General features: G+C 55.0%; 56 protein-coding genes and 2 pseudogenes (1 of these 58 cut by a window edge). 40 read left to right on the top strand and 18 right to left on the bottom strand.

Going from position 1 to position 56,475, the window contains the following annotated elements; genetic code table 11:
• Nucleotides 1–784, bottom strand: the 5' portion of a protein-coding gene (gene ydcK / locus UTM25_RS07070) for a YdcK family protein (protein ID WP_194399206.1). It extends 197 nt beyond the left edge of the window; 784 of the gene's 981 nt are visible here — the first part of the coding sequence; its start codon is at nucleotides 782–784; its stop codon lies beyond the left edge, outside the window.
• A gap of 114 nt (nucleotides 785–898) precedes the next feature.
• Between ydcK and tehB the strand changes: the two genes are divergently transcribed.
• The gene (tehB, locus tag UTM25_RS07065) at nucleotides 899–1,513 is read left to right on the top strand and encodes a tellurite resistance methyltransferase TehB (RefSeq protein WP_194399614.1); all 615 of its coding nucleotides are present in this window, start codon (nucleotides 899–901) and stop codon (nucleotides 1,511–1,513) included.
• On the opposite strand, the gene pepT is transcribed toward tehB, so the two are convergent.
• Nucleotides 1,510–2,739 carry a peptidase T gene (pepT, locus tag UTM25_RS07060; RefSeq protein WP_194399207.1) on the bottom strand — a complete coding sequence of 410 codons (1,230 nt, stop codon included), beginning with the start codon at nucleotides 2,737–2,739 and terminating at the stop codon, nucleotides 1,510–1,512. The genes tehB and pepT overlap by 4 nt on opposite strands.
• Before the next feature lie 111 nt (nucleotides 2,740–2,850).
• Here pepT and UTM25_RS07055 point away from each other — a divergent pair, with 111 nt between their 5' ends.
• The gene (locus UTM25_RS07055) at nucleotides 2,851–4,446 is read left to right on the top strand and encodes an ABC transporter substrate-binding protein (protein ID WP_320714526.1); all 1,596 of its coding nucleotides are present in this window, start codon (nucleotides 2,851–2,853) and stop codon (nucleotides 4,444–4,446) included.
• 135 nt (nucleotides 4,447–4,581) lie between these two features.
• Nucleotides 4,582–5,256 (top strand): DUF3313 domain-containing protein, encoded by a 675-nt coding sequence (locus UTM25_RS07050; protein WP_194399209.1) that lies wholly within the window; start codon nucleotides 4,582–4,584, stop codon nucleotides 5,254–5,256.
• Between the two features lie 34 nt (nucleotides 5,257–5,290).
• Here UTM25_RS07050 and UTM25_RS07045 read toward each other — a convergent pair whose 3' ends face one another.
• A complete protein-coding gene (locus UTM25_RS07045) occupies nucleotides 5,291–6,187 on the bottom strand; it encodes a DMT family transporter (RefSeq protein WP_194399210.1) in 897 nt (298 codons plus the stop codon).
• A 174-nt stretch (nucleotides 6,188–6,361) separates the two neighbouring features.
• Between UTM25_RS07045 and UTM25_RS07040 the strand changes: the two genes are divergently transcribed.
• Complete coding sequence (locus UTM25_RS07040) at nucleotides 6,362–7,234, top strand: helix-turn-helix transcriptional regulator (RefSeq protein ID WP_032657103.1); 873 nt, start codon at nucleotides 6,362–6,364, stop codon at nucleotides 7,232–7,234.
• Here the strand turns inward: UTM25_RS07040 and UTM25_RS07035 are convergent.
• Entirely contained in the window at nucleotides 7,214–8,380 is a 1,167-nt protein-coding gene (locus tag UTM25_RS07035; RefSeq protein WP_194399211.1) for a benzoate/H(+) symporter BenE family transporter, read from the bottom strand. The genes UTM25_RS07040 and UTM25_RS07035 overlap by 21 nt on opposite strands.
• Nucleotides 8,381–8,472: 92 nt before the next feature.
• Here UTM25_RS07035 and UTM25_RS07030 point away from each other — a divergent pair, with 92 nt between their 5' ends.
• Both UTM25_RS07030 and UTM25_RS07025 read left to right on the top strand, forming a co-directional pair.
• Nucleotides 8,473–9,000 (top strand): helix-turn-helix domain-containing protein, encoded by a 528-nt coding sequence (locus tag UTM25_RS07030; protein WP_023311758.1) that lies wholly within the window; start codon nucleotides 8,473–8,475, stop codon nucleotides 8,998–9,000.
• 80 nt (nucleotides 9,001–9,080) lie between these two features.
• Complete coding sequence (locus UTM25_RS07025) at nucleotides 9,081–11,045, top strand: peptidase U32 family protein (RefSeq protein ID WP_194399212.1); 1,965 nt, start codon at nucleotides 9,081–9,083, stop codon at nucleotides 11,043–11,045.
• Here UTM25_RS07025 and UTM25_RS07020 read toward each other — a convergent pair whose 3' ends face one another.
• Complete coding sequence (locus UTM25_RS07020; RefSeq protein ID WP_181593156.1) at nucleotides 11,046–11,276, bottom strand: DUF2554 family protein; 231 nt, start codon at nucleotides 11,274–11,276, stop codon at nucleotides 11,046–11,048. It lies immediately after the preceding gene.
• A gap of 243 nt (nucleotides 11,277–11,519) precedes the next feature.
• Here UTM25_RS07020 and UTM25_RS07015 point away from each other — a divergent pair, with 243 nt between their 5' ends.
• Nucleotides 11,520–11,882, top strand: coding sequence for a hypothetical protein (locus UTM25_RS07015; protein WP_023311761.1), 363 nt, complete (start codon nucleotides 11,520–11,522; stop codon nucleotides 11,880–11,882).
• 164 nt (nucleotides 11,883–12,046) lie between these two features.
• Here UTM25_RS07015 and UTM25_RS07010 read toward each other — a convergent pair whose 3' ends face one another.
• Together UTM25_RS07010 and ftrA are read right to left on the bottom strand one after the other, a co-directional pair.
• Nucleotides 12,047–12,583 (bottom strand): dihydrofolate reductase family protein, encoded by a 537-nt coding sequence (locus tag UTM25_RS07010; protein ID WP_194399213.1) that lies wholly within the window; start codon nucleotides 12,581–12,583, stop codon nucleotides 12,047–12,049.
• 40 nt (nucleotides 12,584–12,623) lie between these two features.
• Nucleotides 12,624–13,631 carry a transcriptional regulator FtrA gene (gene ftrA, locus UTM25_RS07005; protein ID WP_194399214.1) on the bottom strand — a complete coding sequence of 336 codons (1,008 nt, stop codon included), beginning with the start codon at nucleotides 13,629–13,631 and terminating at the stop codon, nucleotides 12,624–12,626.
• Between the two features lie 73 nt (nucleotides 13,632–13,704).
• Between ftrA and UTM25_RS07000 the strand changes: the two genes are divergently transcribed.
• The 8 genes from UTM25_RS07000 (at nucleotide 13,705) to zinT (ending at nucleotide 21,721) form a co-directional block, all read left to right on the top strand.
• A complete protein-coding gene (locus UTM25_RS07000; protein ID WP_194399215.1) occupies nucleotides 13,705–14,118 on the top strand; it encodes a rhodanese-like domain-containing protein in 414 nt (137 codons plus the stop codon).
• 156 nt (nucleotides 14,119–14,274) lie between these two features.
• Nucleotides 14,275–15,378: a cobalamin-independent methionine synthase II family protein gene (locus tag UTM25_RS06995; protein ID WP_194399216.1), complete on the top strand. Its 1,104-nt coding sequence runs from the start codon at nucleotides 14,275–14,277 to the stop codon at nucleotides 15,376–15,378.
• Between the two features lie 202 nt (nucleotides 15,379–15,580).
• A complete protein-coding gene (urtA, locus tag UTM25_RS06990; protein WP_194399217.1) occupies nucleotides 15,581–16,852 on the top strand; it encodes an urea ABC transporter substrate-binding protein in 1,272 nt (423 codons plus the stop codon).
• Between the two features lie 22 nt (nucleotides 16,853–16,874).
• Nucleotides 16,875–18,449: an urea ABC transporter permease subunit UrtB gene (gene urtB, locus UTM25_RS06985; protein ID WP_194399218.1), complete on the top strand. Its 1,575-nt coding sequence runs from the start codon at nucleotides 16,875–16,877 to the stop codon at nucleotides 18,447–18,449.
• Nucleotides 18,449–19,522, top strand: coding sequence for an urea ABC transporter permease subunit UrtC (gene urtC, locus UTM25_RS06980; protein ID WP_032657085.1), 1,074 nt, complete (start codon nucleotides 18,449–18,451; stop codon nucleotides 19,520–19,522). The genes urtB and urtC overlap by 1 nt, the downstream gene beginning before the upstream one ends.
• Complete coding sequence (gene urtD, locus UTM25_RS06975) at nucleotides 19,522–20,319, top strand: urea ABC transporter ATP-binding protein UrtD (RefSeq protein WP_194399219.1); 798 nt, start codon at nucleotides 19,522–19,524, stop codon at nucleotides 20,317–20,319. The genes urtC and urtD overlap by 1 nt, the downstream gene beginning before the upstream one ends.
• Before the next feature lie 9 nt (nucleotides 20,320–20,328).
• Nucleotides 20,329–21,027: an urea ABC transporter ATP-binding subunit UrtE gene (urtE, locus tag UTM25_RS06970; RefSeq protein ID WP_194399615.1), complete on the top strand. Its 699-nt coding sequence runs from the start codon at nucleotides 20,329–20,331 to the stop codon at nucleotides 21,025–21,027.
• Nucleotides 21,028–21,079: 52 nt separating this feature from the next.
• Nucleotides 21,080–21,721, top strand: a complete 642-nt coding sequence (gene zinT / locus UTM25_RS06965) for a metal-binding protein ZinT (protein ID WP_063441532.1) — start codon at nucleotides 21,080–21,082, stop codon at nucleotides 21,719–21,721.
• 46 nt (nucleotides 21,722–21,767) lie between these two features.
• Here the strand turns inward: zinT and ydeE are convergent, their stop codons facing one another.
• Nucleotides 21,768–22,961 carry an efflux MFS transporter YdeE gene (gene ydeE, locus UTM25_RS06960; protein WP_194399220.1) on the bottom strand — a complete coding sequence of 398 codons (1,194 nt, stop codon included), beginning with the start codon at nucleotides 22,959–22,961 and terminating at the stop codon, nucleotides 21,768–21,770.
• A gap of 194 nt (nucleotides 22,962–23,155) precedes the next feature.
• Between ydeE and eamA the strand changes: the two genes are divergently transcribed.
• Nucleotides 23,156–24,058, top strand: coding sequence for an O-acetylserine/cysteine exporter (eamA, locus tag UTM25_RS06955; protein WP_194399221.1), 903 nt, complete (start codon nucleotides 23,156–23,158; stop codon nucleotides 24,056–24,058).
• A gap of 32 nt (nucleotides 24,059–24,090) precedes the next feature.
• On the opposite strand, the gene marB is transcribed toward eamA, so the two are convergent.
• The 3 genes from marB to marR are packed head-to-tail and all read right to left on the bottom strand — an operon-like array spanning nucleotide 24,091 to nucleotide 25,177.
• Nucleotides 24,091–24,309, bottom strand: coding sequence for a multiple antibiotic resistance protein MarB (marB, locus tag UTM25_RS06950; RefSeq protein WP_029741246.1), 219 nt, complete (start codon nucleotides 24,307–24,309; stop codon nucleotides 24,091–24,093).
• A 32-nt stretch (nucleotides 24,310–24,341) separates the two neighbouring features.
• Nucleotides 24,342–24,722 (bottom strand): MDR efflux pump AcrAB transcriptional activator MarA, encoded by a 381-nt coding sequence (gene marA, locus UTM25_RS06945; protein WP_008502237.1) that lies wholly within the window; start codon nucleotides 24,720–24,722, stop codon nucleotides 24,342–24,344.
• 20 nt (nucleotides 24,723–24,742) lie between these two features.
• Nucleotides 24,743–25,177: a multiple antibiotic resistance transcriptional regulator MarR gene (gene marR, locus UTM25_RS06940; RefSeq protein WP_111964608.1), complete on the bottom strand. Its 435-nt coding sequence runs from the start codon at nucleotides 25,175–25,177 to the stop codon at nucleotides 24,743–24,745.
• 255 nt (nucleotides 25,178–25,432) lie between these two features.
• Between marR and UTM25_RS06935 the strand changes: the two genes are divergently transcribed.
• Complete coding sequence (locus UTM25_RS06935; RefSeq protein WP_194399222.1) at nucleotides 25,433–26,098, top strand: MarC family NAAT transporter; 666 nt, start codon at nucleotides 25,433–25,435, stop codon at nucleotides 26,096–26,098.
• A gap of 43 nt (nucleotides 26,099–26,141) precedes the next feature.
• Here the strand turns inward: UTM25_RS06935 and UTM25_RS06930 are convergent, their stop codons facing one another.
• Nucleotides 26,142–27,338: a sugar transporter gene (locus UTM25_RS06930; protein ID WP_194399223.1), complete on the bottom strand. Its 1,197-nt coding sequence runs from the start codon at nucleotides 27,336–27,338 to the stop codon at nucleotides 26,142–26,144.
• A 177-nt stretch (nucleotides 27,339–27,515) separates the two neighbouring features.
• Here UTM25_RS06930 and UTM25_RS06925 point away from each other — a divergent pair, with 177 nt between their 5' ends.
• From UTM25_RS06925 to UTM25_RS06915, 3 genes are all read left to right on the top strand, one after another.
• Nucleotides 27,516–28,304, top strand: coding sequence for a PhzF family phenazine biosynthesis protein (locus UTM25_RS06925; RefSeq protein ID WP_194399224.1), 789 nt, complete (start codon nucleotides 27,516–27,518; stop codon nucleotides 28,302–28,304).
• A gap of 27 nt (nucleotides 28,305–28,331) precedes the next feature.
• Nucleotides 28,332–29,123 (top strand): PhzF family phenazine biosynthesis protein, encoded by a 792-nt coding sequence (locus tag UTM25_RS06920; RefSeq protein WP_194399225.1) that lies wholly within the window; start codon nucleotides 28,332–28,334, stop codon nucleotides 29,121–29,123.
• A gap of 84 nt (nucleotides 29,124–29,207) precedes the next feature.
• The gene (locus UTM25_RS06915; protein WP_194399226.1) at nucleotides 29,208–29,690 is read left to right on the top strand and encodes a GNAT family N-acetyltransferase; all 483 of its coding nucleotides are present in this window, start codon (nucleotides 29,208–29,210) and stop codon (nucleotides 29,688–29,690) included.
• On the opposite strand, the gene ptrR is transcribed toward UTM25_RS06915, so the two are convergent.
• Nucleotides 29,644–30,522 carry a putrescine utilization regulator PtrR gene (gene ptrR / locus UTM25_RS06910; RefSeq protein ID WP_194399227.1) on the bottom strand — a complete coding sequence of 293 codons (879 nt, stop codon included), beginning with the start codon at nucleotides 30,520–30,522 and terminating at the stop codon, nucleotides 29,644–29,646. The two genes, UTM25_RS06915 and ptrR, sit on opposite strands and share 47 nt — an antisense overlap.
• Before the next feature lie 98 nt (nucleotides 30,523–30,620).
• On the opposite strand from ptrR, the gene sad reads away from it, so the two are divergent.
• The 9 genes and pseudogenes from sad to UTM25_RS06865 all read left to right on the top strand — a co-directional run bounded on the left by sad (nucleotide 30,621) and on the right by UTM25_RS06865 (nucleotide 41,073).
• Complete coding sequence (gene sad / locus UTM25_RS06905; RefSeq protein WP_194399228.1) at nucleotides 30,621–32,009, top strand: succinate-semialdehyde dehydrogenase; 1,389 nt, start codon at nucleotides 30,621–30,623, stop codon at nucleotides 32,007–32,009.
• Between the two features lie 122 nt (nucleotides 32,010–32,131).
• Nucleotides 32,132–33,795 (top strand): annotated as a pseudogene (locus tag UTM25_RS06900) (methyl-accepting chemotaxis protein).
• Between the two features lie 62 nt (nucleotides 33,796–33,857).
• Entirely contained in the window at nucleotides 33,858–34,784 is a 927-nt protein-coding gene (glsB, locus tag UTM25_RS06895) for a glutaminase B (RefSeq protein WP_194399230.1), read from the top strand.
• Complete coding sequence (locus UTM25_RS06890; RefSeq protein ID WP_194399231.1) at nucleotides 34,784–35,140, top strand: DUF4186 domain-containing protein; 357 nt, start codon at nucleotides 34,784–34,786, stop codon at nucleotides 35,138–35,140. The genes glsB and UTM25_RS06890 overlap by 1 nt, the downstream gene beginning before the upstream one ends.
• Nucleotides 35,141–35,253: 113 nt before the next feature.
• A complete protein-coding gene (locus UTM25_RS06885) occupies nucleotides 35,254–36,693 on the top strand; it encodes a GGDEF domain-containing protein (RefSeq protein ID WP_194399232.1) in 1,440 nt (479 codons plus the stop codon).
• Between the two features lie 119 nt (nucleotides 36,694–36,812).
• The gene (locus tag UTM25_RS06880) at nucleotides 36,813–37,778 is read left to right on the top strand and encodes a sensor domain-containing diguanylate cyclase (protein ID WP_194399233.1); all 966 of its coding nucleotides are present in this window, start codon (nucleotides 36,813–36,815) and stop codon (nucleotides 37,776–37,778) included.
• An 82-nt stretch (nucleotides 37,779–37,860) separates the two neighbouring features.
• Nucleotides 37,861–38,388, top strand: coding sequence for a GNAT family N-acetyltransferase (locus UTM25_RS06875; RefSeq protein ID WP_194399234.1), 528 nt, complete (start codon nucleotides 37,861–37,863; stop codon nucleotides 38,386–38,388).
• A gap of 118 nt (nucleotides 38,389–38,506) precedes the next feature.
• Entirely contained in the window at nucleotides 38,507–39,958 is a 1,452-nt protein-coding gene (locus UTM25_RS06870; RefSeq protein ID WP_194399235.1) for a tagaturonate reductase, read from the top strand.
• Between the two features lie 200 nt (nucleotides 39,959–40,158).
• Complete coding sequence (locus UTM25_RS06865; protein ID WP_194399236.1) at nucleotides 40,159–41,073, top strand: bestrophin family protein; 915 nt, start codon at nucleotides 40,159–40,161, stop codon at nucleotides 41,071–41,073.
• On the opposite strand, the gene UTM25_RS06860 is transcribed toward UTM25_RS06865, so the two are convergent.
• The gene (locus UTM25_RS06860; RefSeq protein WP_194399237.1) at nucleotides 41,061–41,609 is read right to left on the bottom strand and encodes a GNAT family N-acetyltransferase; all 549 of its coding nucleotides are present in this window, start codon (nucleotides 41,607–41,609) and stop codon (nucleotides 41,061–41,063) included. The two genes, UTM25_RS06865 and UTM25_RS06860, sit on opposite strands and share 13 nt — an antisense overlap.
• Nucleotides 41,610–41,743: 134 nt before the next feature.
• Here UTM25_RS06860 and UTM25_RS06855 point away from each other — a divergent pair, with 134 nt between their 5' ends.
• From UTM25_RS06855 to UTM25_RS06825, 7 genes are all read left to right on the top strand, one after another.
• On the top strand, nucleotides 41,744–42,331 hold the full coding sequence (locus tag UTM25_RS06855; RefSeq protein ID WP_194399238.1) for a hypothetical protein: 588 nt from the start codon (nucleotides 41,744–41,746) through the stop codon (nucleotides 42,329–42,331).
• A 9-nt stretch (nucleotides 42,332–42,340) separates the two neighbouring features.
• Nucleotides 42,341–42,811 carry a GNAT family N-acetyltransferase gene (locus UTM25_RS06850; protein ID WP_194399239.1) on the top strand — a complete coding sequence of 157 codons (471 nt, stop codon included), beginning with the start codon at nucleotides 42,341–42,343 and terminating at the stop codon, nucleotides 42,809–42,811.
• 12 nt (nucleotides 42,812–42,823) lie between these two features.
• A complete protein-coding gene (locus UTM25_RS06845) occupies nucleotides 42,824–43,264 on the top strand; it encodes a GNAT family N-acetyltransferase (RefSeq protein ID WP_194399240.1) in 441 nt (146 codons plus the stop codon).
• A 145-nt stretch (nucleotides 43,265–43,409) separates the two neighbouring features.
• Complete coding sequence (locus UTM25_RS06840) at nucleotides 43,410–44,405, top strand: alpha/beta fold hydrolase (protein ID WP_194399241.1); 996 nt, start codon at nucleotides 43,410–43,412, stop codon at nucleotides 44,403–44,405.
• A 44-nt stretch (nucleotides 44,406–44,449) separates the two neighbouring features.
• Nucleotides 44,450–45,190, top strand: a complete 741-nt coding sequence (locus UTM25_RS06835; protein ID WP_194399242.1) for a response regulator — start codon at nucleotides 44,450–44,452, stop codon at nucleotides 45,188–45,190.
• Nucleotides 45,187–46,485 (top strand): ATP-binding protein, encoded by a 1,299-nt coding sequence (locus tag UTM25_RS06830; RefSeq protein ID WP_194399243.1) that lies wholly within the window; start codon nucleotides 45,187–45,189, stop codon nucleotides 46,483–46,485. The genes UTM25_RS06835 and UTM25_RS06830 overlap by 4 nt, the downstream gene beginning before the upstream one ends.
• Before the next feature lie 135 nt (nucleotides 46,486–46,620).
• The gene (locus UTM25_RS06825) at nucleotides 46,621–47,811 is read left to right on the top strand and encodes a cytochrome c biogenesis protein/redoxin (protein WP_194399244.1); all 1,191 of its coding nucleotides are present in this window, start codon (nucleotides 46,621–46,623) and stop codon (nucleotides 47,809–47,811) included.
• Between the two features lie 4 nt (nucleotides 47,812–47,815).
• On the opposite strand, the gene tam is transcribed toward UTM25_RS06825, so the two are convergent.
• Nucleotides 47,816–48,574, bottom strand: coding sequence for a trans-aconitate 2-methyltransferase (gene tam / locus UTM25_RS06820; RefSeq protein ID WP_194399245.1), 759 nt, complete (start codon nucleotides 48,572–48,574; stop codon nucleotides 47,816–47,818).
• 384 nt (nucleotides 48,575–48,958) lie between these two features.
• Here tam and UTM25_RS06815 point away from each other — a divergent pair, with 384 nt between their 5' ends.
• On the top strand, nucleotides 48,959–49,597 hold the full coding sequence (locus UTM25_RS06815) for an acyl-homoserine-lactone synthase (protein WP_194399246.1): 639 nt from the start codon (nucleotides 48,959–48,961) through the stop codon (nucleotides 49,595–49,597).
• Nucleotides 49,598–49,611: 14 nt separating this feature from the next.
• Here UTM25_RS06815 and UTM25_RS06810 read toward each other — a convergent pair whose 3' ends face one another.
• Together UTM25_RS06810 and UTM25_RS06805 are read right to left on the bottom strand one after the other, a co-directional pair.
• Nucleotides 49,612–50,304 (bottom strand): helix-turn-helix transcriptional regulator, encoded by a 693-nt coding sequence (locus UTM25_RS06810; RefSeq protein WP_023311808.1) that lies wholly within the window; start codon nucleotides 50,302–50,304, stop codon nucleotides 49,612–49,614.
• Nucleotides 50,305–50,606: 302 nt separating this feature from the next.
• Entirely contained in the window at nucleotides 50,607–51,191 is a 585-nt protein-coding gene (locus UTM25_RS06805) for an NUDIX domain-containing protein (RefSeq protein ID WP_194399247.1), read from the bottom strand.
• 86 nt (nucleotides 51,192–51,277) lie between these two features.
• On the opposite strand from UTM25_RS06805, the gene UTM25_RS06800 reads away from it, so the two are divergent.
• Nucleotides 51,278–52,051, top strand: coding sequence for a DeoR/GlpR family DNA-binding transcription regulator (locus tag UTM25_RS06800; RefSeq protein WP_194399616.1), 774 nt, complete (start codon nucleotides 51,278–51,280; stop codon nucleotides 52,049–52,051).
• A 38-nt stretch (nucleotides 52,052–52,089) separates the two neighbouring features.
• Here UTM25_RS06800 and UTM25_RS06795 read toward each other — a convergent pair whose 3' ends face one another.
• Complete coding sequence (locus UTM25_RS06795; protein ID WP_126795371.1) at nucleotides 52,090–52,452, bottom strand: DUF4406 domain-containing protein; 363 nt, start codon at nucleotides 52,450–52,452, stop codon at nucleotides 52,090–52,092.
• A gap of 519 nt (nucleotides 52,453–52,971) precedes the next feature.
• Here UTM25_RS06795 and UTM25_RS06790 point away from each other — a divergent pair.
• Nucleotides 52,972–53,118: pseudogene (locus UTM25_RS06790) on the top strand (ISNCY family transposase); the annotation flags it as partial.
• Nucleotides 53,119–53,986: 868 nt separating this feature from the next.
• Nucleotides 53,987–56,475: filamentous hemagglutinin N-terminal domain-containing protein (locus tag UTM25_RS06785; RefSeq protein WP_320714513.1), on the top strand; the 2,489-nt coding region annotated here is incomplete at its 3' end.

The following is a 56,475-nucleotide window of genomic DNA, read 5'->3' as shown; positions in this document are numbered from 1 at the left end:
GCCCGCCGCGCAGCCATGCCTGACCGCCAATCAGAACGTGGTGCTTGATGACGCAGTTTCCCTCCACCACTGCATTCTCCGCAATCTGAGAGCTGTAGCGCACCGTCGGAATGGCATCCTCGTCAAAACCGGCAATCACGCGGGCGTTGCCATAGACCTTTGCGCAGTCGCAGACCCAGACGTTATTTAAGTCGTTACCTTCGAGGATTGCGTTGTCGAATATTTCGGCGCGGTGCTCAACAAAGGCAAAATTCACCATCGCCTCGCCGTAGATTTGCGCCTGGTGAACAATGCGTGACCGGCTGACGGTCGCCTTATCGTAGATTTGCAGGATCTGGTCATGGTCCGGCGTCAGACCTTTGGCGGCAATGATAACGCTGTTGTGCAGAACGCGGGCATCGCCGTAGAGATGGCATTCGCCCCGCACGCAGGAGTGCTGAATAGTGACGTTGTCACTTATTCGCGCCCCGTGGCTTACCTCCGCGCCGTCCAGCCAGCAGCTGCCGCTGATATGCGCATCGTGGCTAACGATGCACGGCAGGGTAAGTCGCGCGTTGCCGGACACGACGGCACCGGCGAACACCACGCTGTTTTCGTCGTAGATCCAACAGTCCCCGTCCTGCGCGAGGGCGCGCTCATCGTCAACCCAGCCGCCTTTGGTTCCGGCCGTCACGTCGTTAAAATCCACTGTCGCGATAATCTGCCGCAGCGTGACGGAGCGGGTAGTGTCGCCGTTTTTCCATTGCCAGAGGCGTGTTTCGTCGCTAAGGCGATATTTGTTCATCTTTAGGTCTCTGATAAGCGTCTTAACTAAACGTAGCAAATTTTTCGGTTTTCGAACGACTGGCAACCAGACGGTAAACGCCTTAAAATGGCATTCAGAATGCACTTTCAGATTATGCAGGTTCAGGAAAAAATAATGACCGTCGACGAGAATTACTTCACAGAGAAATATGGCTTAACCCGCACCCATTCAGAGGTGCTGTTCAGTGCGGCAAAGATTAAACCGGGTAAAACCCTGGATCTGGGCTGCGGCAATGGCCGCAACAGCCTTTATCTGGCGGCCAACGGCTACGATGTGACCGCGTGGGACAAGAACCCGATGAGCATCGACAATATCGAGCGCATCAAGGCTGAAGAAGGGATCGATAACCTCCGCACGGCGATTAAAGATCTCAACAACCTGAGCTTTGACGGCGAGTACGATTTCATTCTCTCCACCGTGGTGCTGATGTTCCTGGAGTCAAAAACCATCCCGGGACTTATCGCCAACATGCAGCGCTGCACCAAACCCGGCGGCTACAACCTGATTGTTGCCGCGATGGACACGGCGGATTACCCGTGCACCGTCGGCTTCCCGTTTGCGTTTAAAAGCGGCGAGCTGAGCAACTACTATGAAGCCTGGGAGTTGCTCAAATACAACGAAGACGTTGGCGAACTGCACCGCACCGATGAAAACGGTAACCGCATTAAGCTGCGCTTTGCCACCCTGCTCGCACGTAAGCCCGCTTAACGCGCGGCCAGCAGGCAGATCTGCAGCGCAGTGTTGTAAGACGCCTCGAACGATGACAGCGGCAGGAATTCAAACTTCGAGTGGAAGTTATGCGCGCCGGTGAAGAAGTTCGGCGTGAGCAGCCCTTTTGCCGAGAGCGCCGCGCCGTCGGTGCCGCCGCGCATCGGCGTCGGTTTCGGCGTGATGCCGAGCGAGTCCATCGCCTCAAACATCAGGTCGATGGCGCGTCGGTCTTCGCCAATCGCATTGCTGATATTGCTGTAGGTATCTTCAATGCGATAGTCCACCCTGGCCGTTGGATGTTGGGCGGCAACCAGCGCGGCAACGTCGGCAATCTGCTGCTTGCGGGCGGCAAAGTTATCCTTGTCAAAGTCGCGGATATTGGCCTTCAGAATAGCCTCGTTCTGCCCGGCCTGAATGCCGTTAAACCAGATATAGCCTTCACGCCCCTCGGTGCACTCCGGCGTTTGCTGGCGGTCAAAATGGTTGATGTAGTCAGTCGCCATCAGCAGGGGATTCACCAGCACGCCTTTGGCGGACATCGGGTGCGCCGTTACGCCGGTAAAGCGGATCTCCGCGGCTGCCGCATTAAAGTTCTCATAGACAATTTCCCCCAGTTCGCAGCAGTCGATGGTCCAGGCGAAGTCGACGTCAAAGCGCTTAAGGTCCAGCGCCTTGGCACCGTTCAGGCCGATCTCTTCGTCAGGCACAAACGCCACGACGATATCCCCGTGCTGATGTTCCGCCGTCAGGTTTTCCAGCACCGTCATGACCACCGTGACCGCCGATTTATTATCCGCGCCCAATACGCTGGTTCCGTCGCTGAAAATAATCTCCTCATTCGCATACGCCAGAATTTCAGGGTGCTCGTTAACCCGCAGCCAAATGTCTTTCTCTTTATTCAGACAGAGATCTTCACCGGTAAAGGTTAATATTTGTGGATGAATATCCGGTGATAATCCCACGTCCACGGTATCAATATGGGTAATAAAGCCGATGCGCGGCGCGCCGGGCACATTGCCTTTTTTTACCGCCGTTACCGTGGCGAATTCATCAATAACAATATCGTCTAACCCCAGCTGTGCCAGCTCCTGCGCCAGCTCCCGCGCCATGTCGTGCTGGCCCGGCGTTGAGGGCAGGGTTTTAACTTTGGGATCGCTCTGGCTGGCGATCGCGAGATAGCGGAAAAAACGGTGCGTTAATTGTCTGGAAAGCGGCGAGCCCATAGTGATTTGTTCCTTATTTATTTTTCGGGTGTTTGCCACATCACTTTAATGTTATTTATGAAATGGCAAAAGAATTAATTAGCCGTCGAATTAAAAAGACAGGAATAAATGATGAAAAGCAAACTCACAACTTTAGCGCTGGCGCTTGCTGCACTCACGGTCAGTTCCACCGTTGCCGCGAAAACGCTGGTGTATTGCTCCGAAGGATCGCCTGAAAACTTTAATCCTCAGCTATACACTTCGGGAACCAGCGTGGACGCCAGCGCCGTGCCGGTCTATAACCGGCTGGTCGATTTCAAACCCGGCACCACGGAGCTGGTGCCAAGCCTGGCGGAGCGCTGGGAGGTGAGCGACGACGGCAAGGTTTATACCTTCCATCTGCGTAAGGGCGTCAAATTCCAGAGCAATAAATCCTTCACTCCGACCCGCGACTTTAACGCAGACGATGTGATTTTCTCATTTATGCGCCAGAAAGACGTGAATCATCCGTATCACAACGTCTCTAACGGCAGCTACTCCAACTTCGAAAGTCTGGAGTTTGGCAGCCTGATTACCGGCATTGATAAGGTTGATGACCACACCGTGCGCTTTACCCTGGCGCACCCGGAAGCGCCGTTTGTCGCCGATCTGGCATGGTATTTTGCCTCGATCCTGTCCGCGGAGTATGCCGACGCGATGCTCAAAGCGGGCACGCCGGAGAAGGTGGATATGGAGCCTATAGGCACCGGGCCGTTTAAGCTGGCGCAGTATCAGAAGGATTCGCGGATCCTGTTTACGGCTTTCGACGACTACTGGCAGGGGAAATCGAAGCTGGATCGGCTGGTGTTTAGCATCACACCGGATGCCTCCGTGCGTTTTGCCAAAATTGAGAAAAACGAATGTCAGGTGATGCCGTTCCCGAACCCGGCGGACCTGCCGCGCATGAAGGCGAACAAAGACATCAGCCTGATGAGCAAAGCCGGACTGAATACCGGTTTTCTGGCGTTCAATACCCAAAAGCCGCCGCTGGATAACGTAAAAGTCCGTCAGGCGCTGGCGATGGCCATCAATAAACCGGCCATTATTGACGCGGTGTTCCATGGCACCGGCACCGCGGCGAAGAACCTGCTGCCGCCGGGCGTCTGGAGCGCAGACAGCGAGCTTAAAGATTACGATTACGATCCCGAAAAGGCGAAAGCGCTGCTGAAAGAGGCCGGTTTTGCCAGCGGCGTGAGCGTCGACCTGTGGGCGATGCCGGTGCAGCGTCCGTACAATCCGAATGCGAAGCGCATGGCGGAGATGATTCAGGCCGACTGGGCGAAAGTCGGTGTACAGACCAAAATCGTCACCTACGAGTGGGGCGAATACCTTAAGCGCGTGAAGGGCGGCGAACATCAGGCCGCGCTGATGGGCTGGACGACGGCCACCGGCGATCCGGATAACTTCTTTGGTCCGCTGTTTACCTGCACCTCGGCAAACGGTGGGTCAAATTCGGCGAAATGGTGCTATAAGCCCTTTGATAAAATTATTGCGGAAGCAAAATCAACGACCGATCGCGATAAACGCGTGGCGCTGTATAAACAGGCTCAGCAGATGATGCATGACCAGATGCCCGCGGTGATGATTGCGCATTCAACCATTTTCGAACCGGTGCGCAGGGAGGTGACGGGCTACGAAATCGACCCGTTTGGCAAACATCTGTTCTGGCAACTGGATATAAATCAGTAATTTTTTACTGCCCGGCACGCCTCCGGGCAGTCTTTTTGCAATTTGTGCTCCCCGCATCATTTTTTGTCACAACAAACCCGCCAGTATTTTGCTATAACTTCAAATGCATACTTGCAGATAACATGGAAAACTATCATGCGTACTCAAACTTTTTTTAAAGTTGCAGTGCTTACTGGTCTGTTGGCGCTGGCGGGCTGTTCTTCAAAAGTCGCCGCTCCCGAACAATACTCCGGCTTTTTAAAAGATTACTCAGGCTTACAACAGACAACGTCTGCGACGGGAAAACCAACGCTGCGTTGGGTTGATCCTTCCTATAACGAAGCGAATTACGACAGTATTCTCTGGACGCCGATTACTTATTATCCAACGCCAAAACCAACCACTCAAATTGGGAAAAAAACCCTTGATGAGCTGTTGAATTACACCAATACCAAAATGAAAACGGCTATTGGTACGCGTAAGCCAATTGTGACCACGCCGGGTAAACGCAGCCTGATTTTCCGCGGTGCAATTACCGGGGTGAGTTCGCAGAAAGAGGGTCTGCAGTTCTATGAAGTGGTGCCGGTCGCGCTGGTGGTAGCGGGTACGCAGATGGCAACCGGGCATCGCACCATGGACACGCATCTCTTCTTTGAAGGTGAGCTGATCGATGCGGCCACCAACAAACCGGTCATGAAGGTGGTGCGTAAAGGCGAAGGTAAAGATCTGAACAACGAAAGTACGCCGATGACCTTTGCGACGCTGAAGCAGGTAGTTGATGACATGGCGACGGACGCCACCATGTTTGATGTGAAAAAGACCGCGAAATAAAATAAAAAGGCCTGCGTAATGCAGGCCTTTTTATTTACGCCATTCGTAAGCGTCTGAACCAGGTTTCTGGTTTGGTAAACATCACCATATTTCCCCCCAGAATCAGCACTAATCCCACGATACCGTTGATATGCCAGACGTAGCCTTCATACACCGTGGAGATGGTTAGCGCCACCAGCGGGAAGAGCAGCGTACTGTAGGCCGCTTTGCCCGGACCGATGCGTCCCACCAGCGTGAAATAGGCGCCAAAGGCAATCACCGAACCAAATACAGCCAGATAGAGCAGCGCGCCAATGTAGCTGATGGTCCACTCTGGCGCGAAGCTGTCGCCTCTGAACAGGGCAATGCAGCCCATCACCAGCGTGCCGTAGAGCATCGCCCAGGCGTTGGTGGTCATGGTTTCAAGTCCTCTGCGCTGGTGACGCATGCTGATCATGTTGCCGAGCGAGAAGCCGTAGGTGCCGAGCGCGGAGAGACCAATCCCGGTCAGGAGCGACGCGCTCCAGCCGCTGGCCAGCAGATCGTCCCAGAAGAGGGTGACGATCCCAGTCAGGCCCAGTGCTGCCGCCGTCCAGAAACGCGCGGGCGGGCGCTGGCCGAAGAAAATAAAGCTGTTAATGGCGTTATAGAGCACGGCCATGGAGAAGATCACCGATTCCAGCCCGGTGTTAATGTGCGAGGCTGCGGCGTAAAAACACCAGAAGTTAAAGCAGAAAACGCAGCATCCCTGGAGCATACAAAAGAGGTGATCCCGCAGCGCCAGCTTGCGCAGGCGGCGCAGGGCGATTAACACTACCATCATCGTGAGGCTGGCGACGGCGAAACGCCAGAAAATCGAGACGGGCGCCGCTACGGGACCCTGCTGCAGGAAAATCGCAATCCAGGTGGTTCCCCAGATGACCACCACCAGTCCGTATAATAATGCGTTCATACTTTTTCTCTTCTCAAACCACTGAAGCCCGCAGTATGGCGCCGAGATCGGTCAGGGGCTTTCACCGGCTTGCGGTCGACTTGCAAAATCTTGCGCTTTTTTCTTTCCCGGGGGCTGGCAACGGGAGGCAACTCTTCTTAGACTGATATTCCAGTCAATCACGCGCTTACGGTCATGTCTCACGCTTACGATACCTTTGAAACGCTTTGCCAACAGAATGCGGTCCTGCGGGAAACCGTCTCGCTGAATTCGGGCATTCAGCTGGCAGCGTGGTACAACAAGCACGATACGATTACGGTAAAAAGTAACCACCATACCCTGAGCCTGTACGTAGCGGACGGCTACGAAAGCTACCAAAAAACGCCGGGCGGCTGGAAGAACGGCGGGGGACCAGACCGTTTCTGCTTGATGCCAAAAGAGAGCGAATCGACGTGGGATATCCGAGATGACCTGTCGTTTGTGCATCTGTACTGCACCGATGAACACCTGCGCGATGTGGGGGAAAAGATCTGGGACAAGCGCCCGCTTTCGCTGACCCTGGACGAGCGCATTTTTGGTAGCGATCCGAAGATCACCGCGCTGTATCGCCAGTTCTTGCTCGGCTGCGACTGGCAGCAGCACGCCAACCAGCTCACCCTGAGCACGGCCTCTACGCTGCTCCTGACCCATCTGCTGCAAAACTACTCTAACGTTCAGTGGAAGCTGCCGGTCGTCACCGGCGGGCTATCGCCATTCGTGCTGCGCAACGTGCTGGCCTTTATTGAAGAGAACCTCGGACAACCCCTGACGCTGGCTGAACTGGCGGCGCAGGCCGCCCTCAGCGAATACCATTTTGCCCGCATGTTCCGTCAGTCGACGGGGCTGGCGCCACATCAGTACGTGATGCAGAGAAGAATGGAAAAAGCGAAGGCGCTGGTGCAGAACACGGCGACGCCGCTGACGGACATCGCCCTTGCCTGCGGGTTTAACTCCGCCAGCCACTTCAGCAACCGCTTTCGCAGCGCGACGGGCATGACGCCTTCTCAGCTACGCGCGGCGAGCGCGTGAAAACAGGGCATAGCACACGCCGCCCAGCACCAGCCCCCAGAATGCCGAACCGATGCCCAGGATCTTGACGCCGCTCGCGGTCATCAGAAACGTGACGATGGCCGCGTCGCGCTCCGCCTCGTGGCTCAGTGCCTGATATAAACTCCCGCTGATGGTGCCCAGCAGCGCCAGACCGGCGAGCGTCTGGATCCAGCTGAGCGGCAGAGCGGCCATCAGCCCGGTAATCGAACCGCCGAAAATCCCCGCCAGCAGATAAAATCCTCCGGCTGCGATGGCCGCCAGCCAGCGTTTTGCGGGATCCGGGTGCGCATCCGGGCTTTGACAAATGGCGGCAGTAATGGCTGCGATACAGATTGAAAAGACGCCAAAAGGGGAAAACAGCAGCGCCAGCGCTCCCGTAACGATGATGAGCGGCGAGACCGCCAGCGGGTAACCGGATGCCTTCATCGTGGCGAAACCCGGCGCGTTTTGCGATGCCATGGTTACCAGGAAGAAGGGCACGCCAATACTCACAAGGCTGGTGAAGGTGAACGTGGGCGCAATAAACTCGGGCATCACAAGCGAGAGCGTGAGCTTATCAGTGACAACGTCACCGCCCGCCCATGCCACGATACCGCCGACCAGCAGCGTGACCACGATGGCATAGCGCGGCGCCAGCGCTTTTGCTATCAGCCACGCCGCAATCATGCTGCCGCACAGCAGAAAGTGACCCTCCAGGTGCGCAAACGCGTGCAGACCAAACTGCAGCAACACGCCTGCCAGCATGGCGGCGGCAAGCGAATGGGGGATCAGCCTCATCAGACGGGCGAAGAGCCCGGTGATGCCGCAAAGTAAAATGAGCGCGTTAGCAAAGATGAACACGCCGATCGTTTCCGGCAGCGTCACGCCGTGCAGGCTGGTGGCGAGCAGCGCCGCGCCGGGCGTTGACCAGGCGGTCAGCACCGGCGCTTTGTACCACCAGGAAAGCGCCAGCGTGCTGACGCCCATCCCAATCCCCAGCGCGGTCATCCAGCCTGCGATCTGCTGTGCGCTGGCACCAGCCGCCGCGGCGGCCTGCCAGATGATGGTGGCCGAGCTGGCGTAACCGACCAGCACGGCGACAAATCCAGCCAGTGCGACTGGAACAAGGTGAGAGGAAGGGCGCATGAGAACTCCGTTGTGCGTTATAACGTCCGGCATAAGGTAACACTGTGCGCTATAGCGTACAAGTGGTATGCTGATCGCCATCAGGAGGGACCATGGACATCACACTACACCTTGCAACAACGCTGAAAACGCTGCGCCAGGCGCGCGGCTGGAGTTTGTCGAAGCTCGCGGACGAGACCGGCGTGTCAAAAGCGATGCTGGGGCAAATCGAGCGCAATGAATCCAGCCCGACGGTGTCGACGCTGTGGAAAATAGCCACCGGGCTGAACGTGCCGTTTTCCGCGTTCATCACGCCAGAGGCGGACCGGCAGGCGGTGTTTGACCCGCAGCAGCAGGCGATGGTGGTCAAACCGCTCTTTCCGTGGGACGAGACGCTCGGGTTTGATTATTTCTCCATTACCCTGGCACCCGGCGCGCTGAGTGAATCCACGCCGCACGAGGCCGGGGTGATTGAACATGTGGTGGTGGTCAGCGGCGAGCTGGAGATGAAGCTTGACGGCACGTGGCAGACGATTTCTGCCGATTCGGGCGTCCGTTTCGCCGGCGATAAACCGCACGCTTACCGCAACAGCAGCGACCGGACGGTGCATTTTCACTCCCTGATTCATTATCCCCGCTGACGCTACGCAAAACTGTTTCGCTGACGCATACTTCTGACTACAATAGCCGCCATTTTGACCATAACGGATAACGACGAAGTATGCGCCTGCAATCCCATCATCTTGAACTTTTAAGCCCGGCCCGCGACGCCGCCATTGCCCGTGAAGCGATCCTTCACGGCGCTGACGCCGTCTACATTGGTGGCCCTGGCTTCGGTGCCCGCCATAACGCCAGCAACAGCCTGAGCGATATTGCTGAACTGGTGCCGTTCGCCCACCGTTTCGGGGCGAAAGTGTTCGTGACCCTGAACACCATTCTGCATGATGATGAGCTTGAGCCCGCGCAACGTCTGATTACCGATCTCTACCAGGCCGGGGTAGATGCCCTGATCGTTCAGGACATGGGCGTTCTGGAGCTGGATATTCCGCCTATTGAACTGCATGCCAGTACCCAGTGCGATATCCGCACGGTCGAGAAGGCGAAGTTTCTCTCCGACGTCGGCTTTTCGCAGATCGTTCTGGCGCGCGAGCTGAACCTGAATCAGATCCGCGATATTCACCAGGCGACAGACGCGACAATTGAATTCTTTATCCACGGTGCGCTGTGCGTGGCGTATTCCGGTCAGTGCAACATTTCCCACGCGCAGACGGGCCGCAGCGCCAACCGCGGCGACTGCTCTCAGGCCTGCCGTCTGCCGTATACCCTGAAAGACGATCAGGGCCGCGTCGTGGCGTTCGAAAAACACCTGCTCTCCATGAAGGATAACGATCAGACGGCCAACCTGGGCGCGCTGATCGACGCGGGCGTGCGTTCCTTCAAGATTGAAGGGCGCTACAAAGATATGAGCTACGTGAAGAACATCACCGCGCACTATCGCCAGATGCTGGACGCCATTATCGAAGATCGCGGCGACCTGGCGCGCGCGTCGACCGGCAGCACCGAGCATTTCTTTATTCCATCGACGGACAAAACGTTCCACCGTGGCAGCACGGACTATTTTGTGAATGCCCGTAAAGGGGATATCGGCGCGTTTGACTCACCGAAGTTTATCGGTTTACCGGTGGGCGAAGTGCTGAAAGTGGCGAAAGATCACCTTGATGTCGAAGTGACGGAACCGCTGGCGAACGGCGATGGCCTTAACGTGATGATTAAGCGTGAGGTCGTAGGCTTTCGTGCCAATACGGTCGAGAAAACCGGCGAGAACCGCTACCGCGTCTGGCCGAATGAAATGCCCGCCGATCTCTACAAGGCGCGGCCAAACGCGGCCCTTAATCGTAACCTCGATCATAACTGGCAGCAGGCGCTGCTGAAAACCTCCAGCGAACGTCGTATCGCCGTGGATATTGAGCTGGGCGGCTGGGAAGAGCAGCTGATTCTGACGATGACCTGCGAAGACGGAATTAGCGTGACGCATACGCTCGATGGCCTTTTCGAGGTGGCAAACAACGCGGAAAAAGCGCTTAACAGCCTGAAGGATGGCGTGGCGAAGCTGGGCCAGACGATTTACTACGCGCGCGCTATCGACGTGAATCTGCCGGATGCCCTGTTTGTGCCAAACAGCCTGCTTAACCAGTTCCGCCGTGAAACGGCAGAGATGCTGGATGCCGCGCGCCTGGCACAGTATCCGCGCGGAAGCCGTAAAGCGGAAGCCACCCCTGCGCCAGTCTACCCGGACACCCATTTATCCTTCCTCGCCAACGTCTACAACCATAAAGCGCGTGAATTCTATCATCGCCACGGCGTGCAGCTGATCGACGCAGCCTATGAAGCGCATGAAGAGAAGGGCGATGTGCCGGTGATGATCACCAAGCACTGCCTGCGCTTTGCGTTTAACCTGTGTCCTAAGCAGGCGAAAGGGAACATTAAGAGCTGGAAGGCTACTCCTATGCAGCTGGTAAACGGCGATGAAGTTCTGACCCTCAAGTTCGACTGCCGCCCCTGCGAAATGCATGTGATTGGTAAGATGAAAAACCACATCTTCAAAATGCCGCAGCCCGGCAGTATTGTGGCGTCCGTCAGTCCGGACGATCTGATGAAAACCCTGCCAAAACGCAAGGGCAGCTAATTACCGAACGTGCGTGTCCGGTTTGCGCGACTTCTGCCACAGGTGGTGTTCGCGCAAACCCTCCGCCGACTCTTCTGCAGCGCTTCGCAACTCATCGCTGTCGGCTTCATGACGAAGCTGATGCCCTACATTCTTGACCCATAAATATTCGTGTCCTTTGTGACCGGCCATAAGCTGGCCTGAAAACAGCGCACAAATAAGCATGACGAAAGATAACCCTTTATTTATCATGGTTTCACCGCTGAAAAACAATGCGGAATAATCATGTCGATTATTTCTTAGGGTTATTATTCAAAAATTAAAATTAGCGCAAAGAAAATGTCAAATAATGTGCGTTCGAAATAGCGGTTAGGACAGTTCCTAAAAACATCTGAATCTTTGTAAACTACCATTTCTGGTCCAGAATTGGAGGTATGCATTAAGGATTAATCTTATATAATAGTAATCTTAGGCTAAGGAACAGGTCATTTATAAATGAAAAAAATAATAGCGCTTGCGCTTCTGGCAGTGGCTGTTGGAGCCGCTGCAGGGGTTCGTTATGCAGGTAATGACGAACCAGAGTATATTCAATCTGCAGAAATTCGCGTCGGTTCTTATTTAACCAGCGATTATGGTAGCGTTGCCTGCGCCAGCAAAAAAGTGAACGATCAGCGTTGGGAATTAGACTGCACTCATCAGGCGAGAGGAAAAACATTCCAGTTTGCGGTGTATCCCTCTGAAAAAGCACCTTATGGTGTCGCTCGCTCCTTTTATCTGGAAGCCATTAATGACGATGCAAAACAGAGCGCTGAGCAGGGCCTTATGCGTTATTTGCAGATCAATACCCATACTGGTTAATAAGGTTGTTTAGCGTTCGTTAAGACAACAGGTGTTAGGTTGTATGAGATCCGCTGCCCGGCCATGGAGTGTCGGGACGTAGAGACCAAAACACAAATCTATCCATGCAAGCATTTACCGCCATTTTTTGGCGGTTTTTTTTTGCGCAGACCGTCGCGATAGGGTTATGGCGTCAGCCGATAATGCGACTGCACCAGGCCCGAAGGGAAGCTCCGGCTTGATACCAGAGTCAAATCAATATCCCGGGACAACGTTCCGAACAGCGGTTTTCCCTCCCCGAGCAGCACAGGTACGGTCGTGATCACCATATCGGCTACCAGTCCTTCGCGCAGGAACGACTGTATCACCTGTCCGCCATCGAGATAGACGCGATGTACGTCCTGCGCAGCAAGATCGTCCAGCACCTCCTTTGGCGTCCGGGATGAAAACTGCACTTTTCCCCTTAGCACGTCAGGCACGGGCGTACCGGCCAGCTGTCGGGAGAGCACCAGCACGGGACGATCGTAAGGCCATGCGTCAAAGGTCAGTACCTTTTCATAGCTACCCCGGCCCATCACGATCCACTCTTTGTCCGCGATGAATGCCTCATAGCCATGATCTTCCGTTGGATCGTCGAGCTGCAACAGCCAGTCGATATCGTCATTCTGTCGGGCGATGTAACCATCAAGACTGACCGCGATAAAAACGTGTGTGGTAACCATCAGGTGCTCCGTGTACCAGTGTAGCCCTTAAACTGACGCCTCAGCGTGCAGTACCCGGACGTGAAAATTGTTTGCGATACTGAGCCGGGGAAAGCGCGAACTGCTGGCGAAAATGATGACGCAGTGTCGACGCCTGACCAAATCCGGTCTGTTCAGCAATGCTGTCGATGCTTAACCGGCTGCTTTCCAGATAATCTTTTGCTCTCAGCAGGCGCTCATTGATTAACCAGCGTGCTGGCGTCGTCCCCGTTGCCGCCTCGAAGCGACGAAGGAAGGTGCGCTGGCTCATTCCGACCCTGCGAGCCAGCGAGTCGATGCTGTGCGCCTCGATAAGATGCGTGTGCAGAAAATCAAACAGCTGGCCGAGACGCTGGCTTTCCCGCAGCTGCGCCACCGGGCGGCTCAGCTGCTGCGGCTGAGAGCCATCCCTGTGAGGGGGAATGACCAGCCGACGCGCCACGCTGTTGGCTGTTTCCATGCCATAATCCCGCCGCACAACGTGCAGACAGAGATCGATTCCCGCCGCGCTGCCAGCGGACGTCAGAATATCGCCTTCATCCTGGTAGAGTACATCCTCAACCACGTCGATGTCAGGGTAGCGGACTTTTAGCGCGTCAATGTAGCGCCAGTGCGTCGTGGCTTTGCGGCCGTTCAGCAGCCCCGTTGCGGCCAGCGCAAACACCCCCGAGCAGATGGAAAGCAGCTGGCATCCTCGCGCGCTGGCCTGGCGTAGTGCCTCGCAGAGCGCATCCGGAACCGGTGAATCTATCCCCCGCCAGCCGGGAACCACAATCAGGTCCGCAGACGCAAGCAGGCTTAAATCACCATCGGTAACGATGCGGATCCCGCCTGTTGCCCGAAGTTCACCGCAGTCCACGCTCGCCACCGCAAAACGATACCACTCGTCGCCCAGCTCGGGACGCGGCAGACCGAAGATCTCCACCGCTACGCCAAACTCAAAGGTGCACAGACCGTCATACGCCAGCACCACCACCTGCGGGCGGGCAATTTGTCTTAAGTTTGTCATCTTTTTGCTGTTTTCTGGCATAAGCGAACGCATTCACGGGCTGAATTTGTGGATAGAGTAGTGTTAACACAAACGCCAAAGATGAGGAAGGATCATGAGCTCTGTTACTGAATTTCCGGCTGCCGAGCCGCAGGAAGCCGTTACCCATTTTCTGCGCCGCCTGAGCGTTGAAACCGACTGTGCGGATGTGCATCACGCCATCGTCAACCATGAGCAGGACTTCGTGCTGCTACACGTCGTGGGCAGCCCGGAGCAGTTTGCCCGCCGTCACGTACCTGGCGCATTGCACCTGCCGCGGAGCCAGATTACCGCCGAGCGCATGGCCGAATGGCCTGAAGGCACGCTGTTCGTCGTTTACTGCGCAGGGCCGCACTGTAACGGCGCGGACAGAGCCGCGCTCAAGCTTGCGCGCCTCGGGCTGCCGGTCAAAATCATGCTCGGGGGGATCACCGGATGGGAGGATGAAAAGTTCGCCTTTGCCAGCAGCGAAACTGCCGTCGCGCTGTGAACATGAATTTTTTTCAACACCCGTGAAATTTTCTCGTTTGCCGGAACAGGACAGGTATGACATCTTTTTTGGACATTTAGACATCCAGAAGTCTAAAACTTCAAGTAATGAATTATCACTGCTGGCAATTATCACCGGCAGACTGAGGAGATTTCCATGCAACGACAGCACGCCCCGTACCGCGCCGATGTAGTCGGCAGTTTTTTACGCCCGGATGCCATCAAAGAGGCTCGCCTGAAGTTCGCCAGCGGCGAAATTGACGCCGTACAGCTTCGCGCGGTAGAGGATGATGCCATCCGCCACGTCGTTGAGCAGCAGTGTGCGTGCGGCCTGCATGTGGTCACCGACGGTGAATTTCGTCGTGCCTGGTGGCACTTCGACTTCTTCGACGGTCTGCAGGGTGTTGAGCGCTACGATTCACAGCAGGGAATCCAGTTCAACGGGGTACAAACCAAAGCCCACGGCGTGCGCGTGACCGGCAAGCTGGGCTTTGGCGACCATCCGATGCTCGAAGATTTCCGCTACCTGAAAAGCATCAGCGGCAATGCTCAGCCGAAGATGACCATTCCCAGCCCGAGCGTGCTCCATTTCCGCGGCGGGCGTAAAGACATCGATGCGACGGTCTACCCGGATCTGAATGACTATTTCGACGATCTGGCGGCCACCTGGCGCGACGCCATCCGCGCATTTTACGACGCGGGCTGCCGTTACCTTCAGCTGGACGATACCGTCTGGGCCTATCTCTGTTCGGACGAACAGCGCCGTCAGATCCGCGAGCGCGGCGATGATGCCGATGAGCTGGCACGCATCTATGCCCGCGTCCTGAACAAGGCGCTGGAAGGCAAGCCGGACGATCTGACCATCGGCCTGCACGTCTGCCGCGGTAACTTCCGTTCAACCTGGATTTCCGAAGGCGGCTATGAGCCCGTGGCGGAAGTGCTGTTCGGCACGGTCAACGTTGACGCCTTCTTCCTTGAATACGACAACGACCGCAGCGGGGATTTCGCGCCATTGCGCTTCATTCGCCCGGGCAAGCAGCAGGTGGTGCTGGGCCTGATCACCACGAAAAACGGCGAGCTGGAGAACCCGGGGGGGATTAAAGCCCGTCTGGAAGAGGCGGCGAAATACGTGGCAAAAGAGCAAATTTGCCTCAGCCCGCAGTGCGGCTTTGCCTCTACCGAAGAGGGCAACAGCCTGAGCGAATCCCAGCAGTGGGACAAAGTCCGTCTGGTCACGCAGATCGCCAGCGAAGTCTGGTAAATCCTCTTCCACAGCGCTGCATTATAAAAGTGCAGCGCTGTGCCATTCTGAGTCGTTCTCTTTACATCCTGCGTTCCCCCTCCTGAAATAGCGCTTCCTTCATTCTGGCATCCTTTTTGCTCCTGCTTCGCTGACACATTTTTTTCCGCGTCCACGCCGTAACGGACGTTTTCGCACAGCGTTCTTTTTCAGGAGTGAAAATATGCAGCGTCGTACCTTATTAAAAGCCTTTGCGTTATCCGCGTCCGTCGTGGCGATGGGAATGAGTTTTGGCGTGCAGGCGGCCGAGACCATCAAAGTGGGGATCATGCATTCTCTTTCCGGCACCATGGCCATCTCCGAAACGCCGCTGAAAGACGTCGCGCTGATGACCATCGACGAGATCAACGCGAAAGGCGGCGTGCTGGGTAAAAAACTGGAGCCGGTGGTGGTGGATCCAGCCTCAAACTGGCCGCTGTTTGCCGAGAAGGCGCGCCAGCTGTTAAGCCAGGATAAAGTGGCGGTGGTATTTGGCTGCTGGACGTCGGTATCGCGCAAATCCGTGCTGCCGGTCTTCGAGGAGCTGAACGGTCTGCTGTTCTATCCGGTGCAGTATGAAGGCGAAGAGATGTCGCCAAACGTCTTCTATACCGGCGCGGCGCCGAACCAGCAGGCCATCCCCGCGGTGGAATACCTGATGAGCGAAGACGGCGGCGCGGCGAAGCGCTTCTTCCTGCTGGGTACGGACTATGTTTATCCGCGCACCACCAACAAGATCCTGCGCGCGTTCCTGCATTCGAAAGGGGTGGAGGATAAGGACATCGAGGAGGTTTATACCCCGTTCGGTCACAGCGACTACCAGACCATCGTCGCCAACATCAAGAAATTCTCTGCGGGCGGTAAAACCGCCGTGGTATCGACCATCAACGGCGATTCCAACGTTCCGTTCTACAAAGAGCTGGCTAACCAGGGCCTGAAGGCGACCGACGTGCCGGTGGTGGCGTTCTCCGTGGGCGAAGAAGAGCTGCGCGGGATCGACACCAAACCGCTGGTCGGCAACCTCGCGGCGTGGAACTACTTTGAATCCGTGGATAACCCGACCAACCAGGCCTTCGTGGCGGATTACAAAGCCTATGCCAAAGCGCACAAGCTGCCTAACGCCGATACCGTGGTGACCAACGACCCGATGGAAGCGACTTACGTGGGGATTCATATGTGGGCGCAGGCGGTGGAAAAAGCGGGTACTACCGACGTGGATAAAGTGCGTGCGGCTATGGCCGGCCAGTCCTTTAAGGCGCCGTCAGGCTTCACGCTCACCATGGATGCCTCCAACCACCATCTGCATAAGCCGGTCATGATCGGCGAAATCGAAGGCAACGGTCAATTCAACGTGGTGTGGCAGACGGAACAGCCGGTGCGCGCCCAGCCGTGGAGCCCGTTCATCGCCGGGAATGACAAAAAGCCCGACCAGCCGATGAAAACCGCCAGCAACTAAGCCATCACCAGGGAGAAACGTCATGAACGCCATGCGCATGTTCATCGCTCTTGTATGGCTTTCCGGACTGCTGCCAGGGATGGCGCAGGCATCGGATGCCGATCGTTTTGTTGCCGCCAGCCGCAGCCAGCAGGCGGAGTTGCTGACGCAGTGGGCCGAAGCACCGGACGCCGCGAGGCTGCCGCTGCTGGAGGCACTGCAAAAAGAAAATCTCTATACCGACAGCCAAAAGCACGCCTTTGCGCAGCGCAGCGGTCAAATGGTGTCGCTCGGTGACGCTAAGTCGATCGAAGGGGCAGCCAAAGCCGTTCGTTTGACTAACCGGCTGCGGGTTCTGGCCGCCACGACCATCGCTACGCATCAGCTGGTGAGTGACAGTGTCACAGAAAGGCGGGCGGCGGCTCGTCAGCTTCAACGGGATGCCCAGCCCGGAATGCTCGCGTTTCTGGAAAAGCGGGTAAACGATGAAACGGACGCGGTGGCACGTCAGGCGCTATTACTGGCGGTGGCGAATCTCCAGCTAGCCAGCCCGCAGGCAGAGGTGCGCCGCAAGGCCGTCGAGTTATTAGGGCAGTCTGACGATCCGGACGTGGAGTCCAGACTTACCCCGTTTACCCAGGCGCAGACAGAGCCGGATGCCGGGGTTCGCGCCGCCGCACAGGAGAGTCTTAGCCAGATCCAGCATCGACTGATGTGGGGCGATTTGCTGGGCCAGGCGTTTATGGGGCTCTCCCTGGGGTCGGTGCTGCTGCTGGCGGCTCTGGGGCTTGCTATCACCTACGGCCTGCTGGGCGTCATCAATATGGCGCACGGCGAGATGTTGATGCTGGGGGCGTATGCCACCTGGATGGTGCAGCAGGCGATGGCCGGGCTTGCGCCCCAGTGGCTGGCGCTCTATCCCGTTATCGCGCTTCCGGTGGCGTTCTGCCTGACGGCGGGCATCGGAATGGTGCTGGAGCGCACCGTGATCCGCCATCTGTACGGTCGCCCGCTGGAAACGCTGCTGGCAACGTGGGGGATCAGCCTGATGCTCATCCAGCTGGTGCGCATGACCTTTGGCGCCCAGAATCTGGAGGTGGCCAACCCTGCATGGCTGTCCGGCGGGGTGCAGGTTTTTGCCAACCTGACGCTGCCGTGGAACCGCATTGTGGTGCTGGGCTTCGTGCTGCTGGTGCTGTTCTTTACCTGGCTCATTCTGAATAAAACCCGTCTGGGGCTCAACGTGCGCGCGGTGACGCAGAACCGCAGCATGGCCGCCTGCTGCGGGGTACCGACAGGCCGCGTCGATATGCTGGCGTTTGGGCTTGGCTCAGGAATTGCGGGGTTAGGCGGCGTGGCGCTATCGCAGCTCGGTAACGTCGGGCCGGAGCTGGGCCAGGGCTACATTATTGATTCCTTCCTCGTGGTCGTGCTCGGTGGCGTAGGCCAGCTGGCAGGCAGCGTGGCCGCGGCGTTTAGTCTGGGTATCTTCAATAAAATTCTTGAACCGCAGATGGGGGCGGTGCTGGGCAAGATCGTGATTCTGGTGGCGATCGTGCTGTTTATTCAAAAACGCCCTCAGGGGCTGTTTGCGCTGAAAGGGAGGGTGATTGACTGATGAGCCAGCCGCTGACCTTAACGCTGGCGCGCAAAGCGCCGCGCACAACGCAACTTGCAGGCAGCCTGCTGGTGGTGTGTCTGCTGATATTACCGTTTTTCGCCTTACTGCCTGCGACGCATCCGCTGGCGCTGTCGACCTGGATGCTGACGCTGATTGGCAAGATCCTCTGCTATGCCATCGTTGCGGTGGCGCTGGATCTGGTGTGGGGCTACGCCGGGATGCTCTCTCTTGGGCACGGTATCTTCTTCGCCCTGGGCGGCTACGCGATGGGCATGTACCTGATGCGTCAGGCTGCGGGTGACGGTCTTCCCGCGTTTATGTCGTTTCTCTCCTGGAGCGAGCTGCCGTGGTTCTGGTGGGGAACCCAGCATTTTGCCTGGGCGCTGGTGCTGATTGTGATGGTACCGGGCCTGCTGGCGCTGGTGTTCGGCTGGTTCGCCTTCCGTTCAAAGATCAAAGGGGTCTATTTCTCGATTATGACCCAGGCGCTGACCTATGCCGGGATGCTGCTGTTCTTTCGCAACGAAACCGGTTTTGGTGGCAATAACGGCTTTACCGGCTTCACCACGCTGCTCGGGTTTTCGGTGACGGAAACGACCACCCGTATCGCGCTGTTTCTGGCGACCGTGCTGTTGCTGATTCTGGCGTTGGGCACCGGATTTGCCCTGGCGAAGAGCAAGTTTGGCCGCATCCTGACCGCCGTTCGCGACGCCGAAAACCGCCTGACGTTTTGCGGCTACGATCCGCGCGGGTTCAAGCTGCTGGTATGGACGCTTTCTGCCGTGCTGTGCGGCCTGGCGGGGGCGCTGTACGTCCCGCAGGTGGGCATTATCAACCCCGGTGAGATGTCGCCGACCAACTCGATTGAAGCCGCGATCTGGGTGGCGCTGGGCGGGCGCGGCACGCTGGTCGGGCCGGTGATTGGCGCGGCGCTGGTAAACGGCGCCAAGAGTTTCTTCACCGTCGCGATGCCGGAATACTGGCAGCTGTTCCTGGGGCTGATTTTCATCGCCGTCACGCTGTTTTTACCGCGCGGCGTCTACGGTCTGTTTCGAAAGGGAGAGAAATAATGCAGCCAGCCGAAGGGTTATTTACCCGCCAGTTGCCGGGCGATCGTTACCGTGAACAGACCGACCCGGTGCTGCAGCTTGAGGCCATTAACGTCAATTTTGATGGATTTCAGGCCCTGACCGATCTCTCGCTGAATATCGGCGTGGGCGAGCTGCGCTGCGTGATTGGCCCTAACGGCGCCGGTAAAACCACGCTGATGGACGTCATCACCGGCAAAACGCGGCCAAAGAGCGGCAGGGCGATTTACGATCAGTCCATCGACCTGACCGCGCTGGAGCCTGCGGCCATTGCCCGCCAGGGGATCGGGCGTAAATTCCAGAAGCCCACGGTTTTTGAAGCGCTGACGGTGTGGGAAAACCTGGAGATTGCCATGAAAACCGATAAATCCGTCTGGGCGAGCCTGCGGGCCAAACTCAACGGTGAACAGCGCGACAGCATTGAAGAGATGCTGGTTTTGCTGCGCCTTAGCAGCGAGCGCGACCGCCGCGCCGGGCTGCTTTCGCACGGGCAAAAACAGTTTCTGGAGATCGGCATGCTGCTGGTTCAGGATCCGCACCTGCTGCTGCTGGATGAACCGGCCGCCGGGATGACCGACGCGGAAACCGAATACACCGCCGAGCTGTTCAAAACGCTGGCGGGTAAGCATTCCCTGATGGTGGTGGAGCACGATATGGGCTTTGTTGAGACTATCGCCGACCACGTCACGGTGCTGCATCAGGGACGCGTGCTGGCTGAAGGTTCGCTTCGCGAGGTGCAGGCTAACGAGCAGGTGATTGAGGTCTATCTGGGGCGCTAAGGAGCGATGATGTTACAGGTTAACGAACTGAATCAGTATTACGGCGGCAGCCATATCCTGCGCGGCGTGAGTTTTGAGGCCGTCACCGGAGAAGTCACCTGCCTGCTGGGGCGCAACGGCGTCGGGAAAACCACGCTGCTGAAGTGTCTGATGGGGCTGATCCCGGCGAAAACCGGGGAGGTCATCTGGCAGGGTAAAACGATCACCCACAGCAGGCCGCACCAGCGGGTGCAGTCCGGCGTGGCTTACGTCCCGCAGGGCCGCGAGATTTTCCCGCGCCTGACCGTGGAAGAGAACCTCCTGCTGGGGCTATCACGATTTTCCGCCCGCGAGGCGAAGAAGGTACCGGATGAGATCTGGCAGCTGTTTCCGGTGCTTAAAGAGATGAAGCATCGCCGCGGGGGCGATCTCTCCGGTGGACAGCAGCAGCAGCTGGCGATTGGCCGCGCGCTGGCGAGCCGACCGCAGCTGCTGATACTGGACGAGCCGACGGAAGGCATACAGCCGTCGGTGATTAAAGAGATTGGCCAGGTGATCCGCACCCTGGCGAACCGAGGCGACATGGCGATCCTGCTTGTCGAACAGTTTTACGACTTTGCCGCCGAGCTGGCCGACAGCTATCTGCTGATGTCGCGCGGCACCATTATCCAGCGCGGGCGGGGTGAAAACATGGAGCAGGAGGGCGTTCGAGGATTGGTTGCGATTTAAAATGTTATAATATAACATTCGCATTCTTATCAAACGGAATGAGGGTGTTATGTTGGCTGCACATATTGGGAAATTTGCCATGACTCTGGGGGCGCTGCTGGTCAGCGGCCAGCTGTTTGCTCACTCGCACGGCCATCAGATGACCGAAGCGGAACAGCGGGCGGCAAACGGCGTGTTTGAGGATAAGGACGTGAAGGACAGAGCGCTGTCAGACTGGGACGGGACCTGGCAGTCGGTCTATCCGTTCCTGCTGGACGGTTCGCTGGATCCGGTGTTTAAACAGAAAGCGCAGAAAGACAAAAGCAAAACCTTTGACGAGGTGAAAGCGTACTACCGCAAGGGCTATGCGACGGACGTGGATGCCATCGGCATCGAAAACAACGTGATGGAATTTCATAAGGGCAAAGCGGTCAGCCGCTGTCAGTATGATTACAGCGGCTACAAAATACTGACCTACGCATCGGGCAAAAAAGGCGTTCGCTACCTGTTTGAGTGTAAGGACGCCGGCAGCAAGGCACCGAAGTTTGTTCAGTTCAGCGACCATACCATCGCCCCGAAGGCCTCTTCCCATTTCCATATTTTCATGGGCAACACCTCCCACGAGGCGCTGCTGAAAGAGATGGATAACTGGCCGACCTATTATCCGAATGAGATGTACAAAGAGCAGGTGGTAGAAGAAATGCTCCACCACTGATGCTTTATTGCCGGGTGGCGGCTACGCCTCACCCGGCCTGGAAGCGCTACGCCACGTTGGGCGTTTCACACCACGCCTTCACGCTCATCCCGCGCAAAATCATCAGCCACGCAATGACGATGGCGACCATCATGATGACAAATAGCGACCAGTGCGGCAGGTTGGTCAGAATAATACCGGTGATCATCGGGTTTGCCGCCGCGCCGAGCCAGCCCAGCGCCTGTGCGGAGAAATAGCTTGCCTTCATTCCCGGCGGGGCAATGTTGTCGATCAGCATATATTCGCCCGGTGCATAGATAATCTCACCCAGGGTAAATATGGCGGCAGCGATGCCCCAGTAAACCAGGTTTTCTCCAGAGACCATAAATCCCCCTAGCCCCACGATAAAAAACAGGGTGGCGAGGGTCATCAGCGGGCGGATATTGCTGGCTGAGATTTTGCGGCCCAGCGCATATTGCAGCGTCACCACCACGGCAGCGTTGACCGGGAGCACCACGGCCACCACCTTTTCGGCGAAATCACTGTCCGCATGCGCGGCCAGAACGTATTGCGAAATACAGCTCGCGAACGACCCGCCCACGTAGGACGCCAGCAGGCCAGAGAGCGTGTACCAGAACAGCGCGCGGTCTTTCAGCAAGACCGACGGCTGCCAGGGCGTCTTCTCCTCTGCGGTATCTAACGCCACGCTTTTTTGCACAAAGAAATGGATAAAGCCCAGCGGCAGGGCGGCACAGAAGGCTGCCAGCCAGAACGGCAGCTGCAGGCTGTACATCACCAGCAGGGTGCCAATCGGCGGGCCGACCGTCCAGCCAATGTTCAGGAAGCTGTAGTTCAGCGAGAAGACCCGCGCCTTCTGGCTGGAAGTCAGTACGTCGGAGAACCAGGCTTTCAGCACCGTCGAAAAGACGGAGTAGGCGCAGTTGATCAGCGCAAAGAACAGCACCACCAGCGTGACGTTATTGACCAGCGGGATCGCGACAAATCCGGCGATGAAGGCCACGATTGCGATCAGCATGTAGCGCTTTTTATCAAACTTATCGGCAAGAATGCCAAATCCCAGGCTGAACACTACGCCGATAGTCAGCGCAATCGTCAGGGCATAACCAATATTCTCAACGCTCATGCTGTAGACGCGCGTGAGATAAATGGTCATAAACGGCAGCGTTGCCCCCCGACCAATGGTTAATAACAATGATGATGCCAGCAGCGCTGCGGTTGAGCGCCTGAGAGATGGTTTCATATTCCTGCCCGACAGTTGCTTATGCTTTTATTAGATGTGTGTTAACAGGATTACCATGACATAAGGGGCTTGTATAGCACCTGATTTATCCCTAAGTGCTTCAGCTGCCTGCCAGAAATAATGATCTTCTCGTGACGTACTTTTTTCTGATACCTTGAAGTGTTAACAAATTATTAATAATTCAGGGGCGGGATATGACGCGGAAAGACGGGCTGCTGGCATTGCTGGTGGTCGTAGTATGGGGGCTCAATTTTGTGGTCATTAAGCTGGGGCTGCACAACATGCCGCCGCTGATGCTGGCCGGTTTACGCTTTATGCTGGTCGCTTTCCCGGCCATCTTCTTTGTGGCGCGTCCAAAGATCCCCTTTAAACTGCTGCTGGGTTACGGTCTGACCATCAGCTTTGGCCAGTTCGCGTTTCTCTTTTGCGCCATCAAGTTCGGTATGCCGGCCGGTCTTGCCTCGCTGGTGCTGCAGGCGCAGGCGTTCTTTACCATTATTCTCGGCGCCTTCGTGTTTGGTGAACGTTTGCAGGGCAAACAGCTGGCGGGCATTACGCTGGCGGTGTTCGGCGTGCTGGTGCTCATTGAAGCCAGCCTGAACGGCCAGGATGTGGCGCTGCTCGGCTTTATGCTGACGCTGGCGGCGGGGCTGAGCTGGGCGTGCGGGAATATCTTCAACAAGCTGATTATGCAGCATGAGGCGCGTCCGGCGGTGATGTCTCTGGTGGTCTGGAGCGCGCTGATCCCGATAATCCCGTTTCTGGCGGCGTCGTTTATTCTGGATGGTCCGGATGTGATGCTGAACAGTCTGGTCGAAATCGACCTGACCACAATCCTTTCTCTTGTCTATCTGGCCTTTGTCGCCACCATTTTGGGCTACGGGATCTGGGGATCGCTGCTGGGGCGCTATGAAACCTGGCGCGTTGCACCGTTATCCCTGCTGGTGCCGGTGGTGGGGCTTGCCAGTGCGGCACTCTTACTGGATGAAACGCTAAGCGCGCTGCAGCTGATTGGCGCCGTGCTGATCATGGCCGGACTGTACATTAACGTCTTTGGCCTGCGCGTGCGTCGGGCGACGCGGGTAAGAAAGGCATAAAAAAAGCCCCGCGTCTGCGGGGCAAAAACGAATCAGAGGCCGTGCTGATTATAATAAGGCACGCCTAATTCGTCGGATTTGTCGCTACCAGCACCCATATGATTGAAATCATAAGGCGACTGGTCATGTGCGGACGGCAAAATCATCGTATCAGGATTATTTTGCTGCGTTGCACGAGGGGTTTGCTCCGCGAAGGTCTGGCTGGAGAACAGCACCAGCAAGGCGAGGGCGGCGGAGGCGGTAACTTTCATGGTTTCCTCGGTTACGTCTTTACAGGCGATGATTAACTACAGTGTTTTAACGGATACAGGTAGCGGGATTCGCCCGGCACGCTGGTGATTCGGTACTTATGAGGCGGCACGTCAAAATAGTTCTTGAACGTACGCGTCAGGGTTTGTTGCGATTCAAATCCGTAACGCTCCGCCAGATAAAGGATCGGCTCATTGCTTTCTTTCAGTTTCTGGGCAATTTCCGTCAGCTTGCGGCTGCGAATATATTGACCTAATGAATGACCGGTCTCTTTTTTGAACATCCGTTGCAGGTGCCATTTGGAGTAACCTGAACGCTCTGACACTTTTTCAAGGGAGAGCGGCGATTCCAGGTTATCTTCGATCCAGTCCAAAATGCTATGAATGGTGATAGCGTCAGTATTGCGTCTGGACATCGTCATACCTCTTTTTCTGTTTACGGCAGTATTTTCTTGAGTAAAAGCTCAAGGGTTGCCACTTCATCTGCCGTTAAGTTTTTTGTTAGTTCCTGATGCAGTGTTTGTCCTACTAATTGATGACATTTCTCGCACATGGCCGCGCCATCGCTGGTTAGCTTCACCAGTACGCCGCGTTTGTCATTCGGGTTAGGGCTTCGTTCTATCCATCCTTTGCAGACGAGACGATCGAGCATGCGGGTTAACGCGCCCAGATCGACAGAGAGCACCTTTTTCAGCTCAACCGGTGTGATACACACTTCGCAGCGAATGGAACACAGCACTTTGAACTGTGTTGCGGTGATATCCAGCGGTGACAGATAGTCATTGAGCAGGCGATCTTTTTTCTGATTTACCATATGAATAAGACGACCCAGCGGAACAACGTCGTTAAAGATATCACTGGTGCTTTTCACAATGGTTGCCCTGGCAAGTAGTTAGTCACGGCAGATATTATTGCTCAGGCAAGTATAAGTCAACTGAATGAGTCAGCCGATGCCACGAATTGCTAAAACGTTTCATGAACTTTTTTTGAGGTCTTTCAAATCATATAGATAACTCAGGGTTATCCTTTTTCAGGGAAAATAATCGTTACGTTGCACTGATGGCCTAACGCCACGCTTTCCCCCTATACTTGCGGGAATCAATATGGATAAGGACGACGAGGCATTATGTTGGATTTGATTAAAGCAGTGGGTCTTGGGCTGGTGGTGTTGCTGCCGTTGGCTAACCCGTTAACGACGGTGGCGCTTTTCCTCGGGCTGGCAGGGAATATGAACAGCGCCGAGCGCAACCGTCAGTCGATGATGGCCTCGGTGTATGTGTTTGCCATCATGATGGTGGCTTATTACGCTGGACAGGTGGTGATGAACACCTTCGGGATTTCTATCCCTGGCCTGCGCATCGCCGGGGGGCTCATTGTCGCCTTCATCGGTTTCCGCATGCTGTTCCCGGCGCAAAAAGCGCATGAGTCGCCGGAAGCGGCCAGCAAATCGGAAGAGCTGGAAACCGAACCGAGTGCGAATATCGCCTTTGTGCCGATTGCCATGCCGAGCACGGCGGGGCCGGGTACAATCGCGATGATCATCAGCTCCGCCTCAACGGTGCGGGACAGCGCAACCTTCCCGGACTGGGTGCTGACGGTTGCGCCGCCGCTGATTTTTGCGATTATTGGGGTTATCGTGTGGGCGTCGCTGCGCAGCTCTGGCGCCATTATGCGCTGGGTAGGCAAGGGCGGTATCGAGGCGATTTCCCGTCTGATGGGCTTCTTACTGGTCTGTATGGGCGTGCAGTTTATTATTAACGGCGTGCTGGAAATTATTAAGACCTATCATTGATGTGATTGCCGGGTAAGGCGAAGCCGCCACCCGGCAAGAAGGTTCACCCGTGCTGACCCTGTTCCTCCAGCGCCACCGGCCATTTACGGAAGATCAGCACCGACCAGACAAGCGCCACCAGGGCCGGAATGGCGCCCAGATAGCCAATCGCCGACATTGATACGTGCAGTATTACCTGATTTCCCACCAGCGCGCCCGCGCCAATCCCCAGATTGAAAATCCCTGAGAACAGCGACATGGCGACGTCCGTTGCATCCGGCGCCAGGGCCAGGACTTTCACCTGCATGCCCAGACCAATAATCATGATCGCCACGCCCCAGAACAGGCTGAGGATCGCCAGTTGGCTTTCACTGCCTGCGGCAGGCATCAGCAGCAGCAGGCAGGCCAGCAGCAGACCGATAGCGCAGCTCACCAGCGTCGACGCATGCCGGTTACCCAGCTTACCGAACAGCACGCTGCCAATAATGCCCGCTCCGCCGAGGATCAACAGCAGGACGGTGGCAAAGTTGGCGCTAAAGCCTGCCACCACCTGCACAAAGGGTTCAATGTAGCTGTATGCCGTGTAATGGGCCGTCACCACAATGACGGTAAGCAGGTAGATACCCAGCAGCGCCGGGCGACGCATCAGCAGCGGTAGGCTTTTCAGCGAGCCGGAATGTTCGCTCGGCAGCGCGGGCAGCAGCTTAATCAGGCATACCAGCGTAACCAGCGCGCCCATACCAATGGCGAAGAACGTTGTACGCCAGCCGAAGTATTGCCCTACGATGCGGCCAATCGGCAGACCCAGCACCATCGCCAGTGCGGTACCGGTGGCAATCAGGCTCAGCGCCTGGGCGCGTTTCCCTGCCGGAGCGAGACGAATAGCCAGCGACGCGGTGATCGACCAGAACACCGCATGGGCAAAGGCAATGCCGATTCGGCTAATGACCAGCACCGTAAAATTCCACGCCATAAATGACAGGACATGGCTCGCGATGAACAAGACAAACAGACCGATCAGCAGCCTGCGCCGCTCCATCTGGCTGGTCAAAAGCATAAACGGCAAGGACATCAGCGCCACTACCCAGGCGTAGATGGTCAACATAATGCCCACCTGGGCCGTTTCCATCTGGAAACTTTCAGCGATGTCAGACAACAGCCCAACCGGAACAAATTCTGTGGTGTTAAAAATAAACGCGGCAATGGCCAGCGTGACCACGCGTAGCCACGCAACCCTGCGGGAAACTGTGCTCGTTGTCATAGGGATGTCGGAGATTCGTTGCTGAAAAGAAGAGGAGACGATCTTAAAACGTTGAACGGCGAAAACTCAACCATTATGTGATGCAGATCTCAATATTTACCTTATGAAAGCGGTAGCCGGGAACGCCGTTTTCATTGAATATAAAAGAACAACACAATAAAAACAGGCGGTAAGACAATGCAGGAGATTGATTTTTATCTGGTAGATGCGTTCAGCGATACCTCATTTGGCGGCAATCCGGCCGCCGTTTGCCCGCTCAAGGAATGGTTACCCGATGAGACCTTGCTGAAAATGGCGCAGCAGCATAATCAGTCGGAGACGGCTTTTTTCGTCTGCAGTAAAGGGGGCATTGAGCTACGCTGGTTTACCACGCTTACCGAAGTCAATCTCTGCGGCCACGCTACGCTTGCGGCCGCGCACGTGTTGTTTACCGAGCTGGATTACCCGGATTCGCGGATCCACTTTGATACCGCCTCTGGCCGCCTGACGGTCAGCCGGGAGGGGGAGTGGATGACTCTGGATTTCCCGGCATGTCCAACCCATGAAGAGACACCCCCGCGGGAGATGCTCTCGGCGCTGGGTATCAGCCGCTACGTTGAAGCCCGTATAGGGCGCGCCTGGCTGATCGTTCTGGAGAATCGCCAGCAGGTTGAAGCGCTTGCGCCGTGCTTCTCGGCGATGACGCCAGGCGAGCATAAGGTCAGCGTTACGGCGCGCGGTGAGGGGGAATATGATTTTGTCAGCCGCTTTTTCTCACCGGGCGTTTCCGTCCCGGAAGACCCGGTCACCGGCTCCGCGCACACCATGCTGATCCCTTACTGGAGCGAAAAGCTGGGCAAAACCACGATGTTTGCCCGTCAGGTTTCAGCGCGCGGCGGCGATGTGCGCTGCAAGCTGAAAGGTTCGCGCGTGCTGATGAGCGGGCAGGCCGCGCTTTATCTGAAAGGCACAGTTTTTCTGCGCTAAAAACCCATAACAAGAGAGGAAGAGACAATGCAGGAAATTGATTTTTATCTGGTGGATGCCTTCAGCGATAAAACCTTTGGCGGCAACGCCGCGGCGGTATGTCCTCTGGAAGAGTGGCTGCCGGACGAAACGCTGCTCAAAATGGCGCAGCAGCATAACCAGTCTGAGACCGCCTTTTTCGTGCGTACTGACAGCGGGTTTGAGCTGCGCTGGTTCACCACGCTGGATGAAATTAATCTGTGCGGTCACGCTACGCTTGCCGCATCGCACGTCATTTTCGAATACCTTGATTACCCGCATACCGAAATCACCTTCACCACGCGCTTTGTCGGCGAGCTGACCGTCAAACGCAGCGGCGACTGGCTGACGCTGAACTTCCCCGCGTGGTCGACGGAGGTTGTCGAGAACCCACCTGAAGTGCTGTTTAGCGCGCTGGGCATCACGGCGGCAAAAGAGGTGCGCGTTGGACGCGATTACATGGTGGTGCTGGAGAGTCAGCAGCAGGTTGAAGCGTTAACGCCGGATATTGGGGCCATGCTTCCGCTGGATAAAATGGTCTGCGTGACGGCGCCGGGAGAAGAATATGACTTCGTCAGCCGCTTCTTCTGTCCGGGCGAAGGGGTGCCGGAAGATCCGGTCACCGGATCCGCCCACAGCATGCTGATCCCTTACTGGAGTGAAATACTGGGCAAAACGTCACTCAATGCCCGACAGGTGTCATACCGTGGCGGGGATCTGCGCTGCGAGCTGAAGGGCGACCGCGTGCTGATTGGCGGCCAGGCTACGCTGTATCTGAAAGGGCGAATCTTCCTGCGCTAGCTGAGAGACGCGCTATAAGTTAATACTATGAACCACCCCGGCAGGCCTGAGCTATGTTGATATAAAAACAGCAAGGAGCCTGCCATGTATTCCATTACCTCTGAATCTGCACGTCATCCGGACATTCTCACGCTGATCGCGGCGCTTGACCGCTATCAGAGCGAGCTCTATCCCGCCGAAAGCAATCATCTTCTCGACCTGTCCGCGCTGCCGGAAGCTTCGCTGATCCTGATGGTCATTCGCGACCAGCAGCTGCAAGCCGTGGGCTGCGGTGCCATCGTGCTCAACGGCGACGGAACGGGGGAGATGAAGCGGGTCTATATCGATCCGGCCCATCGCGGGCAGCATCTGGGTGAAACGCTGCTGGCCGCCCTGGAAGATGAGGCCCTGAGCCGTCATTGCCACACGGTAAGGCTGGAGACGGGCATCAAACAGCGCGCTGCGGTTCGCCTGTACGAGCAGTGCGGGTACGATTTGCGTCCGGCGTTTGCCCCGTACGCTGACGATCCGCTCAGCCTGTTTATGGAGAAGGCGCTGGTTGAAGACGTTCGTTTAGCAGCGCTATAAAAGCTTCCAGCTGGCGGGTCATCGCCCCGCGCCGCCACACCAGCCAGGTAGTGAGCCAGCGCCAGTTTTCCGCCAGCGGCCAGGCTTCAACCTGATGATGTCCCGGCATACTCTCCAGCATCGAGCGCGGCATCAGCGCGATGCCCGCGCCCGCAATGACGCAGGCGAGCATGCCGTGATAGGACTCCATCTCATGAATGCGGCCGGGCGTGGCTCTGTCCGCATGAAACCAGCTTTCCAGATGTCGACGGTACGAGCAGTTCGCGCGAAAAGCGTAAACATCGCTGCCGCTGACCTGCGCGGCGCGGGCGACCTCGGCGTGACCGGCAGGCGTGACCAGCATCATCTCTTCCCGGTAGACCGGCATGCCCTCCAGCTCCGGGTGCGACAGCGGCCCGTCGACAAAGGCGGCGCTGAGGGTTCCCTCCAGTACGCCATCAATCATCGTCCCGGACGGCCCGGTAGAAAGGGCAAACTGGATGCGCGGATAGCGCTGGTTAAACTGTGCCAGCGTTTCGGGAATGCGCACCGCGGCGGTGCTTTCCAGCGCGCCGAGGGCAAATAACCCCTGCGGCTCATCACCTGCGACGACCATGCGCGCTTCATCCACCAGGGCGAGGATCTGCTTGCTGTAGCGCAGAAAGTTATGCCCGGCGGGGGATAAGCGCAAACGCTGGTTCTCACGAATAAACAGCTCAACGCCAAGATCGGCTTCCAGCTGGCGGATGCGGGTGGTCAGGTTGGACGGCACGCGATGCACCTTCTGTGCCGCCTGGGTGATGCTGCCCGTCAGCGCGACGGCGTTAAACATTTCAAGCTGGGTTAAGTCCATAGCATTCTCGTTTCGTGAATAAGGTGGTTAGTATTATTCATTTTTAAGAAATAGCAGAGTGAGCCACAATCAATCAACCGAAATGCGTGGAGAACATCATGAAATATTCATCTGCTACACATGCCCTGTCCGTTAACCCGGCAACGGGGGAAACCCTCGGTGCCTTCGCCTGGGCGACGCCGGAAGAGGTTGAACGCGCGATTTCTCAGTCTGACGCGGGGTATCGCCAGTGGCGACGCGAAAGCGTGTCCCACCGGGTGCAGAAGCTGCGGGATCTCGGCGCAGCGCTGCGAAACCGCGCGGAAGAGATGGCGCAGACCATCTCCCGTGAAATGGGGAAACCCATCCTGCAGGCGCGGGCGGAAGTGGCAAAATCCGCGGCTCTGTGCGACTGGTATGCCGGGCACGGCCCGGCGATGCTGCGTGCGGAGCCAACGCTGGTGGAAAACCATAACGCGGTCATTGAATACCGTCCTCTGGGGCCGATTCTCGCGGTAATGCCCTGGAACTTCCCGCTCTGGCAGGTGCTGCGCGGCGCGGTGCCCATTCTGCTGGCAGGTAACAGCTATCTGCTGAAACATGCGCCAAACGTGCTCGGCTCTGCGAATCTTATTGCGCAGATCTTTTCGGATGCCGGTTTCCCTGAAGGCGTATTCGGCTGGGTGAACGCCACCAATGACGGCGTAAGCCAGGCGATTAACGATCGCCGTATTGCGGCGGTGACCGTCACCGGCAGCGTGCGTGCCGGTGCGGCCATTGGCGCGCAGGCAGGAGCCGCGCTGAAAAAATGCGTTCTTGAGCTGGGCGGCTCCGACCCGTTTATCGTTCTCAACGATGCCGATCTGGATCTAGCCGTGAAGGCGGCGGTGGCGGGTCGCTATCAGAATACCGGACAGGTGTGCGCGGCGGCCAAACGCTTCATTGTGGAAGCGGGGATTGCAGACACCTTTACCCGCCGCTTCGTCGACGCCGTCGCCGCGTTAAAGATGGGCGCGCCGGAAGAAGAAGAGAACTACCTGGGCCCGATGGCGCGTTTTGACCTGCGCGATGAGCTGCATCAGCAGGTGCAGGCCACCCTGGCCGAAGGGGCAACGCTGCTGCTGGGCGGAGAGAAGGTCAGCGGAGAGGGCAATTACTACGCGCCAACCGTGCTGACCAACGTCACAGCGTCGATGACGGCGTTTCGCCAGGAACTGTTTGGTCCGGTTGCGGCCGTTACGGTAGCAAAAGACGCGGAGCACGCCCTGACGCTTGCCAACGACAGCGACTTTGGCCTGTCCGCCACCGTCTTCACCGCTGATGCAGCGCTGGCGGATAAATTCTCCCGCGAACTGGAGTGCGGCGGGGTGTTTATCAATGGCTTTAGCGCCAGCGACGCGCGCGTGGCCTTCGGCGGCGTGAAGAAAAGCGGCTTTGGCCGCGAGCTTTCCCACTTTGGGCTGCACGAGTTCTGCAACGTGCAGACGGTCTGGAAGGATCGCGTGTAATTTATCGCCCGCCTGTGATTTCGGCCCTCATCACGAGGGCCGTTGTCATTTATCTGCAATGGTTCTGTCATTTTCATTACGTAGACTCGCACGCGTCTAACGCATTGTTAATGAAGATAATTATGAACCTAACGCAAATTTTTCGCCGTATTGCGCAGCGTCTCACCCCTCGTCACTTTGGCCTGCTGACGGGTATCTTTTGCATTATTGGCCTTTTCTCCGCGCTGCAGCTCTCCTCCTCATTCCTGCTTAACGCCTCCCTGAACGACGCCCAGCGCAACGAGCTGCAAAACCTTCTCGCCTGGCAGCAGCAGAGCAAGCTGGATCTGGCCCGTGTTTCCCTGCTGGCGGCAAGCGACCTGCTTAACCGGTCCGGCGTCTGGTTTATGCAGGATAAAGAGACCGGCTCCGAAGGGAGCTGGCACAGCCTGATGGATGATGCGCAAAAGGCGCTGGCGGTTTCTCAGCAGGCGTGGAAGGCCTGGCTGGCGCTGAATCCGCCGAAAGACGACGCCCTGGTGAACAGCTATCAGCTTTTCTACGGGGCGATCAACGAGCAGGCTGAAGGTCTGATTAAGACCAACACGATCGACGCTTTTTTTGCCGTTCCGGCTCAGGCGTTTCAGTCTGATTTTAACGACAACTATGCGCGCTATCAGCAGGCAAGCGAGAAGCAGTCCATGCAGGGGCGTCAGAGCTTAATGGCGCAGCTCTCCGGCCTTCAAACGTTGTTCCTGTTTGCGCCGGTGCTGTTGCTTGCCATCGCGGCTGTCGTCTGGTTTGGCATGTCCAGATGGGTAATTACGCCGCTGCGTCGGTTGATTGCGCATATTAACCGGCTGGCGGCAGGGGATCTCTCCGGCACGCCGCCGAACGTCATGCGCTACAACCGGGAGATAGGTCAGCTTAGCGACAGTATTACGACTATGCAGCACGGTCTGCAGCAGCTGGTGACGCAGGTCAGCCATGCCACCGCAACGATGGTGGAGAACATTGACTCCCTTGCGCAGGGTAACCAGAAGCTGTATCAGCAGTCAGCGCGCCAGGCGAAAGAGCTTGAGGATGTGACGGCGCATATCGCGGCGCTGGAAAGCCATGTGGAAGGGAATAAGCGCGCCAGGCGAAAGAGCTTGAGGATGTGACGGCGCATATCGCGGCGCTGGAAAGCCATGTGGAAGGGAATACCGGTTATGCCAGGCTCGCCAGCTCGCGGGCCGATGAGGCGCGTCAGGCGGCCGTGGGCGGCGACCGGATGATGTCTACCGTGAATGCGTCTATGCAGGCGATCGTCGACCGATCTTCTGAGATGCGCGGGATCGTGGCGATGATCGACAGCGTGGCGTTTCAGACCAACATCCTGGCGCTGAATGCGGCCATCGAGGCGGCCCATGCCGGAAACCAGGGGCGCGGCTTTGCCGTCGTCGCCCGGGAAGTCGGGCTTTTGGCCAGAAAAAGCAGCCACTCGACGCAGACCATCCAGGAGCTTATTAACCGCTCGCTGCAGGGCATTGAAGACGGTTCCCGCGCCGTTAACCTGATGGAAGAGAATTTGCAGCAGGTCACCGGTCTGGTGGGCAATTTAAGCAGTTTGCTTAATGAGATCTCAACCGCCACGCTCAGTCAGGGAGACAGTATTCACCAGATGACGCGCCAGCTTCAGGCGCTGAATCAGGTTTCTCGTCAGACGGACCTGCTGGTCTCAGACGCCTCGGATGCCTCTGAGCGGCTGCAAAAGCAATCCGATCTTTTATTGCAGGCCGTTTCGCGTTTTCGTCTTAGCGCCTGACGCAATACATAAGCCTCTGTTATACTCGCAGCCCGTTTTAGCCTGAGGGCAAGGAGCAAAGTGTGGCTGCGGTCATCCATAATGAGATGTTGGACGAGATTCTGGCGCAGGTTCGTCCGTTAATTGGAAAGGGGAAGGTTGCCGACTATATTCCGGCCCTTGCCTCGGTGAGCGGGAATAAGCTGGGGATTGCTATCTGTACCATAGACGGACAGCGATACCAGGCAGGCGATGCGACTGAGCGTTTTTCCATTCAGTCCATTTCGAAAGTGCTGAGTCTGGTTGCGGCGATGCGTCAGTATGAAGAAGACGAGATCTGGCAGCGTGTCGGTAAAGATCCTTCCGGTCAGCCTTTTAACTCGCTGCTTCAGCTCGAGATTGAACAGGGTAAACCGCGAAATCCCTTTATCAATGCCGGGGCGCTGGTGGTCTGCGATATGCTGCAAAGTCGCCTCAGCGCACCGCGACAGAGAATGCTGGAGATTGTTCGCCAGCTCTCGGGCGTTGACGATATTGCCTATGATGCGGTGGTGGCCCGCTCGGAGTTTGAACACTCCGCACGTAACGCGGCCATCGCGTGGCTGATGAAATCCTTCGGTAATTTCCACAACGACGTGGCGACTGTGCTGCAAAACTACTTCCATTACTGCGCCCTGAAAATGAGCTGCGTTGAGCTGGCCCAGACGTTCCTGTTCCTTGCGTACCAGGGGCACGCGCCGCATCTCGATCAGGAGGTGGTTTCTCCGCTTCAGGCCCGGCAGGTTAACGCGCTGATGGCCACCAGCGGGATGTATCAAAACGCCGGCGAGTTTGCCTGGCGCGTTGGGCTTCCGGCTAAATCGGGCGTCGGCGGCGGGGTCGTGGCGATTGTGCCGCATGAAATGGCGATAGCCGTCTGGAGCCCGGAACTGGATGAAACGGGAAATTCGCTTGCCGGCGTGGCGGTTCTGGAGAAACTGACCCAGCGCCTGGGACGTTCCGTATACTGATGTCCGATCTGGATCCTCTCTTTTCCCGCCTGGCGCGATCGACATTTCGCTCGCGCTTTCGCCTTGGCGATAAGGAACGACAGTACTGCTGGGACAAAGGCCCCGAAACCATTGATCGGCACGCCGCGGATTTTGTCGAAAAGCGCCTTGCGCCCGCGCACCTCGCCAACGACGGTAAACAGACGCCCATGCGCGGTCACCCGGTATTTATCGCCCAGCATGCCACCGCTACCTGTTGTCGGGGCTGTCTGGCAAAATGGCATAACATTCCACAGGGCGTAACGCTCACGGTGCAGCAACAAAATTATATCGTCAGCGTCATCCATCACTGGCTGGTGCTGCAGATGAACGCCTAAATTTGACGAGTTATACTCCCGTGGTATTTGTGCTATAGATGCATCCCAGGTTAGTCCCGATCATGCTGACGACCGCAATAATTGCCATAAGCTTTCATATGGAATGATATTTAATGCGTTCTGCTCTTACCGCTTTCAGGCCGTTCCAGGTTGACACGCCGCTGCGAAATGCAGCGACGATCTTCATCCTTACAACCTTATTCTATTTTGTGGGCGCGGAATTACGGCTCGTTGAGGCCCTGTCGCTGTTCTGGCCGCTGAACGGCGTCATGGCAGGGATCTTCGCCCGCTATGTTTACCTGAATCGCCTGCATTACTATGCGGTATGTTATGTCGCGATGCTGTTGTACGACGCTGTGACGACCAACTGGGGTATGGCCTCCGTGGTGATCAACCTGTCAAACATGATCTTTATCGTCGTCGTCGCCGTGCTGGTTCAGCGCGACAAGCGGCTGATGAAGAAAACCCCCGATCCGCTTAACGCGCTACGCCTGTTTAACTACTGTCTGATTGCCGCGCTGCTTTGCGCCTTGCTCGGCGCGGTAGGGTCGGTCGGGATTGACAGTCATACCTTTTGGCCGCTGTTTGCCGACTGGTTTAGCGAGCAGTTCTCAACCGGCGTGCTTGTTGTGCCCTGTATGCTCACATTACGCATGCCCGGGCGTGAGCTCAGGCTACGTCTGGAGCAGCTGCTGCCGGTGATTGCGCTGATCGTCTCGGTGAGCGCGTCGGTGGTGATTGGCGGAGCGGGGAGCCTCTCGTTTCCTCTGCCTGCGCTTATCTGGTGTGCGGTTCGTTACTCGTTGCCTGCGACCTGTCTGCTGACGTTTATCACGGGCGCCGCTGAAATTATTCTGGTCGCCAACTCGATTATTAATATTGCCGTGGCGACGCCGTTTACGACGCCAATGATGTTTTCAGCCCGGCTGGGGATCGCCACGATGGCGATCTGTCCGGTGATGGTTTCCGTCAGCATGGCGGCGATTAATTCCCTGATCCGCCAGGTTTCACTGAGGGCGGATTATGACTTTTTAACGCACGTCTACTCGCGTTCCGGGCTTTATGAGGCGTTAAAACATGAAGAGACGTACCGGCACACGCGTTTTCTGACCGTCATGCTGCTGGATATTGATTATTTCAAGAGCATTAACGATAACTACGGCCACGAGTGCGGAGACCGCGTGCTGGCGTCGTTTGCCCGACAGGTTCAGCAGGTCGTCGGTGAAGACGGCATGGTGGCGCGCATGGGCGGGGAAGAGTTCGCCGTGGTGGTCAATTCAGGCGACGCGCAGCACGGTTTTGAACTGGCTGAACGTATCCGATCCACCGTTGCCAGCCATCCTTTTACATGGCGTCACCAGACGCTCTATCTGACGGTCAGCATTGGCCTGGGCAGCGGAAAGGCCGAGGCCTGGCAGTTGACCGAGGTCTTCAACAAGCTCATGGCCGAAGCGGACGATCATCTCTATCGTTCAAAAAAAGCGGGTCGAAACCGTACCAGCGCCCGGGTGGCGGACGAGCAGATTGCCGCGCCCTCCGGGAGTGAAACATAGCTGCGTTAATCGTCATAAGGCATTGACGTGAATAGTAAGCGGCTTAACAGGATGTCAGAACACTGACAATGTCTCTGTTTAAGCTACGCTTTTAGTAACGCTTTACGTCAGGAGACATTATGAAAGCACCTGCAACCCCTGAAAATGAAACAGACAGACTCAACTCGCTACGAGAATCAGGTCTGCTTGAGATCGACAGCTCCCCGGCGTTTGACCGCTTAACGCGTCTGGCAAAACGCTTCTTCCAGGTGCCGCTGGCGATGGTCAATCTCATTGATGAGCATTCGCTGATCGTTAAGTCGGCCGACGGTCAGGCGCCCGGCAGCGTTCCGCGTAATATCTCATTTTGTGGGCATACGATCCTCACCGAAGCGCCGCTGGTGGTGGGGGATATGCTTCAGGACGATCGCTTTGCGGATAACCCGCTGGTGGCCGGTGAGCCTCGCGTGAGGTTTTACGCGGGCTTCCCGCTGCGCCTGCGCGACGGCGCAAGCGTTGGCTCGCTGTGCCTGATTGATTACGCTCCCCGCGAGTTTTCTGCCGCCGACCTCGCCGTGCTGGGAGACCTTGGCGCGCTGGCAGAGGATGAATTTGCTGCCATCAGCGCGGCGACCACGGATGAACTAACCGGGTTATTCAACCGTCGGGGCTTTAATCAGCTCGTGCGGTTCACGCTTTCCGTTGCCCGACGTCGCGCTGAGCCGCTCACGCTCGGCTGGCTGGATTTGGATCGCTTTAAGGAAATTAACGATCGATTCGGGCATGAAGAGGGGGATAAGGCGCTGAAAGCGATGGCGCAGCTGATGCGCGCCTCTTTCCGTGAAGCGGATCTGCTGGTTCGTTTTGGCGGGGACGAGTTCGCCGTGTTGTTCGCGGATACGGATGAGCAAGGCGCCTGGATTGCTATGCAGTATCTTGCCGAGCAGGTAGAAAATTATAACGCCCGCAGGCTACATCCCTGGTCGCTCAATTTCTCGTGGGGGCTCAGTGAATTCGATCATAACGGCAACGACCTGCAGCAGTGGTTAAAAGATGCCGATGAAAAGATGTATGCCATGAAACAGCAGCGACAGCGCTCCCGGTAACATAACAAAAGCGTATGTCCGATCCGTTTGCGTTAAGAAGATGTTAAATGCACAGTGACGGTATTCAACGTAAGGAAAAACAATGAATACCTCACTGCAAATTAAAAACCTCACCCGAGACGAAATTCTCACCCATCTTGATGCGCTGTCCGGGATCCTCGAAAACTGTGTGAGCGGCGGGGCATCCGTCAGCTTTATGCTTCCCTTTAGTCTGGATAAGGCTCGTTCGTTCTGGCGCGGCATCGCTGAAAGCGTAGGGCGCAACGAGCGCCTCGTGCTGGCCAGTATCGACCCGCAGGACGGCGTCATCGGAACGGTGCAGCTGATCGTCGACCAGCCGGAAAACCAGCCGCATCGCGCCGATGTGGCGAAGCTGCTGGTTCACGAAAAAGCGCGCCGGAAAGGTGCCGCGATGGCATTGATGGAAGCGCTTGAAGCGGAGGCGCGGGCCAGAGATATTTCCGTTCTGGTGCTCGATACCGCCACCGGCAGCGGGGCCGAGACCTTTTACCAGCGCGCCGGATGGCAAAAGGTGGGCGAGATCCCGCGCTATGCGCTGATGCCGGACGGCGCCATGACGGCCACCTCCGTGTTCTATAAGTTCTTATGATTATTTTGTACAACTACGCCGTGGATTGATCAAAACAGGGTTTCTGGTCGTTAAGTTTTGATAAGTTATCGTACCAATCCTATCAGGCTGTATGACTAATCATAAAAGGAACCCTCTTGTGAACACGCTCAACCGTCGTGATTTTCCCGGTGCTCAATACCCGGAACGCATTATTCAGTTTGGTGAAGGCAACTTCCTGCGTGCGTTTGTCGACTGGCAAATTGACCTGCTAAATGAATATACCGATCTTAACGCCGGTGTTGTTATCGTTCGTCCTATTCAGAGCGACTTCCCGCCGTCGCTGAACACTCAGGATGGTCTCTATACCACTATCATTCGCGGCCTGAACGGGCAGGGTGAAGCGGTGAGTGAGAGCCGTCTTATTCGCTCGGTTAACCGGGAGATAGACGTCTACGGCCAGTATGATGCGTTCCTGAAACTGGCGCACAATCCGGGTATGCGCTTTGTTTTCTCAAACACCACCGAGGCGGGTATCAGCTACCACGCGGGGGACAGAGTCGACGATGCCCCTGCGGTGAGCTACCCGGCGAAGCTAACTCGACTGCTGTTTGAGCGCTTTAGCCACTTCAATGGTGCAGCGGATAAAGGCTGGATCATCATTCCGTGCGAGCTGATTGACTACAACGGTGACGCGCTGCGTGAACTCGTCCTGCGCTATGCCCGAGAGTGGGCGCTGCCTGCAGCCTTTATCCGGTGGCTAAACGACGCCAACAGCTTCTGCTCGACGCTGGTCGACCGTATCGTTACCGGATACCCGCGCGACGAAGCGGCCGCGCTGGAGGCTGAACTGGGTTATCACGATGGGTTCCTGGATACGGCTGAACATTTCTATCTGTTCGTTATCCAGGGGCCGGCATCCCTTGCTCAGGAACTCCGTCTGGATAAGTACCCGTTGAATGTGCTGATTGTCGACGATATCAGGCCCTACAAAGAGCGCAAAGTCGCTATCCTGAACGGCGCACACACTGCGCTGGTGCCGGTGGCATTCCAGGCCGGGCTGGATACGGTGGGCGAGGCGATGAATGATGCAGAGATCTGCGCGTTTGTCGAAAAAGCGATTTATCAGGAGATCATTCCGGTCCTCGATCTGCCGCGTGACGAGCTGGAATCTTTCGCCAGCGCGGTAACAGGGCGTTTTCGCAACCCTTACATCAGACACCAGCTGCTTTCCATCGCGCTCAACGGCATGACCAAATACCGCACCCGCATCCTGCCGCAGCTGCTGGCAGGGCAGAAGGCAAGCGGACAATTGCCAGCGCGTCTGACGTTCGCGCTTGCTGCACTGATAGCGTTTTATCGAGCAGAGCGTAGCGGGGAAAACTATCCGGTTCAGGATGATGCATTCTGGCTTGAACGTTATCAGCAGCTGTGGGGGCAGCACCGCGACCAGCAGTTGAGCACCCGTGAGCTGGTGCAGGCCGTACTGAGCGTGAGCGAGCACTGGGAACAGGATCTCACGCAGGTCTCCGGACTTGTCGACCAGGTCACCCTGTATCTTGACGCCATTCTCCTGAAGGGAATGCGCGCAGCGGTGAAACCCCTGTGCTAATGACGTCACCCGGCTTCGGCCGGGTTTAATTACATCTTAATTTAGTTACAACATACTATTTGCTCTTTTTTTAAAACCACATGCAGCACCGTGCGGTTATCGCTAAGCAGGTCATAAAATTCAATGTTCCGTTAACATGCTTGCAACGATGAGGGAGATCACGTTTAATAGCCACGCTCTTTTCCTTCCTGAAACTCACTATGATTGTTCGTCCTAAACAGCACTGGCTACAACTGATTTTTGTCTGGCACGGTTCGGTACTTCCCAAAATCTACACCCGACTGCTGCTCAACTTCCTGCTTTCTATCGCCGTTATCCTGATGCTGCCGTGGTATACCTCGCTGGGCATCAAATTTACCGTGGCGCCATTTAGCATTCTCGGCGTGGCGATCGCTATCTTTCTGGGGTTCAGAAACAACGCCTGTTATTCACGCTACGTTGAGGCTCGCCTGCTGTGGGGGCAGTTGATGATAGCGGCACGCTCGCTGTTTCGCGAGGTAAAAAACACCTTGCCTGACGATAAGCACCTGGGGGAATTTGTCCGCCTGCAGATAGCTTTTGCCAACTGTCTGCGTATGACCCTGCGCCGGGAGCTGAATGCCGAACAGCTCTCTCGCTATCTTGCTCCGGATGATTTACGCCGCGTGATGAGCGCCAACTCGCCGGCGAACCGTATTTTACTGATCATGGGGGAGTGGCTGGCCGTGCGGCGGCGAAACGGCCAGCTTTCAGACATCCTGTTCCACAGCCTGAACAACCGTCTGAACGATATGTCCATCGTCCTTTCCGGGTGCGAGCGCATTGCGACAACGCCGGTGCCGTTTGCCTATACGCTGATTTTGCACCGCACGGTGTATCTGTTCTGCATCATGCTGCCGTTCGCGCTGGTTGTGGATCTGCACTACATGACGCCGTTTGTCTCGGCGCTGATCTCCTACACCTTTATCTCGCTGGACACCCTGGCGGAAGAGCTGGAAGACCCGTTCGGCACAGAAGATAACGATCTGCCCCTGGACGCCATCTGCAACATGATGGAACGCGATCTGCTGCAGATGAACGATGAAGAGAACATTCCGGAAAGGCTGATGCCGGATAAGCATTATCAGCTGACCTGACGGGCGTTCCACTCGTCGCGGGTGATTTCCCACAGTTCAGAATCCAGCATGCCGCTGACGTAGGCTTTTTGTTCCGTTCTGATAAGCCGCATGCCGCTACTGTCTGAAATACGCCGGGAGCGGCTGTTGGCGGCGGCTTTCGGCGCGCGCAATACGGGTTTGTTTAGCGTGTTGAACCAGTAATCCGTCGCGGCAATGCTGGCCTCGCGCATGTATCCCTGGCCCTGAAACTCCGGGGCCAACCAGAATCCACGGTTGTTATCTTCGACGTCATACAAACAGATAATACCCATCAACTCATCCGGCACCTCGCGACGGCGGATGCTCCAGAACCAGGCTATTCCTTTTGCCATATCCGGCAGCGCCACGTTGTTGACATAGTTTTCCGCGCCGTTATCCGGGTAGGGCCAGGGCACAGACGAGACCATATAGCGGACAATCTCCCAGAGGGGATAAAGCTTTTGTATCTGAGGCGCATCTTCGGCAACCAGCGGTTTTAGCAGTAAGCGTTCTGTCGTGAGCGTCGGTATCGTCATCCGCGGATCTCCATATTTAAGCGTTATGCTTTTGTTTGCGTTCTGGTATTTTCATCTCTATCACATTCAGTTGAGGCGCGCTGGGTTTATTACCTACCAGAAATGGACATCATTTCTTTAATGGCGAAATATCGATGAGTTTTGTGTCTCTTTTAACCGGACGGGTTTTCCAGGATCTCCTGCTGCATGGCAAAGAGATAGAGGAGGCTATTGCTCATCGTGATACCCGTCTCTTGAATCATTCCACGCCAGAGCTGGAACGGTATTTTTCGCGTCCATTCAGCGAGCTTCCGCGTCAAAATCCTTATCCGGTAGCGGTGCTGTTACCTCTTTTTTTAGTGGCGTTTGCGTTAAACCTTCTGCCTTTTCTCAGCGCATTGCAGGGGTTTTCACCTTTACATCATGCATTGAGCTTTTTCGTACCATCATTGACGATGACAGGCGCGCTCACTGTGATAAGCGTACTCCTGGCTCGAGGTAAGACGTCTGCATTGTTGGGCTTTATGGCATTGTTCATCATTCTATTGATAGCGACCCTTATTCAGGGGCTATATCTCCTGTTTTCTCATGATGGAGGTCTTTGGCCACTGGTCATCGCATCATCCGCGCTGTTACTTTGTCGGATGGTGATGAACAGGAGAGGCTTTGTGCTGTTTACGCTCTATTGTCGTACTCAGCGTCTTGCCAGACTGGCACGGGAAATGCGACTAAAAAGCCGCTAAAGGAGGATTATGACTTTACGAAAAGCTAAACCACAGGAAGCCGAAATACTCTGGAATATTCGCAATCAGGCGATTCGTCACGGCTGTAAAACCAGCTACGACGCCGACGTCATTGCGCGCTGGACGCCGGATCTCATGCCTGAACGCTTTCGCCAGATGGTCATTGAATACCCTTTTTACGTGGTGGAAGATGAAAAGGGTGATATTGCGGCAACCGGCTATCTGGATCTGGATACCCACTGTCTGGAGGCGATATTCACCTTGCCCGCGGCATTCGGCAAAGGCATGGCGACCCGGATTATCGAGGCGCTAAAAAATGAGGCCCGCAGCCGGGGGATAGCCCGCCTGAGGCTGGATGCAACGCCTAACGCCCAGTCGTTTTATCAGAAGCTGGGGTTTGTGACGCTGAGCGAAACCTATCATCACTCGCGTATGGCAGGTGTTGATTTACGCTGTTTCGAAATGGCGATCGATTTGTAATGTGAGGAACACATGGCTGTCACGGTAAGACCTCTATGCGAAGACGATTACTCCCAATGGCGACCGCTTTGGGATGGCTATACCCATTTTTATGATTGCTACCTCGAGGAATCCGTCACCGCATCGACATGGGAAAGGGCGCTCTCAGCGCATTCCCGGATGTTCTGCCGGGTGGTCGAGAAGGACCAAAAGGTCATCGGTTTCGCAATGTGCATTCTGCATGAAGGAACCTGGTCAACGGCCCCCGTCTGCTACCTGGAAGATCTGTTTGTTGATTCCGACGAACGCGGGGCGGGCGCAGGCAAGGCGCTTATTGACGCTCTGATTGAGGAAGGCAAGCGCGAAGGGTGGTCAAAACTGTACTGGGTCACCCAGGTGAACAACCCGGCGCGTAAACTCTATGACAAATATGGTGAGGCTGACGACTACGTCCGTTATCGCCTCTCCCTTTAAGACGACAACGCCTGGGTTTGTATCACACTGTATCTGCGTCCCGGATACATACACAGGCTTGCAATAAACCCGCTTTCGCACATATCCGCTATACATTGCCGTGTTGTTATATCCCCGTGAATTGTACTCAACCGGAGATACCAACATGTTTAGCAAATTCGCGTACTCAACTCTCGCACTGACCGTTTCTCTCGGCACCGTGATGTCCTGTCAGGCTGAAGTCACCGGCACAAATTTCGCGGCAGCCTTTGATCATCCCCAGCAAATTAACGCCGGCGATCTGAATGTCGGTTATGTCGACATCGGCCCTAAAAATGGCCAGCCGGTTATTTTACTGCACGGCTGGCCGTACGATATTCACAGCTACGCCGACGTCGCCCCCGCGCTGGCGGCAAAAGGCTATCGGGTGATTGTGCCTTCTCTGCGCGGCTACGGCACCACGCGCTTCCTGTCAGCCAAAACGCCGCGCAACGGCCAGCCTTCAGCCATGGCGAAAGATGTTGTGAACCTGATGGATGCCCTGAATATTAAGCAGGCGGTATTTGCAGGATATGACTGGGGCGCTCGTACGGCGGATATCGTTGCGGCGCTGTGGCCAGAGCGCGTTAAGTCACTGGTGTCGGTGAGCGGGTATCTCATCAGCAGCCAGCAGATTGGCAAACAGCCGCTGCCGCCAAAAGCGGAGCAGCAGTGGTGGTATCAGTTCTATTTCGCCACCGCGCGCGGTGCTGAGGGCTATGCCAAAAACACGCATGACTTCGCGCGCTTAATCTGGTCTCAGGCCTCGCCTGACTGGAAATTTAGCGATGCTGTTTTTAACGCCAGCGCCAAATCCCTCGATAACCCGGATCACGTCGCCGTGACGCTCAGCAACTATCGCTGGCGTTTAGGGCTGGAAAAAGGCGAGCGCAAATACGACAGCTACGAGCAAAAACTCGCTACGCTGCCGAATATCACCGTTCCAACGATCACCATCGAAGGCGGAAACAACGGTGCGCCGCATCCGGCACCGCAGGCCTACGCGGGTAAATTTACCGGTAAATACGAGCACCGCACCTTCGGGGCAAACGTGGGGCACAATCCGCCTCAGGAAGATCCGCAGGATTTCGTCAAGGCCGTCGTTGACGCGGACAAGTTCTGAAATGTGCTATTTTCAGTACGTTACCCTTCGGTCTGGAGATTTCGGTGGAGCATATTGATCATATCCTTGTCGTCGATGACGACAGGGATATTCGTGAACTGATTGTCGATTATCTCGTTAAGTCTGGCTATCGCGCGACGGGCGCGGCCAACGGTAAAGAGATGCGCGTCGTGCTGGATAAACAGCATATCGACCTGGTGGTGCTGGATATCATGATGCCCGGCGACGACGGCCTTACGCTGTGTCGAGAGCTACGCGTCGGGAAATATAAAGATCTGCCCATCCTGATGCTGACGGCCCGCAATGAGGAGACGGACAGGATCCTGGGTCTGGAGATGGGCGCGGATGACTACGTGGTGAAGCCGTTTGTCGCCCGCGAACTGCTGGCGCGTATCAAAGCGATTTTACGACGTTTTCGCACGATGCCGCCCAATCTGCAGGTGACAGAAGCCGGGCGGCTGGTTATGTTCGGCGAATGGCAGCTCGATACCGTTGCCCGCCACTTAATCGATCCGGAAGGGGTGATCGTCGCGCTCAGCGGGGCGGAGTATCGCCTGCTGCGCGTTTTCCTTGACCATCCTCAGCGGGTGCTGACCCGCGATCAGCTGCTGAACCTCACGCAGGGGCGCGACGCCGAGCTGTTTGAACGTTCTATCGACCTGCTGGTTAGCCGGGTCCGTCAGCGCCTGAACGAAGATGCCCGCACGCCCGCCTATATCAAGACCGTGCGCAGCGAAGGCTACGTTTTTACGATGCCGGTCACCATCAAAGAGGCTAACGAATGAGGTTCTGGCCACGCTCGCTGCTGGCCCGCTTGCTGCTCGTCGTGCTGTCCGGCCTGCTGCTGGCCAACGCCCTGAGCCTGACGCTGGTCATGATTGAACGAATGCACAGCGCCAGAACGGTGATGCTCGGTAATCTGGAAAACGACGTCGCAACCAGCGTCGCCATTTTAGACCGCTTACCGGCCAGCGAACGCGCGGCCTGGCTTCCGCGCCTCGAACGGGGTAACTATCGCTATATTCTGGGGCCGGGAGAGCCCGGCAACGCGCCGACGGATAGGCGTTCGCAGGACGCCATCCGAACCTTAAAAGCGACGCTCGCGACACAGTACCCGCTCAGCTTCACCGCCGTCCCTGGTGCCGTTTCACACATCCAGGCGCATCTGGCGCTGCGCGACGGCGCACCGCTGACCATTGACCTGATCCCGCGCATGCCACCGGTCGCCAGCTGGTTGCCCGTAGTGCTGATCCTGCAGCTGCTGCTGCTGGCTGCGTGCGCCTGGATTGCCGTACGGCAGGTGGTGCGGCCTTTTTCACAATTTACCCGCGCGGTGGATTCACTGGATCCGGCGGCCAGCACGCCAATGACCGAGAAAGGTCCGCTGGAGGTACAGCGTGCAGCGCATGCCTTCAACGCAATGCAGGCGCGCATTCAGTCTTATCTCCGGGAGCGCGCGCAGATCCTGGCGTCCATTTCTCACGATCTCCAGACGCCGATTACCCGCATGAAGCTGCGCGTCGAGATGGCAGGGGAACCTGAACTTCGCGACAAGCTCCTGCACGATCTCGATAGCATGACGCGTCTTGTTCGCGAGGGTATTGCGTATGCCCGGTCATCAGAATCACTGGAAGAGACCCCGCTGAAGCTGGAGCTGAACGCCTGGGTCAACAGCATCGCCTGCGATTATCAGGACATCGGTAAAAACGTGCAGCTTCAGGCAAACGATACTCGCTTACCGATCGTTACGCGTCCGCAGGCGCTTCGCCGGGTGATGACCAACCTGCTGGATAATGCCCTTAAGTTCGGTGAGCATGCCGTTATTGCCATTGATAATTCGTCTTCCGAAGAGGTGGTGATTCACATCACGGACGGCGGGCCGGGAATACCCGATGACGAACTAGAGGCGGTATTACAGCCTTTTTACCGGGTGGAAACATCGCGCAACCGCGATACCGGCGGAACAGGACTCGGACTGGCGATTGCCGCGCAGCTCACCGCTCAGCTTGAAGGAAAGCTCAACCTGACGAACCTGGCCGGAGGCGGACTGGATGTCTCCATTACGCTACCGCGCCGTTAATTGTACGGCTTTGTATCTCCCGGCCTGGGTGATACAGAGCCAGACAAAACCTGCGTTTTTACACATATCCTGAACACATCCGCACGATGAAATAGCCTCACTGCAGCGTCGCAGGACTTGTATTATGAGGTGTCTATGTTTCTGGTAATCGCTTTTCTGGGCGGGATGATAAGCCTGCTCAGTCCATGTACTCTCCCGGTTATTCCGCTCCTGTTCGCCGGTTTTCAGGGACAACCACGACATATTCTGGCTCTGCTCGCGGGGATGATCGTGATGTTCACCCTGGTGGCGATGGCCGTCACCGTCGCCAGCGAGTGGATAGCAGAGGCAACCATCATCGGGCGCTGGATCGCCCTCGTTATTCTGGCCACGGCCGCGCTGGCCTTAATTTTTCCGTCATTCGCCCAGCGTATTGCGGGTCCGGCCGTCAGCGCGGGAAATGTCCTGAACACCCGAAGCGGGCAAACGCGCGGTATGGCATCGGCTTTTCTGGCCGGGCTCGCGGTAGGGCTGCTCTGGTCTCCCTGCGCCGGTCCCATACTGGGCGCCATTTTCAGCATTAATATCGCGGGCCACTCGGCCATTACGACGGGCGCGCTGCTGGCGGCCTACGGCAGCGGATGCGCACTGATGCTGAGCCTGCTCGTTTCAGGAGGCCGCACGCTGATGGCGCCGTTAAGAGCAAAATCGGCGCTGATGGAAAGGCTGCGGCAGGGGGCTGGCGTGGCGATGCTGGCGGCAGTCGTATTTAACGCGACAGGAATGACTTCGTTTCTGAAAGGAGCAAACGGCGTTGCGGACCGTCTGGAGACAACACTTTTGACGCTGGCGAAACCCACTGCCGCGTCGGTGAAGCTCCGGCCGGTCGTGATGACAGAGCCCAGCAGCCAGCTGCCTTCGTTAAGCGGGGGGACAGGGTGGATTAACGGTGACCCTGTCACGTCTGAATCCCTGCGAGGGAAGGTGGTGTTAATTGATTTCTGGACGTGGGATTGCATTAACTGCCAGCATACGCTTCCCCACGTGCGAGACTGGGCCACGAAGTATCAGTATCAGGGGCTGGTCGTGATTGGGGTACACACGCCGGAATATCCCTGGGAAAAACCGCTTTCGTCGGTAAAAACCGCGGTGGAGAAATGGCAGCTGCCGTATCGGGTTGTGACGGATAACAATTATCAAATCTGGAACGCTTTCGGGAACCAGTACTGGCCAGCGCATTACTATTTCGATGCCAAAGGCCAGCTACGCTATACCGCCTTTGGCGAAGGAGATTATGCGCAGCAGGAAAAGATCATTCAGCAGCTGCTGAAAGAAGCCCGGTCATAACCCGTCAGGGCTGGCGTTGCGCCACGATAAATAGCCGCGGAAAAGCGAGCAGTATCTGCCCATTTTCCTGGAGCGGATACTGCTCTTCCAGCAGTTCATGGTAGCGTTTCAGGAAACGTTTCTGCTCGCTCTCGTTCAGTTCCTGGAGCCACGGACGCAAGCCGGTGGCGCTTACCCAGTCAATAATGGCCTGGTGCGAGCTCATTTTATGGAAATAGGTTGTTCGCCAGATATCCACGTCACATCCCGCCTCCGACAAGATGTCGTAATAGGCATACACACCCGGGAGAGGTTCACGGCCGCGGTCAGGGTAGTCTTGCTCCAGCGCCACTTCACGCATCGCTACGTGAGTGGGTTCAAGCCAGTTGTCAGGCATCTGGATCGCTAATACGCCGTTAAGCGTGAGCAAAGAAACGAGATGAGGCAGGAGATCATAGTGGTCAGGAACCCATTGCAGCGAAGCGTTGGCATAAATCAGGCTCAGCGGCTGGCCAGGCTTGTACTGGCGGATATCGGCCTCAACAAAATGGCAGCCAGGCAATGCGGCTCTTGCTTCCTCGAGCATTGCAGGGGAGTTGTCGACCCCGGTAATGTGCGCCGAAGGCCAGCGATGCTTCAACAGCGCGGTGCTGTTTCCCGGCCCGCAGCCTAAATCAGCGATGGTGGAGACCTCATCCAGAGGAATTCTGGCGAGCAGTTCTGCGGCAGGACGCGTTCTTTCCGCGCCGTATTGCAGGTAAAGAGAGGGATTCCAGTCGGCCATTTTGGTTCTCCGTTTAGCATGCTTCTGCAAGAGTAGCACAGCATTAAGAACAGAGATAATAGGGGGAAAAATAAGAAAAAGGAAATATTACCCCTTAAATTCTTAAGGGGCAATACTTTAATTGTAATTATTTTATGATTATCGTTTTTTAATATTTTATCGGCTAAGTGCTTCTTACGCTCTGTACCCGAAACTATAAATATTAGATAATCATGAATGGATATATCCCTGGTGTTTCGTAGGTCTTTGACCTCCTGGCCACTGAGTTTCACGAGGACTTAGTGGCCGGGTACTTTTTAAGTATAAGGAATACCATGCACAATGAAAGCTGTCCTAAAAGACAGGGGATAATAGTTTCAGGTGTTATTATCAGGAATAAGAGCAATGAATTCTGTTATTGAGTTTTTTTTGCATGATTACGATGATTTACCGTCAGCATTAGCCCGCGAACTCTTCCGGCTCCGGAGAAAAACCTTTCGGGACCGACTCGACTGGAAAGTTGAATGCGTTGAAGATATGGAAAAGGATCAGTTTGACAACCCAAACACGACATACTTGCTGGGTATGTATGAGGGACAGTTGTTATGCGGCGCGCGATTCATTAACTCGACGCATCCGACGATGATAAGCGAAATCTTTCACAGTTATTTTGGCGAAGCCATTACTTTCCCGGCAGATGTTCCCTGCTGTGAAATTAGCCGTTTATTTTTAGATAAAGAAACACGAGACTCCGCAAGTCTGCAGGGCGTGCCCGCCAGTAAGGCATTGTTTCTTGCGATGAATATGTATTGCATAAAGCAAAAATACAATGGAATGTACGCAGTAGCCAGTCGCGGTATGTATGCCATATTTCGCCATGCGAACTGGAAAGTTGAAGTTATTCAACGCGGTGTTTCTGAAAAAGGGGAGGTTATTTACTATATTTATATGCCTGCCAGCACCAGCATTATTGAAGACATTATTAGCAAAGACAAATCCAGTCACTGGCTTCGCGAAATGCTGGAGCATTTACGCCACTTATAACCAGTGGCTGAGGCTCAGTCGTCCAGTAATCGTAGTTCTGTTCCAAGTTTAATTGCGTGTCTGGCATTATTCACACCGAGTTTTTTCATTACATTCCCCATATGGAATTTAACGGTGCGTTCAGCAATAGACAAAATAACAGAAATTTCTGCGTAGGTTTTCCCGGCGCTGACCCATTTAAGGATTTGTCGCTCACGTGGCGACAGAAAAACATTTTTTTTCTGTTGATGCTGGCTATAGAGATTGAGTGTCTTCTGATGCAGTTGAACAAGGAAGCTTAGAAATTGTGGCCGATATTTTTCTATATCAATACCAGAATGCTTAGGACTGATGACGGATAAGACGACAAGATTATTAAGATAGTCATGCAGAGGGAACGTCTGCCCCTGGTAGATATCATACTGGACGCTTTCGTTGAAAATGCGCGTCAGGTTATAACCATCAGACAGGATGACATCACTTTCCCAGAAAAAATCTTCAACACAGCGCAAAGCCCGAATGATAACAGGGTCAATGAACTGATATTTCCTGTCGAGGTAGATATCAAACCACTCGGGGCTGTTATTGATTATCCGCATCTGTGAAGGATCTTTCTTGTTCATAATGGCGTAGGCGAAGACGATCCCTTTGAAATCCTCAAAAAACGCGTCCAGCTCACTCTGAATTAGCGTATTGATCGCTATGTCGTTGTAATATGTATCCTTCACGTGAGTTGCTTGCCTCCTGTTCGAGTGGAGGAGCAAGTATAATATGCTTCGTTATTTGTAGCGAGTCGCATTTTAATCCAGCCAACAGATAAGACAGGCTACCTCAACTGGTCGCCTGGCCAACGTGTGGCATTTCTAATGGTAAATGCAGATGACTCGGCGAATTTTTGAAGATTTTGTCAAATCCCGAAATAGTTCACTAAATATAGTAGGCTGCAAAATTTAGGAGGTTTTCCGCTTTACATTTGAGTAATGGACAAGCGTACCGACCCAGATTCAAATTCAGGATTTTAACCCGCAGTCTACATAATGCCTTTAAGAGCAATATGATAAAGCAGCATGATGGTTTTACCGTCGACAATCTTGCCTGTTTCAATGCCGCGTAACGCCTCTTCGAGCGTCATTTCCAGCACGTCGATATCTTCTCCCTCAGCCTTGATCCCGCCGCCTGCGCCGGTTCTGTCTTTCGGCTGGTACTCGGCAAGATAAAAATAGAGCTTTTCCGTGACGGAGCCCGGGCTCATATAGGCTTCAAAGATTTTCTGCACGCTCGAAACCTGAAACCCTGTCTCTTCTTCCGCTTCAGCTTTTATGCGGCTTTCGGGATCCATGTTGTCCAGCAGTCCCGCCGCGGCTTCGATTAAATCGTCCTCATGGCCGTTGATAAAGACAGGGAAGCGGAACTGGCGCGTCAGGATCACCGTTTTTTTCTCACGGTTGTAGAGAAGAATAGTCGCGCCGTTGCCACGATCGTAGACCTCTCGTTGCTGTCGTTGCCATTCGCCGTCACGGCGCTGCAGGGCGAAGGTGTACTTCTTAAGGTTGTACCAGTTATCTGACAGGGTTTCACTGTCAATGATGCGCACATCTGCACGTTTTGATTGCACGTTTGTTCCTCCTTACGTAGAGTAATTATCATAAACAGCATTATCGTGCACTTTCAAGATAAAACATGCAACATCAGGAATTCATGATGCTCACCAGTCAGCGAAAACAATTGATCCTCGAAAAGCTCGGCACCGAAGGCCAGGTCCAGTCAAAAGCGCTCAGCATGTTCTTTGATGTCTCTGAAGACACCATCAGGCGTGATTTGCGCGAGCTGGCGGCAGAAGGGCGTTTGCAGCGCGTTCACGGCGGCGCGCTGCCGTCATCTTCTGCTATTGCTCCCTTTGCTGAACGGCAATCCGTGAAAATGGATGCGAAAAAACGGGTCGCCCGCAAAGGCGCGCAGCTGATTTCATCAGACCAGGTGGTGATCGTTGACGGTGGCACGACAACTTCGGAGCTGATTACGTTTTTCCCTCCTGATCTGCGCATCACGGTGGTTACGCACAGTCCGAGCATCGCCCTGGGGCTTGTGGATCATCCGTCCATCGAGGTGATTCTGATCGGCGGTCGCTTGTATAAGCACTCCATTGTTACGGTCGGCGCAGCGGCCATCGAAGGCATCGAAAATATTCATGCAGATCTGTTCTTTATGGGCGTGACCGGGATCCATCCTGAGGCGGGGCTGACAACCGGCGATTTCGAAGAAGCGTGCATCAAACGTGCATTTTCCGGCAGAGCCGCGGAGACGGTTGTGCTGGCTTCTCCGGAAAAGATCAACACAGCGTCTTCGTTTGTGATTGGCGATGTGTCATCGGTGAACACCATTATCGTTGAAGACAATACCGATAAGGAGTGGATCCGCGCGGTATCGGAAAAGGGGGTATCCGTCGTGTTGACCTCAGAGAGTGTCACTCTCTGATAGCCAGCCTGTGCTCACAGGCTGGCTGGCGGACTGCCTTAAGCCTCTGGAATGTTCTCAAGTGCGGTATAAACCTTCAGGCCATATTTGCGGGCGACCTCAATGTCCATATCGGCACCTTTAGACGCACCGGCAATACGATAAATGGCATCACATTTAGCTATTAGCCGGTGAGCAACGGGGTACAGCATCGCTTCACTGATTTCATCACCAACCGCTTTCGATCCTGCGGCTTTTGCCAACGGCAAAGCCAGCCATTCGCCAATGACCGGGATGTGACCCCGCTGGTAAACGGCTAGTGCTGCGCTTTCGAGACGCGCCAGATTCTCATCAATGCGTGCCTGAACGCCTTCGGTTCCGCTGCGATAGGGGCCGGCAATTAAAATTAGCTGTTGTGTCATAGGTACCTCTGTCAGTGTTATTGCGTGAAGTTGCACGTTTTCTGCGATACATTACGGCATTGTGGTCGCGTTATGAAACATTTTCGTGCATTATCGTGCAAAAAGATGCATAACAGATCATTTAATCGTTTCTGACAGAAGGGTTGAGCTACTGACTTTCCGGCGCATGGCACACCGTCTCAATATTGTGGCCATCGGGCGAGATGACAAACGCGGCATAATCATCGGCACGGAGGTTCTGCCTTCCGTGATTGCACAGATAAAGGATGCATATCCGCAAATAACCGTTGAACTGGTTCTGTCTAAAAGGGAGGTATCTCAAAATTCACAACATGCTGATTTCTGTGGCCGCACCAGTGAACCATGAAGTAAAAGACTTATAGAGCTTATTTAACATAATATACATTATGCGTACCAATAATGTAGAGGCTCAATAGTAATATCCGCCTGTAGCTCAATTCAGATGTCCGCATTATGATGATGCCTCACGGAGCCGATTAAACAACCGGGAGACATATCATGAGCGCAGAAAGCTCAGGAGTGTTTACTTTGAAAGAGATCAACCGGGTCAAGATTATCCAGGACGTTATTGAACATCGTATGACAACGCGTCGCGCAGCTGAGCACCTCGGTATCAGCGACAGGGAATGTCGGCGACTGCTGGCATGGTAAACCGCTGGCGCTGTACAGCGATAAAGCCGGTGTTTTTCGCGTGAACAATAATGACCTCTGAGTGTGTCTTCTCAAGTGCTGCTATCGTCACGCTGTGGCACAGGATATAGGGGGCGACCATTCCATTAACAAAGCCGCGGCGGAGTCATCGACCATCCAGACGCACATCTGAAACACAGATATGGCGATATCAATACCAATAACCCTGATCATGTCATTTGCTCCCGTTGCAAGCGCAGACAGTAAAAGTATGGCATTGTCTTTTTCAGGAAGAGCGTCATCCACACAGTCAGCTTCGCTACAGGCTCTTAAATTTTGGAAAAAGTGTATCCAATTGAATTTTAGTGATTAATTCACCCTTCCCTCAACATTAGGAATATTCTCTTGCCGATTACAGTTTGAAATAGTTCAAAATGTGCATTTGCTTACCCCTCCCCACTTTTAAGGTATTGTTTAAATTACGTTTTACAGCGCCCTTCCCTCGATGTAATTCCCCCGTGCCACTAACCGATAATGTAAATGGCATACTGGTATCCATTACATATAGATTTCTAATAAATCCGCCCTCCAGAACACCAAATTTCATGATGAAAGCAAGTCAATTCTTATTAATAGCACAAAATATCATTCACACGCATTATAAGTTCCCATTGATGATTATTCATATTCAGATAAATAAATGTTTCTACTATGTATGAATTATTACAAATCCCATTTGGGTTGACCGCGCGGACAATTTAATTTATAAAGTGCTGGATTTTCTTCGGAAGATACAGGCTCCATGCTGTATTTGTGAATAGCTTCATTTTAATTCTGAGGAAAGGGATGGTTATTTATAAAAAAATTTATAAAAGGATTTGTAATGAAAAAAAATGAAATGTACCGTGCGAAGCGTAGCCATGGCGTGCTGCATGCCCGACTGGCACCCACCTGTTTTGCGACTATGATGGCGCTCGGCATGGTTATGCCTGTGCAGGCCGCAGTTATTGCTGATAACACATCATCAAACCAGCCTGCTATCCATACTGGTGGCAATGGGGCAACCATTGTGGATATTAATAAAGCCAGCGCTGATGGCGTTTCACATAACATTTATTCCAAATTTAACGTTGACACCAACGGCGTTATTCTGAATAACAGCGGTAGCGCAAGTAATACTCAACTGGCCGGTCAGATTGATGGCAATGCGAATATGGCCGGCACCAGCGCGACCGTAATTCTGAATGAAGTACGCTCTTCCGATCCGAGCCAGTTAAACGGCATGGTTGAAGTAGCGGGCCAGTCTGCGCAGGTGATTATCGCTAACCCATCAGGTATTACCTGCAACGGCTGTGGATTTATTAACACCAGCCATGCAACGCTGACTACCGGTGTTTCTACCGAGGATAGCAAAGGGAACTTCAGTGGTTTCGATGTGAAAAAAGGTCAGGTCGTGATTACTGGCAAAGGTATGGATACGTCATCTACCCAGTATACCGATATTATTTCTCGCTCAGTAAAAGTGAATGCCCAGCTGAAAGCCAATGAACTGAACATTATTACCGGTAGCAACCACGTTGATCAGAATGGTTTTGTTCGTGCCATCACTGGAACAGGTAATGCTCCGGAAATGGCGCTGGATGTCTCCTCTCTGGGGTCAATGTATGCGAATAAGATTTACATGAAAGGCACTGAGAAAGGTGTAGGCGTGAATATCGATCATGCCGATCTGACTGCCTCCGATTCGCTGACGATTGACTCTCAAGGGACAATCAATAACAACGGAGGCCGCATTGCAGCCGCTAATATGGCTCAACTGCAAAGCGCGAAAGACATTGTTAACCATGACGGTCAAATTACCTCTGGCGGTATGGTTACAGTTTCTTCAGAAAACACCATTGATAACAGAAAGGGTAAAATTGAAGGCGGCGATGTCAGCGTATCTGGTCGTCATTCTGTCAATAACGTTGATGGGATGATTAATGGTGCTCAAAGCGTAGGGATAATGACCGCCGATTCGCTGGACAACAGCAACGGTAGCCTGACCAGCAACGGTGCTGTGTACATCTCTAGCGCGTCATATAACAATAATAATGCCATCGTGAACAACTGGAATGGGAATATTACCGCAGGCGGCGATATCTCCATCAATACAGGTAATGTTAACAATGACGAAGGTTCCATTGCATCGACCGGCTCACTTAACGTTAATGCCCATAAGTTTAGCAACAACAATGGTGACATTACTATTGGCAATGGTAATGCTTATACCTCAAGCATGATTAGTGCCAGTGAGTTGAATAACAATAACGGTCGTATCACCGTTCAAAGGCAACACAGCGACCTGATGGTCTCAGGTGACAACTCGTTCACTAACCGTAATGGCGTAATTTCTACTGCAGGTTACATGTTCGTTAACGGTAATGTAGATAACTCCGCAGGTACGTTGAGCGCTGATAAAGATATTAATATCTATGCAAGAAGCTATGCTTCTGATGCAAACAGCATGCTGGCCGCTGGTAAAAATATTAATATGAATGTCACCGATAGTTTCCAGAACGGAGGTTTAATCAAAGCAGGCCAGGATATGGCTTTACAGATTAATCAGAGTTATACCACTCAGCCTGCGGAAAATACAGGTACCATTGAAGCTGCTAACCGCTTAAGTTTGCAAAAGAATGGCAGTTTCTTTGATAATGCTGGAAATATATCTGCCGCACAGTTGGATTTGAGCTTTAGTGATTTAACTAACACCGGATTCATCACGAGCACTGGCGACATCAATATTAACGGCACTAATTTAACCAATGCTGGAGCGGGAAAAATCACTGCCGGAAATGACATTAATGCATGGGTTTCCACCTTAAACACGGATACCGACTCACAGATTAACGCGGGCAATGACGCCAATATTACACTGATGCGTGAAATGCATAACACAGGTGATATTACGGCGAGCCATGACATTAATCTGATAGCAATGAATAATCGCAACAGCCCCTCTGATAATAACGGTGTTATCTCCGCAGGAAATAATGCCGTGGTTGCCATGGGAGAGGCCTTCTTTGCGAACTTAGGTACTATCAAAGGAGATAAATCGGTTACGATTAGCGGCAAGTCTGTTTACAACGACGGTGACATCAGCAGCCTCGGCGATGTGATTGTTCAGGCGAATAATGGTATTACCAATGACGTCAGCGGCAAGATTACTGGTGCGACCGTTAAAACACTCGGTAACATGACAAACTTTGGTGAGATTACTGAAACCTCCGCCGCTAACTCCGGTGATAATAAACCGGATAATGGTAACGTGATTCCAACACCGGTCCCGACACCAGCACCAGCACCAGCACCAGCACCGGTCCCGACACC

Origin of the sequence: Enterobacter sp. 61D5 (genome assembly GCF_034107965.1) — a bacterium.
In the GTDB taxonomy this organism is placed as follows: domain Bacteria; phylum Pseudomonadota; class Gammaproteobacteria; order Enterobacterales; family Enterobacteriaceae; genus Enterobacter; species Enterobacter cloacae_M.
This window is presented reverse-complemented; position numbering and strand designations above follow the sequence as displayed.

Bases quoted from the DNA above. Each gene is read 5' to 3' on its own strand.
- tehB (WP_194399614.1), top strand. From the start codon at position 899: ATGCAGGTTCAGGAAAAAATAATGACCGTCGACGAGAATTACTTCACA.
- pepT (WP_194399207.1), bottom strand. From the start codon at position 2,739: ATGGGCTCGCCGCTTTCCAGACAATTAACGCACCGTTTTTTCCGCTAT.
- UTM25_RS07055 (WP_320714526.1), top strand. From the start codon at position 2,851: ATGAAAAGCAAACTCACAACTTTAGCGCTGGCGCTTGCTGCACTCACG.
- UTM25_RS07050 (WP_194399209.1), top strand. From the start codon at position 4,582: ATGCGTACTCAAACTTTTTTTAAAGTTGCAGTGCTTACTGGTCTGTTG.
- UTM25_RS07045 (WP_194399210.1), bottom strand. From the start codon at position 6,187: ATGAACGCATTATTATACGGACTGGTGGTGGTCATCTGGGGAACCACC.
- UTM25_RS07040 (WP_032657103.1), top strand. From the start codon at position 6,362: ATGTCTCACGCTTACGATACCTTTGAAACGCTTTGCCAACAGAATGCG.
- UTM25_RS07035 (WP_194399211.1), bottom strand. From the start codon at position 8,380: ATGCGCCCTTCCTCTCACCTTGTTCCAGTCGCACTGGCTGGATTTGTC.
- UTM25_RS07030 (WP_023311758.1), top strand. From the start codon at position 8,473: ATGGACATCACACTACACCTTGCAACAACGCTGAAAACGCTGCGCCAG.
- UTM25_RS07025 (WP_194399212.1), top strand. From the start codon at position 9,081: ATGCGCCTGCAATCCCATCATCTTGAACTTTTAAGCCCGGCCCGCGAC.
- UTM25_RS07020 (WP_181593156.1), bottom strand. From the start codon at position 11,276: ATGATAAATAAAGGGTTATCTTTCGTCATGCTTATTTGTGCGCTGTTT.
- UTM25_RS07015 (WP_023311761.1), top strand. From the start codon at position 11,520: ATGAAAAAAATAATAGCGCTTGCGCTTCTGGCAGTGGCTGTTGGAGCC.
- UTM25_RS07010 (WP_194399213.1), bottom strand. From the start codon at position 12,583: ATGGTTACCACACACGTTTTTATCGCGGTCAGTCTTGATGGTTACATC.
- ftrA (WP_194399214.1), bottom strand. From the start codon at position 13,631: ATGCCAGAAAACAGCAAAAAGATGACAAACTTAAGACAAATTGCCCGC.
- UTM25_RS07000 (WP_194399215.1), top strand. From the start codon at position 13,705: ATGAGCTCTGTTACTGAATTTCCGGCTGCCGAGCCGCAGGAAGCCGTT.
- UTM25_RS06995 (WP_194399216.1), top strand. From the start codon at position 14,275: ATGCAACGACAGCACGCCCCGTACCGCGCCGATGTAGTCGGCAGTTTT.
- urtA (WP_194399217.1), top strand. From the start codon at position 15,581: ATGCAGCGTCGTACCTTATTAAAAGCCTTTGCGTTATCCGCGTCCGTC.
- urtB (WP_194399218.1), top strand. From the start codon at position 16,875: ATGAACGCCATGCGCATGTTCATCGCTCTTGTATGGCTTTCCGGACTG.
- urtC (WP_032657085.1), top strand. From the start codon at position 18,449: ATGAGCCAGCCGCTGACCTTAACGCTGGCGCGCAAAGCGCCGCGCACA.
- urtD (WP_194399219.1), top strand. From the start codon at position 19,522: ATGCAGCCAGCCGAAGGGTTATTTACCCGCCAGTTGCCGGGCGATCGT.
- urtE (WP_194399615.1), top strand. From the start codon at position 20,329: ATGTTACAGGTTAACGAACTGAATCAGTATTACGGCGGCAGCCATATC.
- ydeE (WP_194399220.1), bottom strand. From the start codon at position 22,961: ATGAAACCATCTCTCAGGCGCTCAACCGCAGCGCTGCTGGCATCATCA.
- eamA (WP_194399221.1), top strand. From the start codon at position 23,156: ATGACGCGGAAAGACGGGCTGCTGGCATTGCTGGTGGTCGTAGTATGG.
- marB (WP_029741246.1), bottom strand. From the start codon at position 24,309: ATGAAAGTTACCGCCTCCGCCGCCCTCGCCTTGCTGGTGCTGTTCTCC.
- marA (WP_008502237.1), bottom strand. From the start codon at position 24,722: ATGTCCAGACGCAATACTGACGCTATCACCATTCATAGCATTTTGGAC.
- UTM25_RS06935 (WP_194399222.1), top strand. From the start codon at position 25,433: ATGTTGGATTTGATTAAAGCAGTGGGTCTTGGGCTGGTGGTGTTGCTG.
- UTM25_RS06930 (WP_194399223.1), bottom strand. From the start codon at position 27,338: ATGACAACGAGCACAGTTTCCCGCAGGGTTGCGTGGCTACGCGTGGTC.
- UTM25_RS06925 (WP_194399224.1), top strand. From the start codon at position 27,516: ATGCAGGAGATTGATTTTTATCTGGTAGATGCGTTCAGCGATACCTCA.
- UTM25_RS06920 (WP_194399225.1), top strand. From the start codon at position 28,332: ATGCAGGAAATTGATTTTTATCTGGTGGATGCCTTCAGCGATAAAACC.
- UTM25_RS06915 (WP_194399226.1), top strand. From the start codon at position 29,208: ATGTATTCCATTACCTCTGAATCTGCACGTCATCCGGACATTCTCACG.
- ptrR (WP_194399227.1), bottom strand. From the start codon at position 30,522: ATGGACTTAACCCAGCTTGAAATGTTTAACGCCGTCGCGCTGACGGGC.
- sad (WP_194399228.1), top strand. From the start codon at position 30,621: ATGAAATATTCATCTGCTACACATGCCCTGTCCGTTAACCCGGCAACG.
- UTM25_RS06890 (WP_194399231.1), top strand. From the start codon at position 34,784: ATGTCCGATCTGGATCCTCTCTTTTCCCGCCTGGCGCGATCGACATTT.
- UTM25_RS06885 (WP_194399232.1), top strand. From the start codon at position 35,254: ATGCGTTCTGCTCTTACCGCTTTCAGGCCGTTCCAGGTTGACACGCCG.
- UTM25_RS06880 (WP_194399233.1), top strand. From the start codon at position 36,813: ATGAAAGCACCTGCAACCCCTGAAAATGAAACAGACAGACTCAACTCG.
- UTM25_RS06875 (WP_194399234.1), top strand. From the start codon at position 37,861: ATGAATACCTCACTGCAAATTAAAAACCTCACCCGAGACGAAATTCTC.
- UTM25_RS06865 (WP_194399236.1), top strand. From the start codon at position 40,159: ATGATTGTTCGTCCTAAACAGCACTGGCTACAACTGATTTTTGTCTGG.
- UTM25_RS06860 (WP_194399237.1), bottom strand. From the start codon at position 41,609: ATGACGATACCGACGCTCACGACAGAACGCTTACTGCTAAAACCGCTG.
- UTM25_RS06855 (WP_194399238.1), top strand. From the start codon at position 41,744: ATGAGTTTTGTGTCTCTTTTAACCGGACGGGTTTTCCAGGATCTCCTG.
- UTM25_RS06850 (WP_194399239.1), top strand. From the start codon at position 42,341: ATGACTTTACGAAAAGCTAAACCACAGGAAGCCGAAATACTCTGGAAT.
- UTM25_RS06845 (WP_194399240.1), top strand. From the start codon at position 42,824: ATGGCTGTCACGGTAAGACCTCTATGCGAAGACGATTACTCCCAATGG.
- UTM25_RS06840 (WP_194399241.1), top strand. From the start codon at position 43,410: ATGTTTAGCAAATTCGCGTACTCAACTCTCGCACTGACCGTTTCTCTC.
- UTM25_RS06830 (WP_194399243.1), top strand. From the start codon at position 45,187: ATGAGGTTCTGGCCACGCTCGCTGCTGGCCCGCTTGCTGCTCGTCGTG.
- UTM25_RS06825 (WP_194399244.1), top strand. From the start codon at position 46,621: ATGTTTCTGGTAATCGCTTTTCTGGGCGGGATGATAAGCCTGCTCAGT.
- tam (WP_194399245.1), bottom strand. From the start codon at position 48,574: ATGGCCGACTGGAATCCCTCTCTTTACCTGCAATACGGCGCGGAAAGA.
- UTM25_RS06815 (WP_194399246.1), top strand. From the start codon at position 48,959: ATGAATTCTGTTATTGAGTTTTTTTTGCATGATTACGATGATTTACCG.
- UTM25_RS06800 (WP_194399616.1), top strand. From the start codon at position 51,278: ATGCTCACCAGTCAGCGAAAACAATTGATCCTCGAAAAGCTCGGCACC.
- UTM25_RS06795 (WP_126795371.1), bottom strand. From the start codon at position 52,452: ATGACACAACAGCTAATTTTAATTGCCGGCCCCTATCGCAGCGGAACC.